48 protein-coding genes, 5 tRNA genes, 1 other RNA gene and 1 CRISPR repeat array (1 of these 55 only partly in view) are annotated in these 57,671 nt (G+C 47.0%); of the genes, 15 read left to right on the top strand and 39 right to left on the bottom strand.

Going from position 1 to position 57,671, the window contains the following annotated elements; all coding sequences use genetic code 11:
* The 6 genes from tig to MHM95_RS10980 all read right to left on the bottom strand — a co-directional run.
* Positions 1 to 438, bottom strand: partial view of a trigger factor gene (gene tig / locus MHM95_RS10955; protein ID WP_022944379.1) — the 5' end (the start) only. It extends 867 nt beyond the left edge of the window; only the first 438 of its 1,305 coding nucleotides appear in the window; the start codon lies at positions 436 to 438; its stop codon lies off the left edge, out of view.
* Between the two features lie 688 nt (positions 439 to 1,126).
* Positions 1,127 to 1,203 (bottom strand) — tRNA-Pro (locus MHM95_RS10960).
* A 28-nt stretch (positions 1,204 to 1,231) separates the two neighbouring features.
* Positions 1,232 to 1,308 (bottom strand) — tRNA-Pro (locus MHM95_RS10965).
* Positions 1,309 to 1,328: 20 nt separating this feature from the next.
* A tRNA-His gene (locus MHM95_RS10970) sits at positions 1,329 to 1,404 on the bottom strand.
* Positions 1,405 to 1,412: 8 nt separating this feature from the next.
* Positions 1,413 to 1,489: transfer RNA gene (locus MHM95_RS10975), tRNA-Arg, on the bottom strand.
* Between the two features lie 50 nt (positions 1,490 to 1,539).
* Positions 1,540 to 1,616, bottom strand: a tRNA-Pro gene (locus MHM95_RS10980).
* 357 nt (positions 1,617 to 1,973) lie between these two features.
* Between MHM95_RS10980 and folD the strand changes: the two genes are divergently transcribed.
* Positions 1,974 to 2,831: a bifunctional methylenetetrahydrofolate dehydrogenase/methenyltetrahydrofolate cyclohydrolase FolD gene (gene folD, locus MHM95_RS10985; protein ID WP_022945640.1), complete on the top strand. Its 858-nt coding sequence runs from the start codon at positions 1,974 to 1,976 to the stop codon at positions 2,829 to 2,831.
* Positions 2,832 to 2,883: 52 nt separating this feature from the next.
* On the opposite strand, the gene MHM95_RS10990 is transcribed toward folD, so the two are convergent.
* Positions 2,884 to 3,795: an EamA family transporter gene (locus MHM95_RS10990; protein WP_239385277.1), complete on the bottom strand. Its 912-nt coding sequence runs from the start codon at positions 3,793 to 3,795 to the stop codon at positions 2,884 to 2,886.
* Between the two features lie 195 nt (positions 3,796 to 3,990).
* Positions 3,991 to 5,370, bottom strand: a complete 1,380-nt coding sequence (gene cysS, locus MHM95_RS10995) for a cysteine--tRNA ligase (RefSeq protein ID WP_239385278.1) — start codon at positions 5,368 to 5,370, stop codon at positions 3,991 to 3,993.
* 185 nt (positions 5,371 to 5,555) lie between these two features.
* Here cysS and ppiB point away from each other — a divergent pair, with 185 nt between their 5' ends.
* The 3 genes from ppiB to MHM95_RS11010 all read left to right on the top strand — a co-directional run bounded on the left by ppiB (position 5,556) and on the right by MHM95_RS11010 (position 7,716).
* Positions 5,556 to 6,047 carry a peptidylprolyl isomerase B gene (ppiB, locus tag MHM95_RS11000; protein ID WP_045978120.1) on the top strand — a complete coding sequence of 164 codons (492 nt, stop codon included), beginning with the start codon at positions 5,556 to 5,558 and terminating at the stop codon, positions 6,045 to 6,047.
* A gap of 43 nt (positions 6,048 to 6,090) precedes the next feature.
* Entirely contained in the window at positions 6,091 to 6,843 is a 753-nt protein-coding gene (lpxH, locus tag MHM95_RS11005) for a UDP-2,3-diacylglucosamine diphosphatase (RefSeq protein WP_239385279.1), read from the top strand.
* 72 nt (positions 6,844 to 6,915) lie between these two features.
* Positions 6,916 to 7,716, top strand: a complete 801-nt coding sequence (locus tag MHM95_RS11010) for a transporter substrate-binding domain-containing protein (RefSeq protein WP_239385280.1) — start codon at positions 6,916 to 6,918, stop codon at positions 7,714 to 7,716.
* Here the strand turns inward: MHM95_RS11010 and MHM95_RS11015 are convergent.
* Positions 7,689 to 8,459, bottom strand: a complete 771-nt coding sequence (locus MHM95_RS11015; protein WP_239385281.1) for a tRNA isopentenyl-2-thiomethyl-A-37 hydroxylase MiaE — start codon at positions 8,457 to 8,459, stop codon at positions 7,689 to 7,691. The two genes, MHM95_RS11010 and MHM95_RS11015, sit on opposite strands and share 28 nt — an antisense overlap.
* A 155-nt stretch (positions 8,460 to 8,614) precedes the next feature.
* On the opposite strand from MHM95_RS11015, the gene MHM95_RS11020 reads away from it, so the two are divergent.
* Positions 8,615 to 9,214, top strand: a complete 600-nt coding sequence (locus tag MHM95_RS11020; RefSeq protein ID WP_022945647.1) for a Yip1 family protein — start codon at positions 8,615 to 8,617, stop codon at positions 9,212 to 9,214.
* Between the two features lie 60 nt (positions 9,215 to 9,274).
* On the opposite strand, the gene purF is transcribed toward MHM95_RS11020, so the two are convergent.
* The 10 genes from purF to fabB form a co-directional block, all read right to left on the bottom strand.
* Positions 9,275 to 10,804 carry an amidophosphoribosyltransferase gene (gene purF, locus MHM95_RS11025; protein WP_022945648.1) on the bottom strand — a complete coding sequence of 510 codons (1,530 nt, stop codon included), beginning with the start codon at positions 10,802 to 10,804 and terminating at the stop codon, positions 9,275 to 9,277.
* Positions 10,805 to 10,821: 17 nt separating this feature from the next.
* The gene (locus MHM95_RS11030) at positions 10,822 to 11,316 is read right to left on the bottom strand and encodes a CvpA family protein (RefSeq protein ID WP_022945649.1); all 495 of its coding nucleotides are present in this window, start codon (positions 11,314 to 11,316) and stop codon (positions 10,822 to 10,824) included.
* 60 nt (positions 11,317 to 11,376) lie between these two features.
* Complete coding sequence (locus MHM95_RS11035; RefSeq protein ID WP_239385282.1) at positions 11,377 to 12,000, bottom strand: SPOR domain-containing protein; 624 nt, start codon at positions 11,998 to 12,000, stop codon at positions 11,377 to 11,379.
* A 2-nt stretch (positions 12,001 to 12,002) separates the two neighbouring features.
* Positions 12,003 to 13,271, bottom strand: a complete 1,269-nt coding sequence (gene folC, locus MHM95_RS11040; protein WP_239385283.1) for a bifunctional tetrahydrofolate synthase/dihydrofolate synthase — start codon at positions 13,269 to 13,271, stop codon at positions 12,003 to 12,005.
* 30 nt (positions 13,272 to 13,301) lie between these two features.
* Positions 13,302 to 14,177: an acetyl-CoA carboxylase, carboxyltransferase subunit beta gene (gene accD, locus MHM95_RS11045; protein ID WP_022945652.1), complete on the bottom strand. Its 876-nt coding sequence runs from the start codon at positions 14,175 to 14,177 to the stop codon at positions 13,302 to 13,304.
* 152 nt (positions 14,178 to 14,329) lie between these two features.
* Positions 14,330 to 15,133 carry a tRNA pseudouridine(38-40) synthase TruA gene (truA, locus tag MHM95_RS11050; RefSeq protein ID WP_239385284.1) on the bottom strand — a complete coding sequence of 268 codons (804 nt, stop codon included), beginning with the start codon at positions 15,131 to 15,133 and terminating at the stop codon, positions 14,330 to 14,332.
* A gap of 178 nt (positions 15,134 to 15,311) precedes the next feature.
* Positions 15,312 to 19,556: a FimV/HubP family polar landmark protein gene (locus MHM95_RS11055; protein ID WP_239385285.1), complete on the bottom strand. Its 4,245-nt coding sequence runs from the start codon at positions 19,554 to 19,556 to the stop codon at positions 15,312 to 15,314.
* A 244-nt stretch (positions 19,557 to 19,800) separates the two neighbouring features.
* Positions 19,801 to 20,817, bottom strand: coding sequence for an aspartate-semialdehyde dehydrogenase (locus MHM95_RS11060; RefSeq protein ID WP_239385286.1), 1,017 nt, complete (start codon positions 20,815 to 20,817; stop codon positions 19,801 to 19,803).
* A gap of 16 nt (positions 20,818 to 20,833) precedes the next feature.
* Positions 20,834 to 21,949 (bottom strand): 4-phosphoerythronate dehydrogenase, encoded by a 1,116-nt coding sequence (locus tag MHM95_RS11065; RefSeq protein ID WP_239385287.1) that lies wholly within the window; start codon positions 21,947 to 21,949, stop codon positions 20,834 to 20,836.
* Positions 21,950 to 22,053: 104 nt separating this feature from the next.
* Positions 22,054 to 23,268 (bottom strand): beta-ketoacyl-ACP synthase I, encoded by a 1,215-nt coding sequence (gene fabB / locus MHM95_RS11070; RefSeq protein ID WP_022945657.1) that lies wholly within the window; start codon positions 23,266 to 23,268, stop codon positions 22,054 to 22,056.
* A 186-nt stretch (positions 23,269 to 23,454) separates the two neighbouring features.
* Between fabB and mnmC the strand changes: the two genes are divergently transcribed.
* Together mnmC and MHM95_RS11080 are read left to right on the top strand one after the other, a co-directional pair.
* Positions 23,455 to 25,431: a bifunctional tRNA (5-methylaminomethyl-2-thiouridine)(34)-methyltransferase MnmD/FAD-dependent 5-carboxymethylaminomethyl-2-thiouridine(34) oxidoreductase MnmC gene (gene mnmC / locus MHM95_RS11075; protein ID WP_239385288.1), complete on the top strand. Its 1,977-nt coding sequence runs from the start codon at positions 23,455 to 23,457 to the stop codon at positions 25,429 to 25,431.
* Between the two features lie 63 nt (positions 25,432 to 25,494).
* Positions 25,495 to 25,845 (top strand): hypothetical protein, encoded by a 351-nt coding sequence (locus MHM95_RS11080; RefSeq protein ID WP_138547863.1) that lies wholly within the window; start codon positions 25,495 to 25,497, stop codon positions 25,843 to 25,845.
* 16 nt (positions 25,846 to 25,861) lie between these two features.
* Here MHM95_RS11080 and MHM95_RS11085 read toward each other — a convergent pair whose 3' ends face one another.
* Positions 25,862 to 26,728: an OmpA family protein gene (locus MHM95_RS11085; protein ID WP_045978129.1), complete on the bottom strand. Its 867-nt coding sequence runs from the start codon at positions 26,726 to 26,728 to the stop codon at positions 25,862 to 25,864.
* Positions 26,729 to 26,908: 180 nt separating this feature from the next.
* Here MHM95_RS11085 and rnt point away from each other — a divergent pair, with 180 nt between their 5' ends.
* On the top strand, positions 26,909 to 27,589 hold the full coding sequence (gene rnt / locus MHM95_RS11090) for a ribonuclease T (protein ID WP_026111206.1): 681 nt from the start codon (positions 26,909 to 26,911) through the stop codon (positions 27,587 to 27,589).
* 13 nt (positions 27,590 to 27,602) lie between these two features.
* On the opposite strand, the gene MHM95_RS11095 is transcribed toward rnt, so the two are convergent.
* Positions 27,603 to 29,228 (bottom strand): FapA family protein, encoded by a 1,626-nt coding sequence (locus MHM95_RS11095; protein WP_239385289.1) that lies wholly within the window; start codon positions 29,226 to 29,228, stop codon positions 27,603 to 27,605.
* Positions 29,229 to 29,484: 256 nt separating this feature from the next.
* On the opposite strand from MHM95_RS11095, the gene ssrA reads away from it, so the two are divergent.
* Positions 29,485 to 29,842, top strand: a transfer-messenger RNA (tmRNA) gene (gene ssrA, locus MHM95_RS11100).
* A gap of 266 nt (positions 29,843 to 30,108) precedes the next feature.
* Positions 30,109 to 31,396: direct repeats of the CRISPR family, unit length 28 nt; unit sequence TTTCTAAGCTGCCTGTTCGGCAGTGAAG.
* 146 nt (positions 31,397 to 31,542) lie between these two features.
* Here the strand turns inward: ssrA and cas6f are convergent.
* The 8 genes from cas6f to MHM95_RS11140 form a co-directional block, all read right to left on the bottom strand.
* Positions 31,543 to 32,181 (bottom strand): type I-F CRISPR-associated endoribonuclease Cas6/Csy4, encoded by a 639-nt coding sequence (cas6f, locus tag MHM95_RS11105; RefSeq protein WP_239385290.1) that lies wholly within the window; start codon positions 32,179 to 32,181, stop codon positions 31,543 to 31,545.
* Between the two features lie 9 nt (positions 32,182 to 32,190).
* On the bottom strand, positions 32,191 to 33,174 hold the full coding sequence (gene csy3, locus MHM95_RS11110; RefSeq protein WP_239385291.1) for a type I-F CRISPR-associated protein Csy3: 984 nt from the start codon (positions 33,172 to 33,174) through the stop codon (positions 32,191 to 32,193).
* 18 nt (positions 33,175 to 33,192) lie between these two features.
* Positions 33,193 to 34,185 carry a type I-F CRISPR-associated protein Csy2 gene (csy2, locus tag MHM95_RS11115; protein ID WP_239385292.1) on the bottom strand — a complete coding sequence of 331 codons (993 nt, stop codon included), beginning with the start codon at positions 34,183 to 34,185 and terminating at the stop codon, positions 33,193 to 33,195.
* A gap of 1 nt (position 34,186) precedes the next feature.
* Complete coding sequence (csy1, locus tag MHM95_RS11120) at positions 34,187 to 35,545, bottom strand: type I-F CRISPR-associated protein Csy1 (protein WP_239385293.1); 1,359 nt, start codon at positions 35,543 to 35,545, stop codon at positions 34,187 to 34,189.
* Positions 35,530 to 38,919 carry a type I-F CRISPR-associated helicase Cas3f gene (cas3f, locus tag MHM95_RS11125; RefSeq protein ID WP_239385294.1) on the bottom strand — a complete coding sequence of 1,130 codons (3,390 nt, stop codon included), beginning with the start codon at positions 38,917 to 38,919 and terminating at the stop codon, positions 35,530 to 35,532. The genes csy1 and cas3f overlap by 16 nt, the downstream gene beginning before the upstream one ends.
* Positions 38,916 to 39,929 carry a type I-F CRISPR-associated endonuclease Cas1f gene (gene cas1f / locus MHM95_RS11130; RefSeq protein WP_239385295.1) on the bottom strand — a complete coding sequence of 338 codons (1,014 nt, stop codon included), beginning with the start codon at positions 39,927 to 39,929 and terminating at the stop codon, positions 38,916 to 38,918. Before cas1f ends, cas3f begins: the two co-directional genes overlap by 4 nt.
* A 327-nt stretch (positions 39,930 to 40,256) precedes the next feature.
* Positions 40,257 to 41,438: a response regulator gene (locus MHM95_RS11135; RefSeq protein WP_239385296.1), complete on the bottom strand. Its 1,182-nt coding sequence runs from the start codon at positions 41,436 to 41,438 to the stop codon at positions 40,257 to 40,259.
* A 56-nt stretch (positions 41,439 to 41,494) separates the two neighbouring features.
* Entirely contained in the window at positions 41,495 to 42,430 is a 936-nt protein-coding gene (locus MHM95_RS11140; RefSeq protein ID WP_045978141.1) for a general glycosylation pathway protein, read from the bottom strand.
* A gap of 249 nt (positions 42,431 to 42,679) precedes the next feature.
* Here MHM95_RS11140 and MHM95_RS11145 point away from each other — a divergent pair, with 249 nt between their 5' ends.
* The 4 genes from MHM95_RS11145 to MHM95_RS11160 all read left to right on the top strand — a co-directional run bounded on the left by MHM95_RS11145 (position 42,680) and on the right by MHM95_RS11160 (position 45,732).
* Entirely contained in the window at positions 42,680 to 43,105 is a 426-nt protein-coding gene (locus MHM95_RS11145) for a hypothetical protein (protein WP_022945666.1), read from the top strand.
* 160 nt (positions 43,106 to 43,265) lie between these two features.
* A complete protein-coding gene (locus MHM95_RS11150; protein WP_239385297.1) occupies positions 43,266 to 43,799 on the top strand; it encodes a porin family protein in 534 nt (177 codons plus the stop codon).
* Positions 43,800 to 43,943: 144 nt separating this feature from the next.
* A complete protein-coding gene (locus tag MHM95_RS11155) occupies positions 43,944 to 44,456 on the top strand; it encodes an outer membrane beta-barrel protein (protein WP_045978143.1) in 513 nt (170 codons plus the stop codon).
* Positions 44,457 to 44,466: 10 nt separating this feature from the next.
* Entirely contained in the window at positions 44,467 to 45,732 is a 1,266-nt protein-coding gene (locus tag MHM95_RS11160) for a hypothetical protein (RefSeq protein ID WP_138590857.1), read from the top strand.
* Positions 45,733 to 45,782: 50 nt separating this feature from the next.
* Here MHM95_RS11160 and MHM95_RS11165 read toward each other — a convergent pair whose 3' ends face one another.
* From MHM95_RS11165 to MHM95_RS11195, 7 genes are read right to left on the bottom strand one after another with little or no spacing between them, the layout of a single operon-like run.
* Positions 45,783 to 46,505 carry a Sir2 family NAD-dependent protein deacetylase gene (locus tag MHM95_RS11165; protein ID WP_239385298.1) on the bottom strand — a complete coding sequence of 241 codons (723 nt, stop codon included), beginning with the start codon at positions 46,503 to 46,505 and terminating at the stop codon, positions 45,783 to 45,785.
* Between the two features lie 42 nt (positions 46,506 to 46,547).
* Positions 46,548 to 47,861 carry an ATP-binding protein gene (locus tag MHM95_RS11170; RefSeq protein WP_239385299.1) on the bottom strand — a complete coding sequence of 438 codons (1,314 nt, stop codon included), beginning with the start codon at positions 47,859 to 47,861 and terminating at the stop codon, positions 46,548 to 46,550.
* A complete protein-coding gene (locus tag MHM95_RS11175; protein WP_026111208.1) occupies positions 47,861 to 49,186 on the bottom strand; it encodes a sigma-54 dependent transcriptional regulator in 1,326 nt (441 codons plus the stop codon). Before MHM95_RS11175 ends, MHM95_RS11170 begins: the two co-directional genes overlap by 1 nt.
* A 55-nt stretch (positions 49,187 to 49,241) precedes the next feature.
* Entirely contained in the window at positions 49,242 to 50,447 is a 1,206-nt protein-coding gene (locus tag MHM95_RS11180; RefSeq protein WP_239385300.1) for an FtsX-like permease family protein, read from the bottom strand.
* A gap of 10 nt (positions 50,448 to 50,457) precedes the next feature.
* Positions 50,458 to 51,771, bottom strand: a complete 1,314-nt coding sequence (locus tag MHM95_RS11185) for an ABC transporter permease (protein ID WP_239385451.1) — start codon at positions 51,769 to 51,771, stop codon at positions 50,458 to 50,460.
* A 2-nt stretch (positions 51,772 to 51,773) separates the two neighbouring features.
* The gene (locus tag MHM95_RS11190; RefSeq protein WP_239385301.1) at positions 51,774 to 52,508 is read right to left on the bottom strand and encodes an ABC transporter ATP-binding protein; all 735 of its coding nucleotides are present in this window, start codon (positions 52,506 to 52,508) and stop codon (positions 51,774 to 51,776) included.
* A 24-nt stretch (positions 52,509 to 52,532) separates the two neighbouring features.
* Positions 52,533 to 53,792, bottom strand: coding sequence for an HlyD family efflux transporter periplasmic adaptor subunit (locus MHM95_RS11195; protein ID WP_239385302.1), 1,260 nt, complete (start codon positions 53,790 to 53,792; stop codon positions 52,533 to 52,535).
* Positions 53,793 to 54,181: 389 nt separating this feature from the next.
* Here MHM95_RS11195 and MHM95_RS11200 point away from each other — a divergent pair, with 389 nt between their 5' ends.
* Complete coding sequence (locus MHM95_RS11200; RefSeq protein ID WP_022945679.1) at positions 54,182 to 55,372, top strand: porin; 1,191 nt, start codon at positions 54,182 to 54,184, stop codon at positions 55,370 to 55,372.
* Positions 55,373 to 55,382: 10 nt separating this feature from the next.
* A complete protein-coding gene (locus tag MHM95_RS11205; RefSeq protein ID WP_239385303.1) occupies positions 55,383 to 55,790 on the top strand; it encodes a substrate-binding domain-containing protein in 408 nt (135 codons plus the stop codon).
* Between the two features lie 175 nt (positions 55,791 to 55,965).
* Here MHM95_RS11205 and MHM95_RS11210 read toward each other — a convergent pair whose 3' ends face one another.
* The 3 genes from MHM95_RS11210 to MHM95_RS11220 all read right to left on the bottom strand — a co-directional run bounded on the left by MHM95_RS11210 (position 55,966) and on the right by MHM95_RS11220 (position 57,443).
* A complete protein-coding gene (locus MHM95_RS11210; protein ID WP_239385304.1) occupies positions 55,966 to 56,391 on the bottom strand; it encodes a hypothetical protein in 426 nt (141 codons plus the stop codon).
* Positions 56,392 to 56,524: 133 nt separating this feature from the next.
* Positions 56,525 to 56,890 (bottom strand): hypothetical protein, encoded by a 366-nt coding sequence (locus MHM95_RS11215; protein WP_138588707.1) that lies wholly within the window; start codon positions 56,888 to 56,890, stop codon positions 56,525 to 56,527.
* Positions 56,891 to 57,017: 127 nt separating this feature from the next.
* On the bottom strand, positions 57,018 to 57,443 hold the full coding sequence (locus tag MHM95_RS11220; RefSeq protein ID WP_239385305.1) for a DUF6680 family protein: 426 nt from the start codon (positions 57,441 to 57,443) through the stop codon (positions 57,018 to 57,020).
* Between the last annotated feature and the right edge of the window lie 228 nt (positions 57,444 to 57,671).

Here is a 57,671-nt window from a genome sequence, read left to right on the forward strand (position 1 = left end):
CTTACGAAGTGTCTCTAGCATGTTTTCTAGATCTTCGTCTTTTACTTCAACAGCTGGCTTTTCTACTGCGATTTTGTCTAAACCTTGAAGTTCAACTTCAGGGTAGACTTCGAAAGTCGCTTCGAATTCTAGGTCTTTACCTGTCTCAAGCGTTTTTGGTGCAAATGAAGGTGCACCCGCTGGGTTAATTTTCTCAGAAACGATCGCTTCAATGTAGTTACGCTGCATTAATTCGCCAGCAACTTCTTGAAGTACAGCAGTGCCGTAACGCTTTTTAATGATAGAAACTGGTACTTTGCCCGGACGGAAACCGTCGATACGTTGAGTTTTAGACAGTTGTTGTAGGCGTTTTTTTACTTCGGTCTCAACGTTCTCTGAAGGAACAGTGATAGTCAGACGGCGCTCAAGGCCTTGAGTCGTCTCAACAGAAACTTGCATGATTTACCTCAATCTTCAAATGTGGCGACTTTGCGCCTTCCTTACATACATGGCGATCAATTAGTTGCTACACCACATTAAGTGCACATTATGCACCTCGGCGATAGCCAGCGATCCCTATGCTTGCACTGCCCTATGGGCACTTACGTTAAACAATAGACGCGGCATTATAACCTAATATTTATAAGAGTCGAGAGCGAGCACCAATAAATTGGGCGTATGGCGCATTGCTGATTACTTTTACAGCAATAAATTGAGGGGATTTGCTAACAATGAATTCTAAGCAACAGCTACGTTGGACTCGCGTCAAAAAAATAATTACCGCTTGGCGTTAAAGTATCGCTAATGGAGCTGTGTTCAACATGCCACTCTATGAGTCTGTACAAAAAGCTGCCTTTAAAAATAAGGTCGGCTAAGAATCTTGGATTAGCTGATGTAGGCGAGTAAGTGCGCAGCGATAAACGCAGCAATGCTTTTCATATCTAGCGCAAAACGTTGATGACTGATAAGAGAAAGATGGTGAAGTGTATGTTAGAGAGTTTGAACCTGCGACTGCATGTGTTCATACCCAAACCAAGATGTGTATTTCTGAATTTATTTAGAAGTGCTCGGCGATGCAGGATTTGCACCTGCGACTGTATGCAGTTATACCCAAACTAAGGCGTGTATTTCTGAATTTATTTAGAAGTGGTCGGCGATGCAGGATTTGAACCTGCGACCCCTTGGACCCAAACCAAGTGCGCTACCAAACTGCGCTAATCGCCGATACTGATATGTGTTCTAAATATGAAAATGGTCGGCGATGCAGGATTTGAACCTGCGACCCCTTGGACCCAAACCAAGTGCGCTACCAAACTGCGCTAATCGCCGATAAACATATTGTAGAAAAATGGGGCGACTGATGGGACTTGAACCCACGACAACCGGAATCACAATCCAGGGCTCTACCAACTGAGCTACAGCCGCCACTATAATGGCGCACCCGGAAGGATTCGAACCTTCGACCGACGGCTTAGAAGGCCGTTGCTCTATCCGACTGAGCTACGGGCGCGGTGCAACGAATACTTCTTCGTGCGAACCAAGTGACACTTTCTAAGAAAGTGGTCGGCGATGCAGGATTTGAACCTGCGACCCCTTGGACCCAAACCAAGTGCGCTACCAAACTGCGCTAATCGCCGATACTTGATGCATCATTGAGGACTCTTTACTGACCCCTCGCTGACAACGGGGTGCATAATAGTGATTTGCCCTGACAAGGTCAAACATTTTTTTGCCTTGAACTGCGCGTTTGCTCATTTTTAGGACATAGTGCTGTTGTTTTAGCAATTTTGGTTGATTTTTTATCACCTTAGACCATAAAAGCATGCTAAGCATCCCCCTTTACCTTGGCGGCAAGACGCTTTTCTGCGAAAATATCCGCCTGTTGGTGACGGGAGACCCCAAAATGCCCTCACTGATAATAAAAGTATTTCGTTCACATGTGTTGCTCATGCATTAAAGCAAAAAGCACACTAACCCCAAGGTATAGGTTACCCATGACGGCAAACATCATTGATGGTAAAGCAATTGCGAAGCAAGTGCGTTCGCAAGTGGCTACACGTGTTGCTGCTAGGAAAGAGCAAGGTCTTCGTGCTCCTGGTTTAGCGGTGGTACTAGTTGGGCAAGACCCAGCTAGCCAAGTTTATGTAGGTTCTAAGCGCAAAGCATGCGACGAAGTCGGCTTTGTTTCCAAATCTTACGATCTCCCAGGTGATACCACCGAAGCGCAATTGTTGGCGCTGGTTGACGAGCTCAATGCCGACAAAGAAGTTGATGGTATTTTAGTACAACTTCCTCTACCTGAAGGCCTGAACGCAGAGAAAGTACTAGAGCGCATCACCCCTCATAAAGATGTCGATGGCTTTCACCCTTATAACATTGGCCGCTTAGCACAACGTATGCCGGCATTGCGCCCATGTACACCCAAGGGGATCATTACCTTATTAGATTCCACTGGGGTCCGTTATAAAGGCATGCATGCCGTGGTCGTTGGCGCGTCGAATATTGTTGGCCGCCCCATGTCATTGGAGCTGCTGCTCGCTGGCTGTACCACTACCGTTTGTCACAAGTTCACCCAGGACCTTGAGCAACACGTTCGTCGTGCCGATTTACTTGTTGTGGCAGTAGGCAAACCTGAGTTTATTCCTGGTGAATGGGTGAAAGACGGCGCTTTAGTGATTGATGTTGGCATCAACCGTCTTGATAATGGCTCTTTGGTTGGCGATATTGCCTATGAGGCTGCGAGTCAACGTGCCAGTTACATCACGCCCGTGCCCGGCGGTGTTGGCCCAATGACGGTGGCGAGCCTAATAGAAAATACCCTTGAGGCCTGTGAGAACTATCACAGCGACTGACAGCCAGTGTCAATATGAAAGAAAAGCCAGCTTAATGCTGGCTTTTTTGTGCTTATTTCCCTTGCCTTGGTTGGGCTGTCACCACCGGTCTGAGCCGCTGTTTTGCTAAGTTAACACCCTGTGGCAGTACCGAGAACATGATCATCAATGCCATCAGGGCATACTGCCAACCTTGGTAATGTTCAGCGAGCAAAATTACCGCTGTCACTATGCCTGCTATTGGATTGGCAATGGTGCCAAAGGTAAATTCCACCACCGTCATACGCCCTAAGAGCCAAACGTACAAGGTGTAAGCAAGTGCTGTATTAGGAACGATAAGCCAAAACAAAGCGATCCATTGCTTTGCCGTCATAGGCTCACTAAGCGGTATATACGCATCGGGTGTAAATATGCTGGCTTGCACTGCGGCGGCTATGAGCAGCGCAGTGCCGCCAATAATTAACTGCCAGGTGAGCACGGTCCACCAATGAATATGCATACTCACGGTTTGCACTAGCGAACTACCAATGACAATACACAACAACGCCCCAGCTAAAGCAGCAAGCCCTAGAAGGCTCAATTCGACATGCTGAGGGTCAAACAATAACCAAGCGATGGTAACAATGGCCACAGCACATAGCGATTGCACGGCACTTGGGCGCTGACCTTTAACAACCCAAGTATAAATCATCGCCACCACTGGCACCGAGACCATGCCTACACCGGCAATGGCTGCTGGCAAGTTCACCGCCATAACAAAAATAAAAGCAAAAAACAGAGCAATATTGACCAAAGCGAGCACTGTTAGCCCCCGCCATTGTCGACCTTTAGGGAGCGACGGCTTTATCAACCAAAGCAGCATCCCTGCAGGCAAGGCGCGTAAAGCACCGAGAAGAATTGGCGGCCAATCTGGGGTGGCGTACTTAGTGACCGCATAAGTGGTGCCCCATAAAAATGCGGGGATCATTGCCAGTAGAATATTCATCAACGCTCCATAGTTACATTCAGCGCGAACAGGGTAAAACCTCAACTAAGATTGAGGTCAATGGAAAAATCACCACTTAAAGGCAACGTTCAAAAAACAAAGAACTGAGTGTGCAGCCAACCATGGTGAGAGAAAAAGAGTGACGTAAAAACGAAAACGCCGCGCCTAAGCGCGGCGTTTAATTAACATAAACGCTTAGGCCTTACGCCATGTTGTTTTACCAGCGGAGTCCTCGAGTACCACTCCCATGGCCGTAAGCGCATCACGAGCGGCGTCTGCCTCAGCCCAATCTTTATCAGCACGAGCCTGATTACGTTTGGCGATCAACGCTTCAATTTTTTGCGTTTCATCATCGTCTTGCTCACCTTGTAAAAAGGCAGCAGGGTCTTGCTGGGCAATACCTAACACTTCAGCCAGCTTAATTAAGATATAGGCATGCTCACCTGCACCTTGCTCATCTTGCCCTTTTAGGCGATTTACTTCCTTCGCCAACTCGAACAGCACGGGCAAGGCTTCAGGGGTATTGAAGTCGTCATTCATGGCTTGCTCAAAACGCGCTACCAACGGATGACCGCCCAGTTCAACAGCTACAGGCTGAACATCACGTAGAGCGGTATATAAGCGCTCCAACGATGAGCGCGCCTGCTCGAGATTCTCTTGCGAGTAGTTCAACTGACTCCGGTAGTGGCCGTTTATAAGGAAATAGCGTACGGTTTCGCGGTCGTAGGCTTTGAGTACTTCGCGTACGGTAAAGAAGTTGCCTAATGACTTAGACATTTTTTCTTTGTTGACCTGAACCATGCCGGTATGGATCCAAGTTTTAACGTAGCGACCATTATTGGCGCAGCATGACTGAGCGATTTCATTCTCATGGTGTGGAAACTGCAAATCAGAGCCACCGCCGTGAATATCAAAATACTCACCTAGGTGTTTTGAGCTCATAGCTGAGCATTCAATATGCCACCCTGGACGCCCCTCACCCCAAGGGGAAGACCAACTAGGCTCACCCGCTTTAGCCTTTTTCCACAACACAAAATCTAACGGGTCGTCTTTACCTGCTGCGACATCAACGCGCGCGCCCGCTTGTAACATCTCTAAGTCTTGCTGCGACAGCTTGCCGTACTCTTTAAAGGTGGATACATCAAATAAGACATCGCCACTATCGGCAACATAGGCATGCTCTTTGTCGATAAGCCGCTCGATCATCGCAATGATGTCATCCATGTGCCCAGTAACGGTAGGCTCTATATCGGCATCAAGAATATTTAAGGCACGAAAGTCTTCGTGCATCGCGGCGGTCATACGCTCTGTTAAGGCGTTAATAGGCTCATTGTTGTCATTAGCACGGGTAATGATTTTATCATCAACATCGGTGATATTACGCACATAAGTGACATCGTAACCGAGATAGCGTAGGTAACGATTCATCACATCGAAGGAAACATAGGTGCGCGCATGACCAACATGGCAATAGTCATAGATAGTGATGCCACACACATACATGTCTACTTTATTCTCGTTAAGTGGAGTAAAGCGTTCTTTTTGACGTGAAAGTGTGTTGTATATCTGCAACATTGCAATATGATCCTATCGTTATATTAATGGCGCTATCTTACCACTGCCCCGACTATCTCGCCACACGCAAGACCTCTGAAAATAACAAAAATAAAGCCTTTAGGGCAGTGTCATTGCTTGGTGCATTGTCTGATCCGCTACCCTACTATAAAATAGGCCCCTAATTATTAAATCAGAGACTCATCATGGTTGTACTAGATACCAACTTTGGCACGATTAAAATCGCGCTGTTTGCTGACAAAGCTCCTGTAACGGTTGAAAACTTTTTGAACTACGCCAAATCCGGATTTTATGACGGCACTATTTTCCACCGTGTCATCGACGGTTTTATGGTTCAAGGCGGCGGTTTTGCTCCGGGCATGGAACAGAAAAAAGTGCAGTCACCGATCAAAAACGAAGCCAACAATGGCCTGAGCAACAAAAAAGGCACGCTGGCCATGGCTCGCACCCCAGATCCACACTCAGCGACGGCACAATTCTTCATTAATGTGAATGACAATGACTTCCTTAACTTCAGCAGTGAAACTCCACAAGGCTGGGGTTATTGCGTGTTTGCCGAAGTCGTTGAAGGCATGGATGTAGTGGAAAAAATTAAAGACGTTGCAACTGGCAGCGCTGGCTTCCACCAAGACGTCCCCCTAGAAGATGTAATCATCAACAAAGTCATTGTTGAATAACTTATAGGCGCGCCTTGCGCGCCACTTTACTATCTGGACGCCTATGTCACGCACCTTGTTTATTGCCGACCTCCACCTCAGTAGCAACCAACCAGAGATCACAGATGCTTTTTTCGACTTCCTTGATAAAGAAATAGATCAGCAAGTAGATGCCTTATACATATTAGGGGATTTCTTTGAGGTCTGGGTGGGCGACGATGCCAGTGACACATTCAGTGATGATATTGCCGCTCGGCTTAAACAACTCGCAGACCAAGGTATTGCCATTTACTTTACCCATGGCAATCGCGACTTTCTACTTGGTCAACGTTATGCGCAAAAAGCAGGCATGACACTGCTTGCAGAGCAAACGGTGATAGACCTTTACGGGACACAGGTGTTGCTATTGCATGGCGATGAAATGTGCACACAAGATCTTGAATATCAGCGTTTTCGGCGCAAAAGCCGAGGTTGGTGGTGGCCGCGATTGATGCTCGCGATGCCGCTTTGGTATCGCCGTCGTGTGGCGAAAAAGGCCCGTGCAAAAAGCAAACAAAGCCAACAGCACAAGGCCATCGAAATTCTTGATGTGGAGCGCTCAGCAGTACTTGATACCTTTTCGAAACATCAAGTAAGGATCATGATCCACGGCCACACTCACCGCCCTGCAGTTCATCAATATGATCAAGAGCAAACCCGTATCGTCCTCGGTGATTGGTACGAGCAAAGCTCTTTTCTAGTGGTTGATAAACAGCATATGCGGCTGCACTATGGCGACCATGCTGACACGCTTATACAGTGGCAACACGCTGACTAACTCGCGCTCGCTGAGTTTCAAACTATACTTGCTCTAATGAACGATTGCCCAATGTTGCGATAGGAGCAAAGTATGGTCTTGCGTGCACTTTTAAGCGCACTCGTGTTTATACTCAGTCAGCACACACATGCATTGGAGCGTTTAGAGCTCGCCACCGAACCTTTCCCACCTTATTTTTCCAACACTTTGTATCAACATGGCTGGATGGCCCATTTAGTCAGTGAAGCTTTCCGCAGCCAAAATATAGTTGTGCGTATTCATTTTACGCAGTGGTCTCGGGCTTTGCGAGGGACAAAGAAAGGGAAATATTCGGCCGTATTAGGCGCATATAAAACCACGGCGCGGCAGCAAGACTTTGTTTTTAGCGCCGCACTGGCAAAAGCCCATAGTGGATTTTTCCGCCATGCAAAGAGCAATAGTGATTTTACTGGCGACTTAGCGTTAGTCGCACAAGACCCGATTGCCGTTGGTCGCGACTATGGTGAAGAGCAATTGCTCATAAACTATGGAGGCATCGACTACGTTGAGTTGCCCAATCTGAGCAAAGCCTTGCAATTACTCGAACGCCGCCGAATTAGCTGGGTGCTCGGTCCGCAAGAAGTGGGTGAACATATTATTCGTGAATTAGCACTCTCTGAGCACTTGATGTTTGATTCACCGGCGTTGAGCGAAAACACCTTACATTTAGCCTTCGCCCGTCAGCATCCCCTTAGCCATTATCATCTAAAGGCGTTTCGCAGCGGCATGCAAAGTCTACTCAAACAAGGTCGGGTGGCGGATATATTAGCACAGCACCCCTTGCCGCCACCGCAGCAACAAGCAGTACTAAGTTTACTTAAACAGCACTATCTTGATACTGGCGCACCAGAGTGAAATTTAAAGTCTGGGTCTGGAGATGAAATAAGTTCCGCCTCTACTTCACCAAAAAAAGCGATGCGGGCACTGACATCTTCACCTGCTATTTGCTCGCCAAGGCTCAAGTAATCTTGATAATGGCGCGCTTCTGAGCGCAATAAGGAGATGTAGAATTCTCCCAGTTGCTTATCAACATGGGGGGCCAACATAGCAAAGCGTTCACATGAACGTGCTTCGATATAAGCGCCGCAAATCAATTTATCGATCAGCGCCTGCGGCTCGTAGGTGCGCACATGTCGCAACAGGCCCTTGGCGTAGCGGCTGGAGGTAATTTTATCGTATTCAATGCCACAAGCTTGCATAATCTCTAACACTTGATAAAAGTGGTGCAATTCTTCTTTGATGAGTAACACCATTTTATCGATCAGCTCTTGGCCATAAGGGGTGTCTGACTTGGGCATCATCGATTTGTTTAAGCGGTTATAGTCAGCTAGCTCTCGCCAATCCCCCACCTGGCGGTAGGTAAAATCTTCGTATGGTTTGAGCCAAGCCAACAGCGCTTCTGCACTTTGCTCATCCACCGCATAACGACGAATTAAGTACATGGCGCTTTGTGCCGCTTTCAACTCACAAATAAGGTGATCGGTCAAAATTACCGTTAAGTTCTCTGGCTTTTTTGCTTGCTGCAGCCATGCATCCGGTGTCTGACATTGTAAAAATGCGTTGATCGGTTCTAAGAGTTGTTGGTACTTCGCTAACATAGAATTGTAATACTAACCGCTAATGCCGACCATTTTACCATACTGATTTTACCATGGGGCTTTCTTGACAAATTCTTTGCTCTGAACGATACCTTAATTAAGGCTGGTGAAAAATAATACAGCCATAACAACCAGTTTATTTAAGGGGCACACCTATGATTTTGAACCATCTTTGGGGCTTATACGCCCACCCAGTGGAAGAGTGGCAAACGATTGATAATCGCCACGAAAGTTTACTTTACAGCTTATCGCATATTCTCCTCATCGCCTGTATTCCCAGTGCAATGGGCTACTACTCCGGCGTACACTTAGGCTGGCATGTCGGCACGGGCGATGCCGTATTTCTTACTCACAACAGCGCCATGCTGATAGCTGTGGCTATGTATGTTGCTCTGATTGTCGGGGTTTTTGCACTTGCATACCTGGCCCACTGGATGGCAAAAACCTTTGGCGCCGAGCCAACTTTTACGCAGACATTAGAGCTTGCGGCGTATACCTCTACTCCCGTGTTTATGGCCGCGTTTGCAGCCTTCTACCCTACTTTATGGTTTATCGTCTCTGTGGGCATTGTCGCGGTTGGCTACTCGGTGTATTTACTTTACACAGGTGTTCCTATCTTGATGCATATTCCCCATGAACGGGGCTTTATCTACGCCAGCTCTGTAGTGACATGTGGTCTGGTGTTACTCGTTATTATTCTTGCCGCTACCGCAATTTTGTGGACTAACGGGATTGTCTCGCCGGTCTTCAGTTAGCAGTGTGAGAGCAATAAAAAAGGAGCCTTTGGCTCCTTTTTTATTGCTCTTTAACCACAGTTAGTCATCTTGCGAATCGCTATCTTGGTTGTGTAATTCCAAGCTCGATGACATGGCTTGCTCTCGCACTGATTTGGCGGCATCGTTACGCAACTCATCAATACGATTTAGGTAGTCCTGATTGATGTCGCCCGTGACATAATTGCCATCAAAAACAGAGGTCTCAAAACGACTAATTTCTGGATTTTCCTGAGCCACTGCAGCCACCAAGTCGTCCAACGATTGATAAATCAGGCCATCTGCGCCGATGCTCGCATTGATATCTTCTACTTCACGTCCATGGGCAATTAGCTCTGCCGCTGAGGGCATATCGATACCATAGACGTTAGGGAAGCGCACCTCGGGTGCTGCTGAAGCAAAATAAACGTTCTTAGCGCCGGCTTCTCGGGCCATCTCTACAATTTGCGCTGAGGTGGTGCCACGGACAATAGAGTCATCAACCAGCAATACATTTTTACCTTTGAACTCACGATCTATCGCGTTAAGTTTGCGGCGCACTGACTTCTTACGCAGCTCTTGCCCAGGCATGATAAAGGTCCGGCCGATATAGCGGTTTTTAACAAAGCCTTGGCGATAAGGTAAATCCAATACCGAAGCAATTTCTAGGGCGATATCACAGGATGTTTCAGGGATGGGGATCACCACATCAATGTCTTTGTCAGCCCATTCACGGTTAATTTTTTCGCCTAGTTTGGTGCCCATATTAACGCGAGTAGCGTACACCGACATATTGTCGATGGTGGAATCCGGTCGCGCAAAATAAACGAACTCAAACAAACAAGGGTTTTGTACCGACTTATCTGCACACAGTTGCGAATACAGTTGTCCATCCTCGGTTACGTAAATGGCCTCACCTGGTGCCACATCACGAATCACCTCAAAGCCGTCAGTATCCAGTGCCACGCTCTCTGAAGAGAACATGTACTCGGTGCCTTTTTCGGTTTCACGTTTTCCGAAAATCAGCGGACGAATGCCATGGGGGTCACGAAAAGCAACGATGCCATGACCGATAATCATCGCCATGGTGGCATACCCACCCACTACTTTTGAGTTAACCTCAGAAACCGCAGCGAAGATATCTTCTGGTGCCAAGTGCAGCTTGTCAGATTTGCTGAATTCATGCGCAAGAATATTCAAGAGAATTTCTGAATCAGAGGTCGTGTTAACGTGACGTCGCGCTTCGGTAAATAGCTGTTCTTTTAGCTGCTCGGCATTAGTCAGGTTGCCGTTGTGCGCCATGGCGATGCCAAAAGGCGAGTTAACATAAAAGGGCTGTGCCTCTGCAGAGCTTGACGTACCTGCGGTAGGGTAACGTACATGGCCAATGCCAATATTTCCCTGCAGACGTTTCATGTGTCTAGTATGGAACACATCCTTAACTAGACCATTGGCTTTACGCAGACTAAAGGTATTATTGTCTATGGTAATAATACCGGCCGCGTCTTGGCCTCGGTGTTGCAAAACAGTCAAGCCGTCATACAGCGCCTGATTGACGGGCGATGTTCCGACTATACCAACGATACCACACATTAAAATTTCCTCGCCGATTAACGGTTAGCTGAATTTAAAAAGCTTGAATTGTGTTCGAGATAGTCAAAAAACCACTCAATCACAAAGCCAAATTCAGGGATTAGTCGAGATGCGCTCCACCAGTCGGTGTTTGGGGCTCCGGTAAAGGCATCCAGGAAGAAGAGTATGGCGCTCACGACTAACACGCCACGTAAAGCACCAAACACGATTCCAAATACGCGATCGGTGCCCGACAACCCAGTGCGCTGCACTAGTTCGCCTAAAATATAGTTTAGCAATCCGCCTAAAAGCAACGTAGAGAAAAATAATATGGCTATCGCTGCTGCATTTCTTAAAAGGGGTTCTGAAATGTTGGTAAGGTAGGAGGCTAAATAGGGGTAAAATAAACTGGAGACAAAAAACGCGGCGGCCCATACGGCTAACGACATTGACTCTTTAACAAAGCCACGCACTAAACCAATTATGGTGGACAGTGCAATAATGCCGGCAATGGCGTAATCAACCCAGATCATAATAACCACTAGTCGTTTATTTGGGGCGCATTCTAACGGAGCGAGGCACTAAATACCAGATCATTTTGTCACTTGGAATTGAGTGATACGCCCTTTTAAGTTAGTGAGCTTTTGCAACTGGGGGAGTTGCTTTTCCAAGGTTGCCTTATCCAATTCAGGCCCCACTAACACTTTCGTCAATTCGCCATTTGGGGTCTTCACCGGGCGGGTAAATACATTAAAACCGGCATCTTTAAGCTTTTTGCTCAAGGCATCCACGCTACCTTGGCGAGAGAAGGCCCCCAACTGCACCACATAGGCCATTTCTTTTAACGCACTCTGTTGTGGGCGGGTCAATGGCTCATCTTTGGCTAAGGTGTTAACCGTGACCGTATCATTGCGCTCGGTAACCTGCTGCGCACTTTGTTCATCAGCCCCGCTTTGAGTATCACCACGCTGTTGCAACTTATCGTCATCGGCTACCAGTTCTTCGCTTTTGGCATCATCAGGCAGTGGTGCGCTATCGGCTTTTTCCGATAACGCTTCTTGCAGATCAATAGACTTAAACTCAGGGCGCTCTGGGATGGCTTTAAACCCTTCTTTGTAGCGCACTTTATCGCCATCAAGGATATTGGGAATAAAAACGACCGCAGCGACGACGACAATAATGGTTCCCACTAAGCGGTTTATAAACCCTGAGTTCACTGTTACGCCCTCTCGTTATCAAAAAAGGTGATTGCTTGTGCTACAGTGTAAAACGATCCGAATATAATCAAAAGGCTTTGCGCACAAAGTTGTGGTAAAACAGCGCGCATTGCGTCACTGACCTGCTCATATGTTCCTTCAACCTTGACAGACTGTGTCACTATGGCTGTTAATTGTTGTGCACTCAACCCGCGCGGATTATCTAATCCAGCTACGTGCCAATGAGTAACCACCGGTGCCATCGCGGTAATCACGTCGGCATGCTCTTTATCACCCAGCATGCCGATAATGGCATGTATTGTCTTACCCTGCGCCTGAAGGCTCTGTAAACGCGTGGCTAAATAACGGGCAGATTCGCGGTTATGGGCTACATCAGTATAGACCAAGGGCTCCTTACTCAGTTGTTGAAAGCGCCCTTTTACCTGAAGTTGTTTCAAACAATCAGCTATGTCTGTTACCGCCGGTAATAAATCTAGTTTTGCTAACACACTCAAAGCGGTAGCGGCATTTTGCGCTGGAATAGCGGGTTTAGCAAAGGTCAGCGACAGCTTGCCCATCTGCCAATTGAAGGTTGCTTCATCTTCAGTAAAAATAAAGTCACGCTTAGACAGGCACAAATCGGCATTAATTTGCTCGCCATAATCCACCACGGTGTGGGGGATATCTAAGTCACCCACCACTGCGGGTACGTTGCTACGAAAAATCCCCGCCTTATCATAACCGACCAGTTCACGGGTATCACCGAGGTACTCTTTATGATCGAGATCGACGGTAGTGATCACGCTCGCGACTGGATTAACTATATTGGTGGCGTCGTAACGTCCCCCAAGCCCTACTTCCAAGAGCACATAATCCACCGCTTCGCGTTTAAAAATTGCCAGCGCTGCCAAGGTGCCATATTCAAAATAGGTAAGTGGCACATCGCCTCGTCCTTGCTCGAGACTGTTAAAGGCATCAACATGGTATTGATCGTCAAGCTCGGCACCATTGATGCGGACCCGCTCGTTATAGCGAATAAGATGAGGAGAGGCATAAGTGCCCACGGAATACCCTTGGCTCAGTAATAGCTTTTCCAAGCATTGTGCGGTGGTGCCTTTACCATTGGTGCCGGCAATTAAAATTACTTTGCTGGGGGTTTGAATAAGGCCCATCTTATCGGCAACGTTCTGCACGCGCTCAAGGCCCATTTCGATGTTAGCAGGATGGATTTGCTCTAAATAATAAAGCCAATCATCAAGGCTTGACGATTGGCTCGGTATGGAATCTGACATAGGTTGTAAGTTTCTAGGTTACCGAGAAATTTACGCTACTCTATGCTCTTGTTCGGTAGAAGGCAAGTTCATTAGCTTAGCCAATAAACGCGCCACAGTGTCGCGCATTTCGCGGCGATCAACGATCATGTCGATAGCACCATGCTCCAGTAAGAACTCACTGCGCTGGAAGCCCTCTGGGAGAGTTTCACGTACTGTTTGTTCAATAACTCGTGGGCCGGCAAATCCAATCAGTGCTTTGGGCTCAGCAATATTCACATCACCTAGCATAGCTAAAGACGCCGATACACCACCCATTGTTGGGTCAGTCAGTACAGAAATAAAAGGCAGCCCTTTTTCACTCATTTTTGCTAATGCAGCACTGGTTTTAGCCATTTGCATCAACGACATCAATGCTTCTTGCATGCGTGCACCGCCTGATGCAGAAAAGCACACCAACGGCATATTATGCTCTAAGCACACATTGACAGCTTCAACGAAGCGGGCGCCAACAACAGAGCCCATTGAGCCACCCATGTAGGCAAACTCAAACGATACTGCCGCAACAGGAATGCCTTTAAGCTGCCCTTTCATAGCGACTAAGGCGTCTTTCTCGCCACTGCTTTTGTTCGCGGCGCTGATGCGGTCTGAATATTTTTTTGAGTCTTTAAACTTCAGTACATCTTTTGGCTCATGCTGCTCACCGAGTTCGGCGCGCCCAGCGTCATCGAGAAATAGCTCTAAACGTTTACGGGCACTGATACGCATGTGGTGATCACATTTCGGGCATACGTTCATGGCTTTTTCTAATTCTGCTTTGTACAGAATCGAATCGCACGACGTACACTTAGCCCACACCCCTTCTGGAATTTCTTTCTTGCCAGAAGATTTTGTAGTTTTTGGTAAGATTTTTTCTAACCAGCTCATTGGCAACTCTCTTAATGCTTGTCAGGACCGGGGCGGATTGAGCACCCCAAAATTAGCCGATAAATTAGCACAATTAAAACATGAAATTAGTTGCTTAGATATAAAAAACTGGTCGGCGTAGTCCATTTACACCTACCATTCACCTCTTTTTATTAGCTCTTTGGTGGCTCGTTATCGGGTAAAAAAAGCGGTCCCAGTGGCGTGCTGGGAATTTGCCACTGCTCGGGATAGTCTACGTCCACCAAATATAAACCATTAGGCTTAGCGGTTGCGCTGGCCTGGGTGCGGTCTTTAATAGCCAATAAATGCTGCATCCATTGCGGCTCTTGCTCACCAACACCAATGTCTATCAAGCATCCGGTAATATTACGCACCATATGGTGCAAAAAGGCATTGGCCTTAATATCAACAACAATATAATCGCCGACGCGCTCAACAAATAAATGGTGGATATTACGAAACGGCGTGTTGGACTGGCAATGCACCGCCCGAAACGAGGTAAAGTCTTGCTCGCCGAGCATGTACGCACAGGCCGCTTGCATGCGTGTTTCATCCAGCGGGTGATGATAATGAGTCACCCCAGAGCGCAAAATCCCTGGCCGATAGGGGTGATTATAAATGACATAACGATAACGTCGCGCGGTGGCACTAAAACGGGCATGAAAATCATCAGCGGTTGGCATTGCATAGCGCACGGCGATGTCATCAGGCAACTGCGAGTTCATACCTAAGGTAAAAGCGCCCATATCACGCTCAGCATGGGTATCAAAGTGCACAACTTGGCCGGTGGCATGAACGCCGGCGTCGGTACGCCCTGCACAAGTAATATCCACAGGGTGATTACAAATACGGGACAACGCAGTTTCAATTTCCGCTTGGATACTGCTGACATGAGATTGACGCTGCCAGCCACTGTAGCGGGCACCATTGTATTCGATTCCTAAAGCGACGCGCATTGATACTCTTAGCTCAATAAAATTTTCGGCATTTTAAACGCTCTGCGGGCAAATAGCTAATGCTGAGGGCAATGAGGCACCCGAAGGGAGTAAGCTTGCCCATAGACAAGCAGTTAATACAAAAAATGCGCAGACACTTTGCCTGCGCATTTATCATCTCGCGGCTGAGCTTAGCACGCTAGCGTTTCAGACGTTCCTGCAAGGCTTGCGCCTCTTTATGGAGCGACTGCGGGCCATTATCAAGCACGTCTTGTAGCGCCTCGAGGGCTGAATCAACATCATCAATTTCGATATAAGCCCTCGCTAAATCCAATTTAGCGCTGAAACCGCCGTCTTCACTATCAACATCGGTCTTTTGCGAGTCGTCGAGCATGTCATCAAACTCACCCAAGCCCACATCCATATTGACTTCATCATAGGGTTCGTTATCAGGCTCTGAGTCATCACTCTGCTCGAGCAGGTCATCAATATCAAGATAGTCCGGCTCTGCTGCGCCACTGTCGTCTTCGTTCGCGTCTGCACCCGCGTCTGCGACCGCGTCATCATCCGCGTCAAAGTCACTATCGGCGAGCAAACTCTGCAGATCAAGGTCGTTATCTTGCGGTTCACCGATCACATCTTCATCTGGCTCAGCAAGTTCGTTGAGCAGAGCATCAAAATCGGTCTGTGTTAAGTCAGCAAGGAAATCCTCATCGAGCTGACTGTCGTCGAGTTGTTCGTCACCATCGATATCGTCATCTAGAGAGTCACCCATCAGTGCGCTTAACTCATCGTCAAGGTCACCATCCAAATCACTGGAGAGATCGAGCTCTTCATCTCCCTCTTGAGCCATCGCTTCGCTGAGTTGCTGCTCAGCTTCGCTACTAAATGGCTCATCGAGTTCAAGATCGGGATAGTCATCTAGCTGCTGGCTAGGATGTTCAACATCCCCCATTTGGGGCTCTTGAGAGCTAACAGGCTCAACGTCCGATGCATCTTCGTCTTCAAGCAGCGGATCGTCGCCTAAGTCAAGTTCAAGGTCAGGCTCATCAAAATCAGCAAAGTCTGCTTCAAGTAGCTCTTGGTCGGCACTTTCGTCAATCGCACCTTCATCACTCGCATCCGGTTGCGCTTGCTCTTCTATTTCAAGCTCTGGTGCATCAGCAAGTAAGTCATCACCATCGAGGTCATCATCCTCTTCTAATACGAGTTCTGGCTCCGGTTCAACGTCACCCTCTTCATCAGGAGTCTGCTCATCGCCAGGGACATCTTCAGGAAGGTCATCGCCGTCTAAGTCATCATTTTCTTCCAGCGCAAGCTCTGGCTCCGGCTCAACGTCATCCTCTTCATCAAGACTCTGCTCATCGCGAGGGGCGTCATCAAGGAGATCGTCACCATCTAAGTCGTCATCTTCTTCCAGTGCGAGTTCTGGCTCCGGCTCAGCGTCACCTTCGTCATCTGCCGCTTGCTCGTCGCCAGGAGCATCATCAAGGAGATCGTCGCCGTCTAAGTCGTCATCTTCTTGCAGCGCGAGTTCTGGCTCCGGCTCAACGTCATCCTCTTCATCAAGAGTCTGCTCATCGCCAAGAGCATCATCAAGGAGATCGTCGCCGTCTAAGTCGTCATCTTCTTCCTGCGCAAGCTCTGGCTCCGGTTCAACGTCATGCTCTTCATCTGCCGCTTGCTCATCGCTAGGGGCGTCACCAAGAAGGTCGTCGCCGTCTAAGTCGTCATCCTCTTCCAGCGCAAGTTCAGGTTCCGGTTCAACATCATGCTCCTCATCTGCCGCTTGCTCGTCGCTAGGGGCATCTTCAAGGAGATCGTCGCCGTCTAAGTCGTCATCCTCTTCCAGCGCAAGTTCTGGCTCCGGCTCAACGTCATGCTCTTCATCTGCCGCTTGCTCATCGCCAGGATTATCATCAAGGAGATCGTCACCATCTAGTTCGTCATCTTCTTCCAATGCGAGTTCTGGCTCCGGTTCAACGTCACCCTCTTCATCAGCCGCTTGCTCATCGCCAGGAGCATCTTCAAGAAGATCGTCGCCGTCTAATTCGTCATCTTCTTCCAGCGCGAGTTCTGGCTCCGGCTCGACGTCGCCATCGAGATCATCTTCTACAGCGTCTTGCTCGTCCGCAGCGTTTTCATCAATCAGCTCATCGGCATCTGCTGCTGGCGCTTCTGCCGCTTCATCGAGCAGGCTATCAACATCAAGGTCATCTTCTTCAGCGGTTTGCTCATCTGCGGCGTTTTCATCCATCAGCTCATCGATATCAACGTCGCTCTCATCGGCATCGGCCGCTGACTCTTCTGCCGCTTCATCAAGCAGACTATCAACATCAAGATCGTCTTCCTCAGCGTCTTGCTCGTCTGCGGCGTTTTCATCCATCAGCTCATCGATATCAACGTCGCTTTCATCGGCATCTGCTGCTGGCGCTTCTGCCGCTTCATCGAGCAGGCTATCAACATCAAGCTCATCTTCTTCAGCGCTTTGCTCGTCTGCGGCGTTTTCATCCATCAGCTCATCGATATCAACGTCGCTCTCATCGGCATCGGCCGCTGACTCTTCTGCCGCTTCATCAAGCAGACTATCAACATCAAGATCGTCTTCCTCAGCGCCTTGCTCGTCTGCGGCGTTTTCATCCATCAGCTCATCGATATCAACGTCGCTTTCATCGGCATCTGCTGCTGGCGCTTCTGCCGCTTCATCGAGTAGGCTATCAACATCAAGGTCATCTTCTTCAGCGCTTTGCTCGTCTGCGGCGTTTTCATCAATTAGCTCGTCAATATCAACATCATCAACATCGCTTTCATCAGCATCTGCTGCTGGCGCTTCTGCCGCTTCATCAAGCAGACTATCAACATCAAGGTCATCTTCATCAGCGCCTTGCTCGTCTGCGGCGTTTTCCTCTAGTAAATCATCAACATCAAAATCGTCATCCGCCGGCTCGGACTGCGTCTCATCAACAAGCTCATCAATATCGAAGGTGTCATCCCCTGACTCGGCATCTGTCTGCTCGAGCTGTTCGTCAGCCAACTCTTCAGACAATGCGGCCATCGCCTCATCGCTATCATCGCTCGCTTCTTCACCGGTAGCGTTTGCCTGTGACTCGTCTTCGCTATCATCGGTGGCAAATAAGTCGTCAATATCTTCGTCACTAAGAATATCGCTATCTGGTTCATTTTCTTCTGGCACATCAACACTAATGTCATCACCAGGGGCATCAAAATTTTGCTGTAATACCGCTTCTTCTTGGCTCACTTCAGTATCAGACTCATCGTCAAATACCACGTCATCATCAAGTAAGCCGTCTAACTCGTCTTGGTCTAACAGTGAGTCGATATCGTCAGCCCCATCACCGCCTTCATCTAAAATATCGTCGCTTTGATCAAGGAAGTCGTCATCGTCTAACTGAATGCCCGGCTCATCTAACGCATCATCGGGATCATCGAGCGGTAAATCATCAAGGCTGTCGTCTAAGCTGTCGTCATCCGCACCTAAATCTAGGTCATCGATACCGGCCTCAGGTTGAGTTTGCATTTGCGGCGTCGGTGTTTGTGGTAGGAATTCATCGTCGTCGCTTGGCTCAGGCTCTTTTGCTGACTGGCGTTTCTTTAAAATGAAAATAATTAACCCGAGCACAGCTAATGCTGGAATAGTCATCATCAAAACTAATTTCAGCCACGTTGGGATGCCTTCGAGCGCACTTTGTTCTTGCTGCGCTTGCTGTAACTTCTGCTGCGCCATGGCCTCACGTTCAGCCAGTATCTGTTGCAGCTGGCGCTGCAACTCTGCGTCCTTTTCGTCAAGCTGATCTTTGACTGTCGCAAGCTGTTCGCTGATCTTCTCCAGTTGCGATTTCAGCTGGCGATTCTCAGTCAATATCGCCTCTACATCGGTCACAGACGACTTGAACTGCTCTTGTAGCTCCACCAAACGCTCGCCTTGTAAACGCTTAAGCTGCTCTAATTCGCTTTTCAGTTCCGTTTTGGCTTTTTCGACATCCTCTTGACGCGCCGACGTGGTTTTTTTCGCGACCAGATCGATTTCATTACTATTAAGCGTGCCGTTTTTAATTTTCTCCCACAAACGGTCATCTTGCTCAGACTTTTGTCGTGCCTGAGCTGGGTCAATAGTACGAATTTCATTTAACGAGGGAATACGCAAATATGCGCCATCACGCATGTGGTTAAGGTTTTTGTCTAAAAATGAGTCGGGGTTTTTCTCGTAAAGGGCAACCATTACTTGATACATGGTCACTGAGTTGTCGGGACGCACCTTGGCAGCGATTCGCCACAAGGTGTCAGTTGGCTTAATGGGTCCGATAGAGCGGCCTTGAGCACCATAGTCGACCCCTTTAGGACCACGAATTTCAGTGCTTTGCGCACTCGTGCCAGCCGCTACTAGGGTCGCGACAACAAAAACCAGTGTAACTAAACCGCGCATGCTTTTCCTTTACTCATTTTTTTGTGCTTTATGGAAGGTTATCGGCCGCAAAAGCCATCTCCCGAGTCATTGTTTTTCTTGTGTTTATCAGCAAGCTTTATTCCACTTTCAAACTATAAACCAGATATAGGGGAATATCCACGCCGGAAAGGGAATTTCACTTTACTCCGAAACAATTGATAACTAAGAAAAAAGCGGCAATTTGCCGCTTTTTTACTGTACTTACTCGCCGTTGGCCTTCATTTTACAAATATTCGGCAATGAGCGCCTCAGCAATCTGTACGCTATTGGTCGCCGCACCTTTGCGGGTGTTATCGCTGACGATCCACAGGTTTAAGCCGTGTGGATGAGAAATATCTTGCCGCACGCGGCCAACATAGACGCTGTCATTGCCGCTTGCATCAGTCACCGGCGTCGGAAAATCATGGTCATCATTGATAAGCTCAACGCCAGGGGCTTGATCGAGCAGCTGTTTAACGTGCTCAACATCCACCGGCATACGTGTTTCTAGGTGTACCGCTTCAGCATGACCGTAAAATACCGGCACGCGCACCGCTGTTGGGTTCACTAATACGCTGTCATCACCAAGAATTTTTTGCGTCTCCCACACCATTTTCATTTCTTCGCGGGTGTAGCCATTGTCTTCAAACTTATCAATTTGCGGAATGACGTTAAAAGCCATTTGCTTGCTAAAAACTTCATTTTCCATGGGCCGGCCATTCATTAAGTGCGCCGTTTGCTTAGCCAGCTCTTCCACCGCCTCTTTACCTGCCCCCGACACCGCTTGGTAGGTTGAGACGTTAATACGATCAATGCCATAGGCGTCATAGATAGGCTTCAGTGCCACCATCATCTGAATAGTGGAGCAGTTCGGATTGGCAATGATATTACGATTTCGAAAATCTGCTAGCGCTACGCCATTCACCTCAGGCACAACCAGTGGCACATCAAACTCATAGCGAAACTCTGAGGTATTATCGATGACGATACAACCAGCTTCGGCGGCAATGGGAGCATATTTTTGTGACACGCTGCCACCAGCCGAGAACAGACCAATATGGGCATCAGCGAAGTCGAATTGCTCGACATCCAACACCTCAATGCTCTGGCCATTAAACTCAATTTCCTCACCGGCAGAGCGACTGCTAGCCAATGGATAAAGGTTATCAACCGGAAAGTTACGCTCCGCGAGCGTTTCGATAATTTGGCGACCTACGAGCCCTGTGGCTCCTAATACCGCGACGTTAAACTTTTGCGACATGCTATTTCCTCAGGCATTAAATACTGAACCCCAGTGCAGCCAGCGCACTGAGGTGAGGGTTATCACCGCGCAGCCGCAAGGTGCTGAGCTCACGGCGAACCGGATAATTCTTTCTTAGGCTATCAAAGCCCTCTGTCGCGAGTGCTTGACGCATAATGGCATCATCGCGACGAACGTCATAAATAAGGTGCACAAGCGAGCCAAGCTCCTGCAATGTCCAACTAGGACTTAATGTGAGTTCATTTAAACTCGGCGTCGGCAGCAGCTCACTGAGGGTGGCTTCAGCGCGAATCCCCAAGTGCTGACATAACGCTTGATACAACATAAAGGTGCCTCGGCCTTTGCCTTCGAGAGTATGACCGCCAATATGCACCGTAGCTAAATCCACATAATTCATCAGCTCAGTAAGAATATGCGGCTCATTTTCCCACACATCTAGTACCAGATGCAGGTCATTGTCACTTTGCTGACGCGCAAGCAATGCGACGTTATCAATCACATCACCGCGACTGGCATTAATGATCACTTTGTTGCTGGCTAAAGCCGCAATGCGCTCGGCATTGAGTAAGTGCCGCGTTTGATGACTGCCTTCTTTTACCAAGGGCACATGGAAGCTAATGATGTCTGCTTGCGCTAACGCTTGCTCTAGTTCGTACCATTGGCCGCTATCACCTCGCGCGGCACGCGGCGGGTCAACAAGCATAGTTTGCACACCGATGGCGGCGAGCTTATCGGCTAAGCATTGGCCAATATTGCCGACACCGACAATAGCTACCTTCTTGGTGAATAGCGAAAACTGTTGTTGCTGCGCTAACACCAGCATGGCACTTAGCACGTATTCTGCCACCGCAATGGCATTGCAACCTGGGGCATTGGTAAAAGGAATACTACGGCTTTGCAAATACCCTTGGTCGATATGATCGATACCAATGGTCGCCGTGCCAACGAAAGAGAGTTGCGTGTTGCTATCTAGCAGCTGCTCGTTCACCTGGGTCACCGAGCGCGTTAGCAGTACATCGGCATGCTGCGCTTGTGCCGCTGTGAGTGTGCGCCCATCGAAGCGCTCGACATCGCCCAGCGGTGAAAACAATGCATCCACCAAAGGCATATTTTGATCAGCTAATATCTTCATGGCAGTTATCCCAGCCCAGTTTGGAGCGCCATTCTAATCGCCCTTGGCACACAAAGCAAAAAGCCACGCATCAGCGTGGCTTTATGATTAACAAAGCAGCAAAATTAGCCTTTGTATTTACTCATCACCAATGTGGCGTTGGTACCGCCAAAGCCGAAGCTATTCGACATCACGGTATTAAGCTCCACATCGCGGCGCTCAGTGGCTATATCCAAACCTTTTGCTTGCTCGTCCAGCTCATCAATGTTGATAGATGGCGCTACAAAGTTATTCTCTAGCATAAGCAAAGAGTAAATCGCTTCATGGACACCGGCTGCGCCGAGCGCATGACCCGTCATTGCTTTAGTGGCGCTAATAGCCGGTGACTGCTCACCAAATAGCTCTTGAATTGCACCGAGCTCTTTGACGTCGCCCACTGGCGTTGAGGTGCCGTGGGTATTGAGATAGTCAACAGGACCCTGCAAGTTTTGCATCGCTTGTTTCATACAGCGAACGGCGCCCTCGCCCGATGGTGCCACCATATCGAAGCCATCAGAAGTTGCACCGTAACCGGTAATTTCGGCGTAGATATGCGCGCCACGGGCCAATGCATGCTCTAGCTCTTCAACCACGACGATACCGCCGCCACCAGAGATGACAAAGCCATCTCGGTTAGCATCATAAGTACGAGACGCCTTTTCTGGCGCATCGTTATACTTGGTCGACAAGGCGCCCATAGCATCAAATTCCATCGCAAGGGTCCAGTGCAGCTCTTCACCGCCACCGGCGAAAATAACATCTTGCTTGCCTAGTTGAATTTGCTCTACCGCATGGCCAATACAATGCGCCGAGGTGGCACAGGCCGAACTGATAGAGTAATTCACACCTTTAATTTTAAACGGCGTGGCTAAACACGCCGAGGTGGTGCTAGCCATGGTGCGCGGGACCATGTATGGGCCTACCCGCTTAACTCCTTTCTCGCGAAGAATATCGGCGGCTTCCACCTGATACTTCGATGAGCCACCACCAGAGCCAACAACCAATCCGGTGCGCTCATTAGACACTTGCTCGTCGGTGAGTTTAGCGTCAGCAATGGCCTGAGCCATTGAGATATAAGAATAGGCCGCTGCATCACCCATAAAGCGGTGGGCTTTGCGGTCAACGTGATCTTTAACATTAATATCAATGTGGCCAGAGACCTGGCTACGCAAATTGTATTCTGCAAATTCAGGGTTAAAGGCAATACCACTTTTACCCGTTTTTAGAGATTCCAGTACTTCTTCTTTATTATTACCGATGCTAGAGACAACACCGATACCCGTAATGACGGCTCTTCTCATGAGAATTTACCTTAGCTTAGATCTAAATTGCGTATAGTTTACGCGGAAACTGATTCCGAAGTGGTCATTCCAGCGTACATATGTACACTGAAATTTTCAAGCGCCCGAGATGATCTTTTAGTGACAATATACGCACCGCTGTAAAGTCGCTAAAATAGTGGGCAAAGACTTACTCAAAGAGCCAAAATGATTACCCACGCTAAAATCCATTTTAATGACTGTGGCACCCCCGTCGCCGATGATTTTGACGATGTTTACTTCTCTAATGAAGACGGCCTGGCAGAATCTGATTATGTATTTTATCAGCATAACCACATCAGTGAGCGACTACGCAGTCATCCGCGCGAGCAATTTGTCATTGCCGAAACAGGATTTGGTACGGGTTTAAACTTTTTGAACGCATGGCAACGCTTTGCCACCCAAACAGAGAAAAAAGCCACCCGGCTGCATTTTATTTCCTTTGAAAAATTCCCTATCCAGCGTCAGGATTTAGCCCGAGCTCTAGCAGCCTGGCCGCAACTGAGCCATTACAGTGAGCAACTGGTGGCACAGTACCCTGAGGCCTTGCCTGGTTGCCATCGCCTGCACTTTGGCGAAGTTACCTTGGATTTATGGATCGGCGATGTGCTTGATAGCATTGAGCAGATGAACTTCAATCAGCATGGTCTCGTCGATGCGTGGTTTTTAGATGGCTTCGCCCCGAGTAAAAACCCTGATATGTGGCAGCAGTCTTTGTTCGATGCCATGGCACATCTTGGTCGCGAAGCCGCCACCTTTACCACCTTCACCGCTGCAGGCTTTGTACGCCGAGGGCTTCAGCAAGCCGGGTTCAAGGTGAATAAAGTGAAAGGCTATGGCCGCAAGCGCGAGATGATAGTGGGTAAGCTTGAACGTACCACCACGACCACCAATGTTCCGGCGCCATTTGTTCACCATACCCGCCCCTTAGATAAGGTTGCTATTGTTGGTGGTGGCATTGCTGCGGCGACATTGGCTCACCGGTTAACGGCACGCAATATTCCTTGCACCCTCTTTTGCGCTGACGACGAACTGGCTCAAGGTGCGTCACACAACAAACAAGGCGCAGTGTATCCGCACTTGCAAGCAGATGTATCGCCCTCCAGTGAGCTCTTCGCGCACAGCTTTTTATATGCCAAGCGCTTGTACGAGCAACTGGCAAACGATGTTGATTTTGCCCACCAATGGTGTGGCGTGCTGCTACAAGGCGTTAAAGAGGAAGGACAAAAACGCCATGCCAACTTGCTCAGTAAGAACAATTGGCCGCAGTGGTTGATACAGGGTGTAGATGCGAAGCAAGCCAGCGATATTGCCGGCATTGATACTCCCTATGGTGGTTTATTCATCCCTGATGCGGGCTGGGTTAGCCCCGTGGAACTGGTGCAGGCATTGGTCACTCAAGCCAAGCGGCAGGCGCAGCTCGACATCCATTTTGCCACTCAGGTTACGGCTGTTAATCGCGTGGGTGAGCGGTGGCAGTTGCTATGCAAAAACCAGGGCTATGACGGTTTTAGCGATGTATTTATTTGTATGGGGGAGCACTCCACTGAGCTGTTGCCAGAGAACGAGTTGGCGCTACAAAGTGTGCGCGGTCAAGTGTCACACCTGAGCGCCAGCGATAACTCGCGCAAGCTCAACACTGTGCTTTGCCACAAAGGGTATTTTACACCGGCTCACGATGGCAGCCATTGTATGGGCGCAACCTTTGAAAAAGACACCCAAGCGCGAGATATTCGCGATGCTGATGATCGTACTAATTGGCAACAATTTGCCGGGTTTTATGGTGATTGCGAGTGGACTCAAGAGTTGGAGAATATCAACGGTGCCAAAGCCGCTATTCGCGCAACCCTCGCCGATCATTTGCCTATTATTGGGCAATATGCGCAACAAGACGATTATATGGCGGCCTTCCCATTGCTACCTAAAGGACAGTGGCAAGGCCAGCAACCACTGCGTCATCAAAACCCTGGTTTACACTTGTTTACTGGCTTAGGGGCACGAGGCTTATGCACGGCTCCCCTGTGCGCTGAGGCACTAGTGGCCAGCCTATGTGATGAGCCATTGCCGATTTCAAATCGTGTCGATCAGGCCCTGCACCCTGCCCGTTTTATTATTCGCGACCTAAAGCGCGGACAAATAAAGTGATTTTTGGTTAAATATAGGTTAAATTTTATAATATAAAGATGTGTTTATAATCGGAGTGAAACCATGAATAACGCTTTTCGCCGACTTGCTACCACCCTTGCAGGAAGTGTTTTGGTAGCGGCGAGCAACCTAGCCTATGCGGACTTGTCTTTGCTACCTTTGCCAGAAGATTTTACCACCCGCATGACCGTGGAAAAGAAATACCCCATGGTGCTTGATGGTTTCACTCGACTTACTGACAACGAAGTCACTGATTTTTATCAGAGTAAGCTGGGTGAGCCGTTGAATATTACCAGTGATATTGGCCGCTTTACCTTGTTTTATGATGTAAACGGCCATCCGGTACGCATTAGTGTGTATCAACGTGATGAGTGGACAGAAATCAGTGCCATGGTCAGCGCCGCTAACGAATAAGCTACGCTGATGAGCCTTATGGCTTAGCTATTTGAATCACTACGCGACGGTTTTTGCCGCGACCAATCACCGTCTCGTTTGGAGCGACATGGCGCTTCTCGCCAAACCCCGTAGTCACCAACTTACCTTCATCTACACCTAACTCTTTAATATACTCGGCAATCGCCGCCGCACGGCGTTTAGAAAGTTCGAGGTTATTCCAACGTCCACCATAGCTATCGGTATAGGCCGAGATCATCACCGACTCTATTTCTTTGTCATGCTTGAGGTACTCACCTATCTGTGCGAGGCGCTTTTTCGATGACTTGGTCAACTCGCTGGAGTTTTTCTTGTAATTCATCACCGTAAACGCGATATCTTCAAAACTAAAAGGCAATAATCCGTCACGACATTGTAAAAACGCCCAATACGCTTGCTTAAAATTAACCGACGATAAGCCTACCGAAACCTGATCACGGGCGTTACGCCAATCTTGGTAGTAAAAAGTGGGGTGATTGCCCTTCTCTAGCTCTGAGAGCATCTCCCAGGCCGTGCTGTCACCGAGCTCGCCATCGAATTGCCGCAGTAGCTCCATTGACGCTAACGCTTTCGCATGGGTGCCTGGGCGCCAGCTTGGCGGCACTGCTTCCAATGCAGCTAAGTCATAATTATTGGGGCGAACAACCATGTCCAAATTAAAGTTTAAGGCTTTATTTTTGCTGGCATGAGCGCGGAATATGGCTTCGCCATAATAGGGAACTTCATGATTAAGTTGGCACTGTAAACGCGAGTTTTCTACCAAGGTCCAATGCGAGGACTGTGCTGAAGCCTCGTAGCTGCGCATCGCCGCCTGCGCCTGAGCACTTAACAACACACTCAATGCAATTAATGAAAACCTAATCATGATGTGAACATACCTCGTCGAACCATTGACGCTTTTACCGTGTACGAAACGCAATGCAATACTTGTACCACAGAAAACGAACTTGATGGCACTATGGCGTGATTAATTTTACCTTAGCCCCTGTTGGCATGGCGCAGTTTTTGCCATAATAGCCGGCCTTTATTGGCTTTGGGCAGTATTATGGCAGACACAGAACCAACACGCTTTGCACAGCGCTTTCGTGGCTTCTTTCCTGTAGTTATCGACGTGGAAACCGCTGGCTTTAATAAAAATACCGACGCATTGCTTGAAATTGCTGTCACCACATTAAAAATGGATGAGCAAGGCTACTTGCACCTAGACCAAACGCAACACTTTCATGTTGACCCTTTTGAAGGGGCAAACATCGAGCAATCGGCCATTGAGTTTAATGGTATCGACCCTTTCTCGCCATTGCGTGGCGCGGTGGATGAAAGCGAAGCAATGAAAAGTATCTGTAAATTTGTACGCAAAGCGCAAAAAGACGCTGGTTGCCAACGCTCCGTGGTGGTTGCTCATAATGCCGCCTTTGACCATGGCTTTTTAAATGCCGCCATTGAGCGCTGTAAAATTAAACGCACGCCATTTCACCCCTTTGTAAGCTTTGACACCACGTCGCTGGCCGGATTAGCGTTAGGACAAACGGTACTGGCGAAAGCGTGTCGCACTGCGGGAATCGAGTTTGATAATGCCCAAGCGCACAGCGCCTTGTATGATACAGAGCGTACCGCTGAGCTGTTCTGCTTTATCGTTAACAAATGGCAAAGCTTGGGAGGCTGGCCGCTCGCTAGTACCGAGACTAGCGAAGAGCCTACACCGCCGGCAAATACCGAAGGCGTCTAAGGCCGCAAGTGCCTTAAAGTGGAAATTGTTGAGTGATTTTGCCTTCACTCAACAGCGCTGAATGCGGCGGATAGATACGCGATATCTGCGTGATATCATGGGCAATTTTCAGCTCCACTCCAGGGTGCATTAAGTCATTTACCCGCACACGGCTCGTGCCCAACAACATATTAATACGCTGTTGCACGAGTCGTTTTTTCTTCTCTACCCCTTGCTTGATGGCCACCCACTGAGCTTCATGCTTATCCAAATGTGCGCACTGACGTTTGCGTTTGTCATTATCCGCCTCTTTTAAGGCCTTTTTACGAAGCACCTGTAAGGCAGCAAACTTCTCGTTAATGCGTTTTTGCTGTTCAGCTAAGGTTTTACGCTTTTGTTTTAGTTCATAGTAATACTGACCCAGATACACTTTAGTGCGTGTACCCGATGGCGCACCTAACTCGCCAGTCTCTATGCGCAAAGCATTGCTGACAAAGCCACCAATCAACTTGCCTCGGGGGTTTTTGCCCCGACCAACACGAATTAAGCGCCGAGCGCTTAGCTCACAGTGCAGTGCTTGGCGGTCGATAAAGATATCTTGCTGCGATTGGATATCACTGTATTGAGCATAGCCAATAGAGACACTGCGTTTAGCTTGAATACGGCAACTACAGGGTTCAGACTCGTCTCGTTTGCGTCCGATCACGCCCTTAACGACGGTGATCTCATTGTCGCTTTGTAGCGTTGCCGATTCGACAAAGCCCAAGACGGTGATATCACCAGTGGCGACAATTTGCATCGCATCTTTTACATCACCGCTGACAATCACACTGCCCTCGAAGCGAATATGCCCCGTTGTTGCATCAACGAAGTCATAGCACAGCACGTCGTCCACTCGCACACCCCGAGCAAGTGCAACCGGCACCCCGACAGCGTCGGCCACCAAGAGGTTCTCATTGTCACTATCTAGACGCGTGCCTTCCATGACCTCAAGCGGGAACTGACGACCGGGTTTAGGCGCAAGTTGCTCACCAAATAAATTGTACCCAGGTTCCCCTGCCGTTGCTGGCACTCTTTGCATTAACGGGCTACCCGGCTTCACAGTAATAATATCGCCAAGGTCGCGCATGTCCACCTTGCCATTCTCAGCTTCTTTCGGACATAAAACGCGGTCTTGAGCGGTGGCGCATAGACGAATAAAACGTGCATCTTCACCACTTTTGGCTTTACGCCCAACAGCAACAATTGCCGTGGCACGCCCCCCTGGTGGCAGCTCAAACTGCTTCGCTAGCAATAACTCAAGCGCTTTACGACTAATACCTTTTTTGATTCCAGCTTCACGAAGTTGACGCACAGCGTTGTCTAAATCTAAAATTTCACCACCACGAGCGCAGGTGAGCTCGCCCTCTGCCATCATCAGTGGTTCATCGATATTAACATTCAGACGAGCATTGACTACCCGCGCTACAACACGTGACTGGTTAGACTTAGACGGATTAAATAATGCCGCGATATTGGCATCAAGGATTTCGCAGTCGGCGTAAGGCGATTGCGCCAGTAATTCCATAAGCTGGGTAGCGCTGGCAGGTACTGAGCCATTCATGGGATGATCAATTAAGCTCACCTCGCCACTGAGCTTATCAAAGGCAAATAGGGACACGTTATTTTACTTCCAAGAAGCGCCCAGCAAGTGAGCACGATTTTATTATTAGTGTTTTTGCATCGAGCGCTATTTGACCATACTCATACTTAATTGTTAAGTAATTGTTCATACTCTTTTCGCAGTTGTTATAGCAAATGTGTTGTTTTTGCACAGGGAATAGGCAAACACGCCTGATTTATAAGAAATTCAGTTGCTTTCGCTTGTAGTAGGGTCATGCTCTCAGTTATACTTGTGGATACTGAAACGTATTTCAGGGGCTGATTAGGATTCGACGGGATTCAAGACGCCTGAGGTGCATGTCGAGGTGCGGTTGGCCTCGTAAAAAAGCCGCATTTTAAAGTAATCGCAAACGACGATAACTACGCTCTAGCGGCATAATAGCCCGCTAGCACTTCTCCGGTGTATGTCTGTGGACCCGGTTCTGAAGTGTCACCCTACACAGACTCGCTACGGAAACCCTGGCCGGGGTTGAAGGGTTAAAACTAAGCGGCCTCGCCTTTGTTTATCGTGTGCGTCCGAGACTCAAAGGTTAACCAAAAGACGACACTAAACATGTAGGACCGATGGTCGAGGTTTTCCGGACGGGGGTTCAAATCCCCCCAGCTCCACCACTTCACAGTTCGATTAAGTTCGAAAACGTTAAAAACCCGTTGAGTTTCAAAGCTTAGCGGGTTTTTTAATGCCTGTAATGTACGCCCACGTTTTTTGAAATTCAGTTGTTTATGTACTATTTCATGTACTAAGTTAGTACATCGCACTCCAACTCGTAGTATATGGGTGCGTCAAAGCCCCATATATCAGAGCCTTCAGGGAATAGTACATATGGCAAAAACAGTTAATCCACTCAACGACACGCAACTCAAAAACATCAAGCCCACTGATAAGGAGCCTATTCAGCAGTAAAGATTAGAGACAATCACGGCTCACAAATTATAAATTTCTAAGCTGCCTGTTCGGCAGTGAAGTTACTTAGCCTGCTTTTCATCTGCAAAGCTGTTTTCTAAGCTGCCTGTTCGGCAGTGAAGAACACCTATCCACCGTCAAAGACAGTGCTAGCTTTCTAAGCTGCCTGTTCGGCAGTGAAGATCGATGCGTTTTACGAGGACGGTTTCCTTATTTTCTAAGCTGCCTGTTCGGCAGTGAAGTTACTTAGCCTGCTTTTCATCTGCAAAGCTGTTTTCTAAGCTGCCTGTTCGGCAGTGAAGAACACCTATCCACCGTCAAAGACAGTGCTAGCTTTCTAAGCTGCCTGTTCGGCAGTGAAGATCGATGCGTTTTACGAGGACGGTTTCCTTATTTTCTAAGCTGCCTGTTCGGCAGTGAAGTTTGGAGGGTCATTGTCATGATGCCATCCGGCTTTCTAAGCTGCCTGTTCGGCAGTGAAGCATGACCAAACAGGATTTTAAAGCGTTACTATTTTCTAAGCTGCCTGTTCGGCAGTGAAGTAAATAAATCTAGCAATATGATCTTCTTGGTCTTTCTAAGCTGCCTGTTCGGCAGTGAAGGCCTGGCACTTTGGGGGGGTCCCCTTTGGGGGTTTCTAAGCTGCCTGTTCGGCAGTGAAGAATATGACCTGGGCTAACCGGTTTGCATGGTCTTTCTAAGCTGCCTGTTCGGCAGTGAAGGGTCATCAACTTTATGCGATAGTGGCGCTACTTTTCTAAGCTGCCTGTTCGGCAGTGAAGAATACATCACCATAACGCCACCCAGTTCCGGTTTTCTAAGCTGCCTGTTCGGCAGTGAAGTGGTGATTTTAACGGCCATTTTGTTTGTTTGTTTTCTAAGCTGCCTGTTCGGCAGTGAAGGTGACGCTGTCCTTTCTTGTGAGCCAGGTTGTTTTCTAAGCTGCCTGTTCGGCAGTGAAGTGACAGACCAAGAGGGTTTTGTCGGCGTCCAGTTTCTAAGCTGCCTGTTCGGCAGTGAAGGCAACTTGGCCATTTCTTCCTGCCACTTTGCATTTCTAAGCTGCCTGTTCGGCAGTGAAGTGTGAATCTTTAGTGATTCGGTCATCCATATTTTTCTAAGCTGCCTGTTCGGCAGTGAAGCATCACAGATGATCACCCAGATTCGCTCTATCTTTCTAAGCTGCCTGTTCGGCAGTGAAGGGGGTTTTTCATCTGGTGATGGTGTTTGATATTTTCTAAGCTGCCTGTTCGGCAGTGAAGTATAGAGTAAATGAAAAAAAGTAAGTTGCAACAAGCTATTAAGATAAAAACCCAGTTTTACCTTAATTTCACAGGATGTTGCAACATGCTGTATTTTAAGCAAATTTTTAAAGAACAAAAATAAAGGGGAAAAAATCCTTTATTTGTTAGAACTGTGGCACACAGCCCAACTCTCTATCTCCATTTGATTTTGCGCTAAGACCATAACAATCGAAAACTCCTTGTTGGTCAATTTCAACTTTTGCTAACGCAATAAACAGAGGGTATTTACTATTGGTGTCTGGTGAACGTTGCTTTGTTTGTTGACTATGTAAATAAACAAAAGGTAAGTCACATTTTGAAGAAGGTTTGGTGCTTTCTAGCTCTGCTAAGCATTCAACTAAAGGCTTACCACTTTTAGCCGACCACCGTTCAGCCTTTCCTTGCATCTCACGATCAATACGCCCAGGTGATTTAACATGCTGACGAGTAAAACTCACCCATGTTACGTCTTCTGGTACTGGTTTTATGGCTTTTATATGACAATAGTCTTCAAGACGAGTTAACCATTTATTAATGGATAACTTTTCTAAGTGTGTCTGCTCTTTTGCAAACAATCGCAGCTTATTGCCGAGCGGAAAGCCTTTTTGACCATAATTAGGAAAGCCAACAGCGACCCCAGATTGGTTAGGTGCGACCTTGTTTTCTACAAGTGCAATATGCACTTGCTGAAACACATTTTGCCATATAAATCCGAGCGGTATTTCAGCCTCTGGCAGCAAGGTGATTTCTTGGTAGTAGTTCATCGCGACTCCTTATTCCCCAAACACACCACCACGGATCAGCATGGCCATTACATAGTGTTGTTGTTCCATTGAGGGCGCTTTGCCTTTCAGTAACCAAGCATCTAATAAGTTGTAAAAGTCGGTTTTTTCTTTTGGCTGGCGATATGCCGCACCACGGTTGGTTACCGAACCATAAGGTTCAACCGCAATCGCACCTATTTCATCGGCTTGTGGGTGCCAAGTATCAATGGTACGTAGGGCATTACCAATTTTTTGTGAGTGCATCGCTGCTTGCCCATCAAGTTGATACAAAAACTTACTCTTATCCCCTTTGCCACCACCCATGACTAACTCTTGTGATGGGAACACCGCTTGACCTTGGCCTAATTGGCTGTAAGCCTCAACTTTGATAAACGCATGTTGCTCAATCAAGCCTTGTTGAATCATTTGTGTCAACTCATTGAGCTGCTCGTTGTCATCAAATGCTTTTAAGCTGAACTCATAGCTATCGAAACTAAATTGTTTTTCGCCAACGCTAACAACCACTTTAACTTGCTCTGCACCAACACGATTGCGCCATAAAAAGCGCCCATTTGCGATGTTATGAGCATAACGCTTGGCTAGCTCTTTGAACTCAGTCTCTATTTGATACTGCTTCACAATCTCGCCCAGCGCAGCTTGATAAGTAGGGTCATTACAAGTTGAGGGTACATGCAAGTCGCTCAATATTCTTAATGTAAATACGAGTTTTAGTGTGTCGCAATCATGGGGTAACGCGGCTACATCTACAGTTTGCAAGTTCGCCTTCGAAACTTCAGCGTCTAGTTTCGCTGGGTCATTCGCCGTTGCAGCTTTTAATCTGTTTGAAATAGTGCCTCTAACCGCCTTTTCACCAACTAAGATCGGTTGCCAGGTATCCGCGCCCAAATTACCTGCAAACATGAGTGCGTCAGATGGAATAAGCTTTGCTTCAAAAGCCAATACTGAAGGGGTTTTTAGTTTTACGTCTGCCATGGTTAAATCTCCATATTCTTAAAAATTATCTGGGTTAAATGCCGCTTCGCTGTCGATGAAGTCAGGTTCAATAATAGGTTGGTTAAATTCGTGTGTGGTCGCGATGTACCACGGATGATTATCGGTATAACGCCAAAGGGCTGTTTCAATGTGATGAAGGCGATGCACACTTTGCCACTCACCCACACTGTATGCGGTTTCAGCAAAGGTCACAGGCACTGTATTGTCTCGTACATTGGCGACCTCACCAGCGTCATATAAAGGTGAAATTGCGCAAAAGCCTGTGGCAATCGGTACTAAATAGCCTGCATTAGGCTTGGGTACGTACTCCCAATTGGCTTTGACTATTGCCTGCTCTGCCTCAACAGTATCTTCTGTTTGTTGATGTTCACTTGGGTTTGCACGATAAGTTAATGTTGCAAAATCACACCAAGCATCAAATAAGCACACATCGTCTTGTTCAGTTTTTCGCTGTTCAAAGTGCGCTGCAAGGTATTCGTGACGATCCATAAGTACAAAGCCCGGCATTAAACGGCGCAATGCATAAGCTTGTTGCTCTTCTGTATTTAACAGTTCACACGCTTCAAACCCGAGTATTTGACCACCAGCCAGTCTTAACGTTGGGATCAACCGCTTTAAATGCGCTTTAAGATCTGTTTCTGTCAGGGTGTCACCTGCTACCAACCCTTTTACTTCAACTAATAAAGAAATTTGCATATTCATGCGGCCTTCTTCATTAATTGGCGCTGTTTTACCTTGATATGTAAGTGGGTTACGGGTTAATGCAAACACATAATCGCCCCACCCTTTAGGCTGGCGAGCATGCACCTGATTTTTGTGGCTGATAACCACCACACCACCTAAATTAACGTTTAAACTTGAAGGTAATTTTCTTGAAAGCGCATGAGCAAAGCCTAAAAAGTTGGTAATTGCAGGAAACCCATAAGTGAGCCCTGCAATAGTATTGGCGTTTTGTACATTAAGCTTTTTGATTAATATATATTGGCTCATATTACAGATCTCCTAATTTTGGCGTATGCCGCTCAAACGCTTTGAGCTGCTGCAAACACAGCTTTTTAAAATAGCTGTGCTCGTTATCACCTAAAAGGTAAGCGTCTTTATTTTCTAGTTTCCTTAGTAGCCAAGTAGCAAAATCGTGAGCGACTTCATCTTGCCATTCGCGTTTGTCACGTTCGGCTTGAAACGAGGCATTATCATTAAAAACATCAAGCCATAGGCAATGTGCTTTTTTCATTTTGATGTCTGCCGATGTTGCCCAGCCAGTTAATTCAGTTTGGTTTTGTAATATCGCGGCACGCTCAAATAAAGCATCTAAAATGGGTTGTGTGTACCAAAAGTCGCGTTTGTAACGGGTTTTGAAATTACGATCACTGTCTTTTAAGTTTGCTAAAAACGCTTTAAATTCTTTGACATTTTGTGCTGTTAAATAACTAAATTCACGATTAAAAAAGCTCGTTTGCTTTGAAGGTGCTTTAACTTGCCCTTGATAGCTTGGCGGAGCACAACTGAGCAAAAAGCACTTACTCCCACGCTCACTTTTACTGTTTAAAAGTGAAATATTTTGTGGTTGTGAACCACCAAAGTTTTGTATCGCCGTTTCAACAAAACTTACTGATTCATACGGGTGATAATGCCCTTTTTTACGCGCCTCTTTTATCGCTTTTGCTTCTTCACCAAAACGCGTTTGAGTTACTGCGTTATGAAGCTTTTGGGACACCGCTGATGATGTGAGCGGAATCAATAGATGATAGGCTTGATCTTTACTGTTACTTTGCGATACAGGGTAATAAAGTTGCTTACTTAAGGTATGCCCAGCCAACTTTGCGTCGCCCAATGCTTCTTTAAAGCCTGCTTGCCACTCATTTAACACCTGCTCATCATCTGTGAAGGCATTAAGTGCCTTTAAGTGGCCTGCCTGCAATTGAGTTATCAAGCTTTCACCTGCAACTTCAATTTTTAGCAATTTAGCCACATCATGCACTGCTGCATTACCAACGGCATCAATAGCCTTTTCTTTTAAACTAGCTGTTGTCACATAGCTGCTGTTTATTTCATGCTGAGTAACTAGCATGCTACTAGCTTTAGCATCACTATGAGTATATTTAGGCGCATGGGTTGCCAAGCTAATTTGCTTGGCGCGTTTTGTTGCATCGGTTAACCAAACATCCGGTTTAAACGCAGCTTCTATTGGTGCAGCTTGTTCTGCATAATCGGCTTTGGCCTGTGCTATGACAACAGGATCGTCGCTTTTTTCGAGCACTTTATTTAAGGCTTTTAAAAGTGGCTCGAGCTTAGTTTGCTTGCGCTGCTCGATATAATCGGCAATGGCATCGCTCAAAGTGCTGTCCATTCGTCTTCCTTCGTTGTTATATTTTCATAAATTCCCAATTGGGGGTGCCAACTCCAAGTAATGGATTGTTCATTCTGCTCGGCACGTAAACTGACTGCGCCTAATTGTTCACTGGCTTTTTGTAAGGATAAATTAAGTGCGTCGGCGTAATGTTGATAAACACCAATAACACTGTGTGCAAACCACCAATGGCAACCATCTGCCAAAGCTGTATCATCTTGCAAAAACCGTGATTGCTTGCTGACGTAACAATAAGGTTTTCTACTGGTATCGAGTTGGCTCCAGCAAAGTGTTTCGTCTTCAACATGTAAAATAAATGCTTCTTGTGGTTGCGACTGTCTAAACTCGGTTTGGCGAATAAATTCGGCGTTCCAATTCGCATCATACGATTTGCTTGAGCGCCACCATAAATTGGCTTCTTTGTAGTTACGGTATAGTGGCAACTTGTACTTTTCACCCATTGTTTTTTCTAATGCAAAGCGCAGGGCACGATGCTCTTGTACTAAAAAACTTGTTGTTTTATTCGCTTGTGATTCGTTACTTTGAGGGTCGAACATAAAGTCGCTCCCCTTAAATTCGGGCTCGACTATTCGCGATATCGCAGAAATATTGTCAAGTTCAGTGCTGAGCAAGTTTTTAAGATTATGATCGCCAAGTGGTAATGCTTTGCTTTCAAAACCGGGTTTACAATACGCCGAATTTTCCCCCTTAAGAGCTCGAATATTCTGCTCTAACACATACAAATTACTGTCGCTTGGTGTTTGCTGGCGATGGCGCTGAATACGACCAGCTAGTTGAATTAATGAGCGCATTGAACTTGGTTCGGCAATCGCCCAGTCGTAATCATGATCACGACCTACTTCGACAACCGAAGTGCCTAAAACCACAAATATCAAGTTATTTGCCTTACTGGTTTTTAACGCTTGTTTAATTTCTGGCTGTTGCCAAAGGGCGTTTTCATCATGCCTTGATAATATATTGTCGAGGCGAGTTTCTTTATAAGAGCGCAGCGCCAACGGGTATTGTGAGTGATATACACAGTAAAACACTTCATGGTCTGGCATAGCGGTTATGGCAAATAGTGCCTTTGCTGTAGCAACAATAGGGTTAATATTCGCCATTCGCACTACACCAAGCGACACTTTTTTACCGCAAGGGCTTTGACTGTGATGCTTGGCATGAAGCTTAAAAACATTCGTGTAAATTGTGTTAGCAACTTGCTGATAAACGGTATCGCTTTGTTCAAACTCGATTGGCGCAATTTGGCCTTTTCTCAATACTTGCTGTTGTTTTTGTAATTTTGTAATTCGCTTTTTAACATAGGCGTTGTGTTGTTCTAGGTAATGCTCTTTATTACTAATTTCTTTAGTAACACTCGAAAACTCGTCGACCCACGCACACACCACTGAGCATTTTTGATGATCACCAAACTGCGCTTGATTAAAGTGTTCTCTGCCACTTTGATAAGCGTCAAATAGCGTTTTAATCAGCGCAGGTGGCAAAGTGGCCGAAGACAACAAAACGCGAGAGCCCAACATACCTGCCCAGTTCACCAATCGACACAATGCGGGTAAATCCTCTAAACCAAAGTCATCTGGCTCGTCGAGTACCAAATCAGAGGTAAGTAAACGCAACATAGGTGCTATTTGCTTACCTCCGCGCTTACTTTCGGTGGCTGGCATTAAATGGTCGATGGTACTGACAACCACGGGCGCACTGACTAACTGTTCTAACTTAGGGCTGCTACTTAACCAATGTTTTAACCGCCCGTCGTAAATTTGGCCTTGGTAACTGACGCATAAATCAGCTAATAAATCTTCAGCAGATTCACTGCCAGAACCCATAACTTCCTGTTCTTTGCTTAACTGGTATAGTGTTTTCACTGCTTGAGAACCAACCAGTACACCTAATTCATCGTCACCTAACTTTAACAGCGACTTGTATGCATCACCTGTTTGTAGCGTAAGCGTTCTTAACCCAAGTGCGACTGAAAATCGGCAGCCTTCTCTTTCATCTGCAAGTGCGTACATAATACGGGCGTTTGCAATGGTTTTACCGCAGCCTGTTGATGCCATGTTCACTCCAAAAAAACCTTGTTTCTCGGTTGTTTTGGCAATTGTTTTAATTTCGCTAAACGCTTTGTCTTGCCAGCGGTACTTGGCCTGTGCAGCACTTTTCGTAAACAGCCTATGTTGCGTAATCGCAGGCAAGGTAAATTTAAGCGCAGGTAGGTTTTGAATAAAACGCTGGGCATTTGCAGCAACACCAATGTTGTGTTCATCAAGGTGCTGTTTGGCTTGTGCTTTATTTAAATTTGCAGTTTTATCTGTATTGGCAATAGGTTGATAATTTGGGTCGCGCCAAGCTGATTTGCACTTTTCAAAGGGCAATGATGAATAATAGTGATCGGCCAACATAAGGCTCATTCGCGCAATATGCGCAACGAAAGTTTGCCCAAGCCAATCCATATTCATTGCACTGATAGCAGGGTTCTTTAAGGCTCTTGTTGCAAGCTTTTTCGCTTTGATTTGCCAAGTTTGACTTACTAAAGGTGTACCAAATTCAAACTGCCAGTTTTGGGTAATAGCATCTTCACCATAGGCGCTTAGATCTAACGCATTGGCAGAGTTCCAATGACTTGCACCACAAGTATTTAACCATTGTTCCATTTGATCAATTTTTGCCACTTTGGTGTGATCTAATGGCAGCCTGTGATGCGATACCACTAACCAAGCGACGAGCTTTGCAAGTGGCGATAAATGCTCAAACACGCGCTGTTGTTTTTCATTATCTTTGCACATATTAGTGAGCATGAATTGCTCTAATTCACTCGCTTTACTAGGAGTGAGCATTGCAAGCTCAGTTAGCCAAACTTCATCCGCTTTATGTTTTACTAGTGCTTCAAATAACCTTAGCGATACCCATTCGTGACGATAAGGCTCACCTTTTTGCTTGGTTTTGCCCGCCAGTTTGGCCTGAAATAAGGTATTAGCTTTGCCAAAATCGTGGAATAACCCAGCAAGACTTGTTGCTAGTAAAATGATTTCATTCAACTGCCAACCTTGTTCCCATTCTTTGTGTTCAAGATTGAGCAAAGTTCTGTTAACCGGCACTACACCTTCCAAATTAAACTTATTCTTATTGCCAATCACCCATAAAAATTGGCTGCGGGCGCGGCTTCTAATCCAATGGCAGCTCACAGCGGTACTGCGGCTGGCGGTTTTGCGCAGCATCTTTTTAACGGTATCGAGTCCGTCTTGGGTGATCACGGTTTGCCATGTATTGTCGCCAATTCGATTGGCAAAGGCGTCGAGTACTCGTCGTGTTTTTTTGAGGGCGTTTTTTTCGCATTGAGAGACAAAGGTAACCATCATAATTGGTCACCCGCTGGGTTGTTTCCTATCGCATCAATTTGCTCTTCTGTTAAGTTTTGCAGTGCCACTTTCTTAACTTGCTCAAACATATAATCAAGCGCTTTGTGATAGGTAAAAGCTTGCAAAATTTGCTGGCGAAATTCTTGCTCCGTGGCATTTTCTTTGGCGCAGATAAATGCCCAAGGCAGCACCAGTGCATCTTTAATCAAATCGGCTATATCAAACACCAATGCACCGCGCCTAGTTTTGCCGTGCATGACGGCAAATCCATGAGGAATACCAAGCACCCAAAGTGTGCAAGCGGCCAACCCATAAGCTAAGTAATTTCCGTGGTTTAAAAAGTCGTTGGCTTTGCCTATATCGAGTGTGCGGCTTGATTGGTGTTGACGTTTGAACCCTTCGTTTTGCGTTGCATCAGCGGCATATTTGTAAAGCACCTTGGTGAGCTGAGCTTCCGTTAACAACAGTTCCTGCGAATTGATGGCTTTTTCAGTTCGGGTAAAAAAAGAGTTGAGCGCGTTTTGAATGGTGTTATCGTCAAAGTCAAAGCCCTCTGTTTTTAAGTCTCGGTTTTTTTGCCAAACGTGTTTTAGAAAGTCGATACGTGCATGCTGAAATGTTTTTGCCGCTGCCAAACGTTTGTCGTCATCAAACCAAAAGCCCATCCAGCCTTGTAAGTATTCTGTAGGTCGGTATTCGTTTTGTGGAGTAAACCATTCAATTTCATTGCCCATGTAAAGCGGCGTGCCCCCACCTCCACAAAAGCCGACCAGCACGCCAGCTTGTGCCAGCATACGCATTGCGGCTTGGGTGATAGATGTGCCATTGCCTAACAACAACACGGTTGTATTGGCTATGGGAATGTTGAAGTAAAGGTTTTCTTTGGTGGCTTCAGTTAAATACAGCACACGACCATCTTTTTGCATTACTCGACAATATTCGAGGTAATACAAGTTGGCACGTTTTGAGTGTAAGATTGCTTTTAAATCTAAGGGGGCTAAGTCATCCATGAAAGGCCTTTTTAAAAGGGTTTAGTAGAAAATATTAATGCATTGCACTAAGTTAGGGTACTAGCCATCATTCGTCAAAATGTGGTTGAGGATGTTTGACTAGATTCTGTGAAAGTTTTTTAGAAATTTATTTTTCTTAGATTTTTATCATACTAGGTAACTAATATTAATAGAAAAATCTAATAGTCTTGTATGAAAAGTTGCTTTTAGTAGAAGTAGGGTTACTTCAAGCACACTATCGTGGATATGTTTTAACATTTTTGCGATCCACCGCTAAAACATCGACATTCATGGGAATAACAGGCTGTGTGTTTATTAGAAAAGCGCTCATTCTTTTAGCGATAGACGGCGCTGCAGCTGAGTAAGCGCTGAATCTAAGCTTTTCATGGTCAGAGGTTTTTCCAGTAACACCTCAAAGCCCGCGTCTTTTGCGCGCTGCTTGGTTACACTGCACAGTTGCTTGACCATTAATATCAAGGGCGTTTGCTGATTAGTGCCTTGGTTATGCTGAATTTGATATGCGATGTTTATACCATCGGAGTCATCAAGGTTAATGTCCAGCACGATTAAATCAAATGCGTGTTGTTGTAATAGTTTCAGTGCCTCGCGGCCATTAAGTACTTCAACCACCTGACACTGATAATGCGCTAAGCAGCGGGCGCTTAATTGCAACGACACCTCATCGTGATCCACCAGTAAAACATTATTAACTTGCGCATCTTTGACACAGGGCTGCACCCGCTCGATTGTGGCTTTCGACGTATCAACAGTGTCACCGCTTTGCTGACTGCGGCTAAGCAAGCACTGCTCCAGAAGATCTAAAGCTTGCTGCTGTAAATGTAGCAGCATAGGTCGTAACTCATCGGAGCATAGCCGCGAAAGCAACGCCTTTACCTCTTTAACATCAACCTGTTCACCGTCATCACCCAAGTGCTGGGACTGATCCGCAATGTGCGCTTGTAATTCATTTATAGAGTGAGTAAATGCCTCTTTCAGCGCTTTTTTATGTCGCAGCCCTTCAAGCATTTGCTGCTCTACTTTAGCGCTCAGGTGAAGCTGCTGAAAATGGGCCTTTTTAGCTTGCTTCGACGCTGCCACCACACCCAATTGGCGCATTAAGGTGGTTGCAACTAATATCGGCCGATGTACCTCGTAGAGCGGGCGCACCACCACGTAGTCATCAATAGCGTCGATGGCAAACGCGTGATAGGCGTCCGCTTCGTCTTTACGAGCAATAAGGTAGGCAACCTTAAAGGTGGGCGGCGTGCGCTGCATTGGCTCTAAATGGGTGTAATAAAATTGCAGCGCGTCGGCAAAATGCTCAAAAGACATAAACACAACTACAGCGGGAGATAGGCTCACAGCAGTCAGTAGTTGCTGCTTATCACTGGTAACCAAAATATGGTCAAAGTGTCTGCTAAGCACATCAATCGCATGCTGATCGATGTCTTTATCTGGGGTGTAAAGAGTCACCGTGTAGTGCTGATGGTTCTTTAAGTTGTCATACATAGCTCACCACTCCCAAGGCCCGCACAAACGTTGCCACAAGTATAGTAGAGACGCCCTCAACTGCCTTTTTTAGCTCGCTGAGCTTGTATTAACAGCAGCTCTGCCTTAGCACCTAGATAAACATACACGCCTAGCCCTATCAGCAACCCCATCACACTCAACATCATCAGCAGCGCGGCGGTGGTGTACTCTGTCTGCCCCAAAGAAGCCTTGAACATGGTCAATAACGCTTCAATGGAGATGGCAATAAGGATAGTGGAAATAAATCGCGTAATTGTTCGTCGCGTAGAACTGTGACGGAAGATATCTTTGTGCATTAAAATTTCTTCCTCGAGGATGGTTTTACCTAAGTCAAATACGGATAACGCTAAGGTAATAAAGATAATAATGCCAAAAGGCTGCAGCGGGTCGCTATCACCATTTAGACTCAGCAATAAGTGCCAAATTTCCATGCTAACGGTGTACATAAGCACTAATACCAGTGTAAATAAGCTCATAACAATGACACTGTAGCCGGCTTTAAATACGCCACTAAAACGGCTTCGAGAACGGTCCCCCATCACATACTCCACCAGCTGAGCGAGGTGAATATCAACCACTACATAGCCTTGGTTGTCGCTACCTTGGTGGCAAGGGGCCATCACCGACACACATAGGTTGCCGGTGGCTAAAGAGATGTAAGGTTCGCTGAGTGTAAATTGGCCCTGCTGCTGCGCCGTGAAGTAAGGCCGAGAGGCTCGACTACACCCCTGCCCGTGCAGGGTATTCCCTTTGTTATCGATATTGGCACTCAGTTGCACCGCGTTGCTATCAAGTAAATAACACAGCTCAGCAAAATGGTAATGTTGGCATAGCTTTGCAAAAGCAAGGTGTGGCTGGTTTTGCCACTGCGGGTGGGCTTGCAAAGACTGAATAAGTGCATCGAGTAAGGGGGTGATGACGCTATGATGCTCTTGGTAGCGTTCAATCACGCTCAGGTAACTAATACCCATGTCGGTGCTCCTTAACCCCTTGCTTGGCAAAGACCGCCGCAGAATTAGTGCCAACTCTATTTTTCTTTTCGTGTTCAGTACCTTAAATTTTTATTCGCATAATCTGGTGCAGTCATTGCGCCATCAGTGCACAGCGCTGCTTCGAAATGGTGCACCGTCACAACTGCTCAGATAAAAGTAGCAAATTCATGCTCTATTTATATTTTTACCGCTATACTGAGCCCAGGTTTTGTCAAAGAGGAAGACACAATGAAGCAATTATTAGCTGTTATTACCGTTCTAGCCAGTGCCTTGGTACTGAGTGCTTGTGAAGATGCTAATGAAGCAAAAGAGCAAGCGAAAGACAGTGCGGTCGAAGCAAAAGAAGAGATCAGCCAAGCATGGGACTCTGCTGTTGCAGATGCTAAAGATCTTAGCGCGCAATTGCACGATGAGTCTTTCGGTGAGCAACTTGATGAGCTTGTTAACGAAACACAAGCACTTGTTGCCGTAGCTAGTGAAGAAGGTAAAACACATTTAGATAATTTAGTTGCCGATTCTAAAGATCTAGCCCAGCAAGCTTGGGAAGAGTCAAAAGAAGGTGCCGGTGAATTATCAGAAGAAACAAAAGAAAAGATTGAAGAGCTGAAAGAAAAAATTCGCGCTAAACGCGAAGAGTTAGAAGCGAATCAATAACAACCACAGTTCAACATTGTGATGCACCAAAACCCAGCCTAGCGCTGGGTTTTTTATTGTTTGCTGTGTTAGCACCATAGAGTACATCCATTTACTTCGCTAAATCATTAAGTTAGGATTTTGCATACAATTTTTTGCTCACTACAACAGGGATAATGTTATGAATAAGCTCCTGTGTGCCTTGCTTGCCGCTACCTGCCTGAATGCCCATGCCGACAATCGTCCTTTTGAACACCCAATGGACTTTTATCTTGGTAGCGATTATCAATTAATGGATTTAAAGACTGTCGGCACGCCCGGACAAGCAGATTTTAGCCACGTTAATTTACGCGGTGGTGTATTTATCTTTGAACAAATTGCTTTGGAGGCACAGCTGGGTGTCTACGACAATGATGACATGGTTGAGGGTACCACTTATGAGTTAAGCGCTAACCGCGCATTGTTTGTGCGTTTACTCACCCCTCGCCATCGTGGTTTTGCCTTTGATTTAGGATTAGGCTATGCCCACACCGAAGTAGATTTAACTAATCAAGCACTTAACCAAAGTATCTCTGACGATGGCTTTGCCTATTCTGCACGCATTGACTACGCCGTGAGCCCTAACTGGCATGTTGCGCTTGATTACACATCACGTGATTTGGGTAACGAAGTTGAGCTCGACAGCTACGGTTTAGGCGTGAGTTATCATTTTTAACCCCTTGTATAAAGGGCGCACTATCTTGCCTCGGGCGCTGCGTTCCTAGCATAGCCTGTTGGCGAAATTTAGGTTACATCTTGTTACCCACTTTAGATACAATTTTGATACACTGCTGTGGATCATCTCGAGAAGGAAGACACAATGAAAAAGCAACTGCTGTGCTTAGGCTTGGCGCTCGCGTGCAATTACGCTCACGCCAATGAATATTATATCGGTGCAGATTACCTGCAACTAAGCACCGATTTTGATGGCAATAGCGCCTCCCCCACAGTGAACAATATTAAGCTAGGTGCTGAACTTTACAATGGTATTTTCCTTGAGCTTCAAGGCGGAGTAAGTAGCAGCGACGACGATCTTCTAGGTGTCACCACGGACATCGACCAAAATTACAGCGCATTTTTTCGCTTTCGCTCACCGAATTACGATGGTTTTAGCGTCGATTTAGCCTTAGGTTATGCGCGTACCGAAGTGCTCTTCAGTGGCAAGCCCAGTGTCTATGATGGCTTAGAAGAATTCTCAGGCTTTGCTTGGGGAGGCAGAGTAAATTATGACCTTCCCTATAATTTTCGTATTAATGCCGATTATCAACAGCGTTATAACAAAGACGATATCCTCATTGACGCGTGGGGCGTTGGTCTGAGTTATGTTTTTTAAGGATAAAGCAATGAATAAAACTCTATTGGCAAGCAGCCTGCTTTTAAGTTTAGGCATGCTCAGTGGCTGCAGTGACAATGACAATGCCAACAGCATTAACACCGCATTCGAGAAAGAGCGCCAAAGACAATCTGGTGAACTTATTGAAAGCATTTCCATTACTGGCGGTGGCATTCGTATTGAACCTGGTGATGAGCTGCAACTCAAGGCCACGGGGGTGGACTCAAAAGGCGACTCTCGCGACATAACCAAAGAGGTGACATGGCAATCCTCACATCCTGATTTTGCGAGCATTAATGACGAGGGTAAAATCACCGCTAAAGCTCAAAGCGACACTGAACAAGGCCTAGTCACCTTCACTGCGACAACCATCAATGACGTTAGTGAAAGCATCGAAGTATCTATTAAAGACATTCAAGTAGCGAGCCTGACCTTGAGCGCAAACAGTGCCCGTGCTTATGCCTGTCAACCAAACACAATTACCACCGCCGTCACCTATGATGATGGGTATCAAGGCACCGTGGATAACAACAAGCTGACCTGGGAAGTGGCAGGCAGTGCCACGGCTTACATCAATGATTTTGGTGTTTTATATACCTCTGATAGCAGTGGTGATGATCTCCAAGTGCGCGCCTCCTACGCACAAGCAAACAGTAACCAGCTCAGTTTCACAACCGCGCCAACACAAATCACCAGCATTCGTTTTGTCGATAGCGACGAGCAGAGCTATGAGTCTTTAGACCTTGATTTAGGTGAGCGCGAAACCTTGCAAGTGCGTGGCACGCTTAACGAGCAAAGTGTTGATGTTACGCCGGGTGTGAATTGGGCTGAAAATAACAATGCTATCGCCTATATCGAAACAAACCCAAGATTCAGTGGCGCTGTATTGGCAACAGAAAAAGGGGATGGGTTGGTGTATGCGAGCTGCTCAGACTCTGTACAAGACTCCATCAGCCTGTCAGTCACTTCTGCGCAAGAAGGTGAGTTATCTGCTATTTTTATAAACGACAATAGCGAAACTATCAGCTTAAATGCAGGTGAAAGCACCGAAATACGTGTGTATGCGGATTACACTGGTTTTAGCGACAACATTAACGTCACCGATGCCAGTACGTGGATTATCAATAACAACTTGGTCACCGCTACCTTAAATAAGCGCGCAAGTGACGAAGTGTATTTGAATGTCACTGCAAAGCCGGATGTCAGCGGTGATGCGCTCATGACATTCGGGTTTCTCGAACAAGAACAAAGCGTTATTTTTGAAATTAGCAACTAACTCCTAGTCGTTAACTAAAGGCGCCCAGTTGGGCGCTTTTTTATTACCTGCTAACCCATACGTTGCACATATTCCAACGCCGTCATGCGGTGATAAGTCACCTCTGCATGTGCTACTTGCACCGGTTCAGGGTCAACAACCTCAACATCAATGCCTCTGCTTCGGGCAATCTCCAAAGCCATTTGCGTAATATTGACGCTGAACGAGGTACCAATAAACACGATTTTATCCGCTGATAGCATGCGTTGCTGAGCCTCGGTAATACCATATAGGTCGGTGTAATACTCATCAAAGAGCAGGACCAAAGGTTTGTAAGAGTGGTATAGCTGGGGCTTTTCACCGTAAATGGCAAAGGCCGCCAGCAACGAAGCATGGAGGTTCCCCTCATCAATGCTCTCCCAAGGCGCTGGGTGTGTCGTCACCGCCTCTCCTTGGTTATGAAATTCGGTCATTAAATCTAAGCGCCCGTGAATAGCGATATAATTGTTGTTCCCCGCCTTGGCATCTAAGCCATCAATATTTTGGGTGATCAGATTTTTATCGCTGAGCCAGTGATGCACATCATTCGGGCCATGATGGCGGTACGTAGCAAAACGATGATAATACCAGGCTAAAAACTCCTTGGGATTATGTTGGTACATGGCCCGAGTTGCCATTTCCATAGGCGTGTAGTGTGCGCTGCCGATGCGCCAGAACCCATCCTCACCACGAAAGGTGGGAATACCGCTGGCGGCGCTAACCCCAGCGCCGGTGATGTATAAAGTGTTACTCATGCTGATTTTACATTCGCTTTTGTTTTTGCCTGGCACAACCGACTAAGCAAGGGGCAGGTGCACACGAACTACTAAGCCACCGTGGTGGCGATTGTGTAAACTGATGTCACCATGATGCGCCTCGCAAATTTCACGACACAGCGCTAAGCCTAGCCCTGACCCCGAACTTTTAGTGGAGTAAAAGGGCACCAACGCACTGGCCATCACGGCTTCTGACATGCCTTTACCGCGATCGCGAACCAGTATTTCCTGCTGCGCCTCGCTACAATTCACCTCAACACTGATATCTGCCTCTGGAGAGCCTGATTCATGGGCATTTTTGAGCAGGTTAATAAGCAATTGCTCAAGCTGAGTATCATCGCCATAGCCCTGCTCTGGCAATTCCCCAAGCAGTGTAAAAGCCCATTGCTGCGTAAGCCCTTGCATCATATTGTGCCAGCTGAAATGTTTCATTTGCGGTTGTGGTAATTTAGCGAACCGCCCATACCCTTGAACAAACTCACCGAGTTTACCGATTCGCTCGTCAATCGTTGTAAATACCCGCGCTAAACGGGTGTCTTCAATGCCTTGTGCCAACAACTGCCCAGAGTGCAACATGGATGATACCGGCGCGAGGGAGTTATTGAGTTCGTGGCTAATTACTCGGATCACCTTTTTCCACACTTGCACTTCTTGGCGTGAGATCTCCCGTGTCATGGGCTTAAGTATATACAAGGTATGAGCTTGATTGTTGAGCAAGAAGTGCCCGGTGGCTAAGTGCCATGTTTGCCGCTGCTCATGTTGCTGCTCAACACTAAATAAGCCCTCTTTCCCTGCCTGCAAAGCTTGCGCTAACCCGTTTGGCATGCGCGCAAACAATACCGATAATTGCTCACCCTCAACGCGTAAATCGGCAAACAACAAGCTCCTAGCGCTGTGGTTACTGTACACCACTTGCTGTTTGTCATTCACTAACAACAGCGCTTGCGGCGAGCTATGCAGAACCTTATCGAGCATCAATTCTCTTTGGTATATCCATTGCCGCTCCTGATGTAATTTGCTCGCGGTTTCATTGTAAAGCCGACACAAATCGCCCAGCTCATCATTTTTGTTATAAGCCAAAGAGGTGGAAAAATCCCCATCCTTAAAGTTCAACAACCCCGACTCTATAGCCTGGAGCCCTTTCACTCTGGGTGTGACCACATAATGTATAAACATGGCTTGCAGCGCGCCAAGCACGACGGCTAAGAGCAACGCCTGCAACACCGATAACAACCCTAGTAATACCCCAGCTACAACCGGCGCACAAACAAACAAGCTCAGCCATGAGCTCAGCTGCCAGGTAAGGCGACTGGTGGGTGAAGTTAACAGGGCCATTAGTATTCAATACCAAATTTCTGCATACGCCGATACAACGCTTGTCGCGATAAACCAAAATCCCGTGCCACTTTGGCCACCACGCCTTGATGAAGACGCATAGAGTGTTCAATGTCCTGCTTCGAGGGCTCATGTTTTTGCACCTGTGCTTGTTCAGCACTTTGCAAAGCAAAATCATCTGCCTGTAATTCACCTTGCGGCTTAAGCACCGCTATACGCTTACAGGCGTTTTCCAACTCGCGTACGTTTCCCGGCCAACTATGATGACGCAGCGCCTGCTCGGCATGAGGACTCAGCTCTCGTCCTGGCAAAAAGTGCGCAATTAGAGCTGGGATATCATCTTGGCGTTGGCACAAAGGTGGCACCGCTAATTCAATGACATTGAGGCGATAATATAAGTCTTCGCGAAAACGCCCTTGTTGAATATCACTGCGCAGGTCTGCATTGGTCGCAGAGATCACCCGCACCGAGACCTTACGGGTTTGCGTGGAGCCAACGCGTTCAAATTCACCACTTTGCAGCACACGCAACAATTTCATTTGCCCATCGAGTGATAGGTTACCTATTTCATCAAGGAACAAGGTGCCCCCATCAGCGGCTTCAAAGCGTCCTATGCGTGTGGTTTTGGCTCCGGTAAATGCGCCGGCTTCAGCGCCAAATAATTCCGCTTCAATTAAGTCGCTAGGCAGTGCTCCTGCATTCACTTTAATAAAGGGCTGTGCTTTGAGTACAGAGTTACGGTGCACAATCTCAGCGATGCCTTCTTTACCACTGCCATTCGCTCCCGTGATAAGCACAGGCACATCAGCATGGGCCACCTGCAACGCCATATCCACAACCCGCTGCATTGCAGCACTGGCAAATACCAACCCGGCTAAATCAGCGCCAGCATGAGCTTGGCTGCGCTCTTGGGCTTGGCGTTTAAAGGTTGCATTCTCACTGGCGGCTTCGCCCAGCGCGACAAGGTTTTCGATGGTCGTTAACAGCTTTTGGTCATCCCAAGGCTTACCAATGTAGTCGGCTGCGCCGGCTTTGACTAATTCCACTGCGGTACTGAGCTCGGTCCAAGCGGTGATCAAGACCACTGGAAGGTGTGGGTTGATTTCTCGTAACTGATAAAACAGCGCTCTGCCCTCCTCACCTGAGGTGGTATCAGCACTGAAGTTCATATCCTGTAAAACTAAAGCAATGCGTTGATAGCGAACGATATGCAGCGCCTCGGTGGGCGTTTCACAGACCACGGGATGATAACCATGAATCTCCAGTAGCAGCGACAATGCTTCCAACACTGCGGTGTTATCGTCAACGATGAGTATCTTTTTCATATTATCCATAATGTGGCGGCGCACCTATCGGCGCCGCTTGTTATTGTTATTGTAATTATATAGACCGCGTAGCGATGCTGGGTTCGATATTGGCGGCTCGCTGAGCCGGCGCCCAAGCGGCAATCAAACTCATTATGAGCATAAAAGTGGCACTCGCCAAGACAAAAGTCCACGATAGACTGGGCAGAGAAAAGACAGTCATAAGCTGCTGCCCTAATAACATGGCCAGACCCGCTCCAAGAACAATACCGACACTGGCAACCAATGCATTCTCGACCAAGAAGTAACGAACAATGGCCGAGCGTCTTGCACCTAAGGCGCGACGCGTACCGATTTGTTTAGTGCGTTTGGAGATATTAAACAGCGTTAAGCCAAAAATACCTAGCGCAGTAACCAGTACTAGGACCACAATTAACACGATCAGCATACGCATGACCAGCCTATCACGCGCCATATAAGCGGCTTTGCTTTCATCTAATCCCTCAATACGATAGATCACGCGCTGAGATTCGTTGTTAAGTAACAGCTCTTCGATTTGTGCCATTACCTGTGCACGCTTATGGGGCTCGGTGCGGACTATGAACTCGGCTCGCGAGTCGGCGTAATTAAACGGGAAGAAGATCACATTGGCCGGGCGACTATCATCAAGCCACGGGCCTTTAATGGTATCGATAACCCCGATTATTTTCAGTGCGCCTTGCCCTTGATAAACGGTTTTCCCAAGCGCAGGCTCATCGGGAAACATCTCCTCGGCCAAATCTTTGGTGACAATGGCTGTGGTTGGCAAATTGTCGCGATTATCACTGTGCACGACTTCATCAGCACGGAAGTTACGCCCAGCAATTAATGTGGCACCTAGGGTATTGAGGGCGCTGTCGCTGGTAAGCTGATACGCTGCACGCACACCACGGCCCATCTCTGGCGGTGGCGAAGTGTGCATACTGCTCGAGTCACCACTGCCGGACAGTGGCACCCAGTTAGTCATCGCCACATCAACCACACCATCGAGAGAGCGGATCGCCTGTTCATCCAAAGCGTATTGCTGAACCAGGTTGATATCAGGGTCAAAGTTATTCACTCGAAAACTAAAAATAGCCGACTCGTCATAGCCAGTAGGTTGATTCAAATAGGCGAGACGGTCGCTTATCATAAACGCCGCGTTACTGACGATAGCCAAGGTGATGGCTACCTGTACCAGTAGTAACACAGCACCAATTTTTGAGCGCAGTAATGCGTTTATCATGGGTTTTAATTCTGACATGCTCTAGCTCCTACTGCGTTTTCAGATAATAAGCGGGGTTGGTTCGACACACCTGCCAAGCCGGTAACAAGCCAGCGACGACACACGCGATAATGGCAATGACTGGCCCACTGATAAGCATGAACGCGTCCATGGTAGCCAAGTCACTGTAGGCGCTGTAACTTTCTCGCACGCCCCAGAGGCTCAACTGTGCCAGAAAAATACCGAGCACACCGCCTAAGCTGCCAAGCAAGGCAACCTCGACCAAATGCTGCATAAATACTTGTGTTTTGCTCGCCCCCAAGGCTCGGCGCACACCCACTTCCGGTGCCCTACGCATAAACTTAGCGAGCAGTAGACCGAGGATATTCGCCAAGCAAACAGCCAAGAACATAAAGCTTAATAACACTAAAATTTTATTGTCTTCGCTGACGACCTTGTTGTACGTCATCCACTGATTAACATCGCGCAAGGAAAACTTCGGATGCTCTCGCGTGAACCGCCCCAGTTGCTTTTGCTGGTCGATATAATTGCGCAAATAGTCGCTGTATTGCTGCTTTTGCTCATCATTATCGAGCTCGACCCAATATTGCAGCCAATAAATCTCCGAATTCAATTTATCTTGATAGCTTTTGATCTCTTCGCGTTTCCAACCGTTGGAGTTCCCCCATGAGGGCAATTCCAGCTCACGAATTAAAGAGAACGGCACAAAAATGCGTTCTGGCTTGCGAAACGCGCCATTATTCAAATCGTAAAATTTGATATGACGCGTGATTGGCGCAACGACCCCCACCACTTCAAACACATGATTGTCGAGGTATAAGGTTTTTCCCACTGGACTTTGCTGGCCGTAAAGTTCTTCGCTCAAGCTACGCTCAATGACCACCTGTTTCATTGCGTCTTTGTCCGCCTGCTCGCGCCATGCTCCACCATGCACAAACTGGGCGTTAAACATGCTGAAAAAGTCGCGACTCGTCGCTCTTGCCCCCATCAGTTGTGGCTTGGTACGCGCATCTCCAAGGTGTACGGCAAAACCTGTGCGCAACATTGGCGCTTGCGCTTTCGCTGCACGGTCTTGGTATAGATTTTCTGCATCTGGGAAAGACAGTTGATAAGGCAAATCATCGCTGGTCCACCAGCCGTCGCCATCGTCCATAGACTGCAATTGCACGGCAAACAGTTGTTTACTTTTTGCCGGAATAGGGTCGGCGCTCATCATGTGATACACCGATAAAGTCGTCATCGTTACACCGATGCCAATGGCGATAGCCAACACCATCAAGGTGCTCACCATGGGGGTACGCTTGAGCGAACGCCAACTTAAATCAATATAGTGCCAAAACATCATTAGCCCCCTACAGCCTGTTGAGCAATATCGCCGGCACTGCTTGCGCTATTAGGTCGGCCTTGATACAGACTAAAATCAGCAAGTTGGCCATCGACGACCTGAATATTACGCGGCGCTCGGCGTGCCAACTCCGGATCATGAGTAACCATAACAATGGTCGCCCCTTCACGGTTAATATCTTCAAGAATTTCCATGACCTGACGCGCCATTAAACTATCGAGGTTTCCGGTTGGTTCATCGGCAAGTAGAAAGCGCGGTTCGCCGGCCAACGCCCGAGCGATCGCGACACGCTGTTGTTGTCCCCCAGAGAGCTGTTGTGGCAGGTGTTTGGCGCGAGCACCGAGGCCTACCAGCTCAAGACATCGCTCAATGCGCTTTTTACGCTCTGCGGCTTTGATACCGCGATATCGCAATGGCACTTCCACATTTTCATACAAGTTCAAATCTGGGATAAGGTTAAATCCTTGGAAAATAAAGCCAATTTTTTGGTTTCGCAAATCAGCTCGTTGATTGTCGTTCAAACCACCCACATCCACACCGTCGAGCTGATACTGACCGCTAGAGAATGGCTCTAACATCCCGGCAATGTTTAAAAACGTGGTTTTACCGCTGCCGCTCGGCCCAGTGACAGCTATAAATTCACCCTGCTCAACCTTAAGGTTGAAATCCCGTAGGGCGTGGGTTTGCACCATATCCGTTTGGTATACCTTGTTAATATTATTCATTTTAATCATTTTTATATCCTTTTTTATAAATGCTTAACGTAGCAATACTCGTTGCGCTTGGTTAAATACATCGTAACTGGACACCACGAGTTCATCGCCTTGCTGTGCCCCTGCGGTGAGCTCGACCGCCGCCATACTGCTCGCCCCTGTTTGAATTTGAATTCGTTCAGCCACGTCGCCATTGACGCGATAGGCCACAAAGCCGCCTTGATTCATAAATGCCCCACGGCGCACCATCAATACATCTTCACGGTTTTCTAGGAGAATGCGTGCCGATATCCGTTGGTTTTGACGAATACGCAAACCCTCACGCTGGGTAAAACGCACTCGGGCGCTCACTTGGCGATCTTTCACTTCAGGAGAGATAGACACCAGCTCACCCACCAGCTGCTCAGAGCCAATACTGAGTTCGACCTCAAGGCCTAAGCCAAGCTCATTGGCGTAGCTTTCAGGTACCTGTAATTCGGCCTCAAAAGCGCTTAAATCAACCAACGTCATCAGAGCCTGGCTCGGAGCCACAGCTGCTTGCTGTTGGACAAAGTGGTTACCCACCACCCCGCTGACCGGCGCAACAATCGCTAACTCGCGCACTTTGCGACTGATGTCATCAACAACAAGCTGCTGCCTGGTGACATCGCTGTGTGCTGACTTTAATTCGAATGCTAAGGTGTCTTCGCCAATTTGAACTTCTTGCTGAGCATGTTTATAGGCCAATTTGGCACGCGCTAATTCATCTTGTGCCTGTTCCATATCAATTTGGCTGATAAGATTGTCTTTAATAGAGATAAGCGCTCGACGATGCTCACGTTTAGCCGCATCTAAAGTCACTTTGGCCATATCCAGCGTGCGCATAAGTGCGAGTTTATCGCGGCGCACCTGTAATTCTTTGCGCGAAAGCTCATCTTCTAAACGCTGAAGCTCAGACTGCTGTTGTTTTAAGTTGTTGGCCAGCTCGGGGCTTTTAACTCGCGCCACGACCTGCCCCACGGCAATGGTATCGCCGGGGTTGACTAGCAGTTCCACATAGCCCTGTGTTGGGCTATATACTTGCGGAGCATTGGCCGCGACGATAAACCCTGTGGTAGCGATATCGCGAACCAAGTTACCCCGCTCGACGGTGGCAATTTTGATACTCTCACGGGCAATGGAATGGCTGGTATTAGACTGGGGACTAGCAAAGGTATAGAGCGCTGCAGCGATGACTAATATGCTGATAAGACCAATCAATAAGGGTTTGTATGAGCGCTGGCGCTCTTTCACAACAGTGTCCTGTGCTTGGGTATCACGGATCATGACTGCGCCTCCCCGACCAACAGGCAGTTACTGTGTAACCAGGTGCTGATAAGTGCCGCCGCAAGCACCAATAATGGAGAGGTAAAAAAAACAAATAAAGTTAATAGCATAACAACTTCCCTTAGTACGTATGAGTACAGGGTTACGAAAACCATGCCAACTTAGAAAGAAAGCTTAACTAATTGTTTTGTATATACTTTTAATATAATTCTTGAGAGTCTAAGGTGTCCGCGGACAATGAAAGTGTCCGCTGCGGACACTTTCTTAACTTCATTAGCAATATGCTTGCCTTGAACTACTGCTTAAGTATCAGTCACCTACCTTGTTAACTAGGTATTTTATTCTATGCTCAAAAGGCACCCTTAATCGGTAACAGTAAGGAAATCAACATGAAGAAAACGTTATTAGGGCTGTCTATTGCAGCCGCACTGGTTAGCTTGCCCAGCTTTGCTGAGGTAAGAATAAATGGTTTCGCCTCTATTGTCGGTGGTCAAACTCTGGATGATGACGATACGCTCTATGGATATGATAACGACTTTAATATGGAGCAAGAGAGCAAGTTCGCCTTGCAGGTGTCAGCCGATTTGCAAGAGCGCCTAAGCGCCACCGCACAGGTTATTGCGCGTGGAGAGAACGACTTTGATGCTGAGTTTGAATGGGCCTACCTCACTTACGAAATATCTGACAATTCACAGCTCAGCGCCGGGAAAATGCGCATTCCTTTTTATCGCTATTCAGACTTTTTAGATGTGGGTTACGCCTATCGTTGGGTGCGCCCGCCACAGTCTGTTTATAACCTCAGTTTCACCACCTACGAAGGGTTAAGTTACCTCCATAACAGCACGCTAGGTGACTGGGATAGTGCGTTGCAGTTGATGTACGGTGCCGTAAATGACGATATTGTCGCCGTTACCAATAACGATGCAGCTGAACTTAACGATACTTTGGGCGTAAACTGGACACTATCGAGAGATTGGTTCACCGCGCGGGTTGCGTACTTTATGAGTGAAGCCAGCATTGATGTAAGCAACAGTGCACAATTAACTTCGCTACTAAATGGCTTAGATGGTTATGGACTGAGTGAGCAACGCCAAGACCTAGAAATTGAAGAGGATGATGCCTACTTCGCAGCCATTGGCTTTGGTGTTGATTACAATAACTTCTTATTTGATGCTGAGTATACCCAGTTTGAGGTAGAAGACAGCATATTGGCAAAACAGCGCCAGTACTATGCCTCGGTGGGTTATCGTATCGATGACTGGACAGTGCATTTTACCTATGAAAACAACGACGACGAAAATGACAGTTCCGAGTTGAACACGATACCCGCACAGATTCAAACACCTAACGGCCCTATCAATGTGTCGACTAACCCGAGTGACCCAAATGCGCCGTTGCTGCGAGATGTAACTAACTTTGCCTTACTCTCTCAGCGGGCAGAATCCAATACCTACACTATAGGCGCACGCTATAATTTCCATCCATCGGCGGCATTTAAAATTGATGTGAGTCGATTCGAAGACGATATTACCAATACCGAAGTAGATCTTGTATCTATGGGTGTAGACTTAGTGTTCTAAGGGGAAAAACATGTTAAAAAAAGTAGCAGCAGTTTCGCTTTTAGTATTCACGCAAGGGGTGTGGGCTGATATTGCCGTAGTTGTTCACCCTAGTAATGGTGCAAGTCTAGATCAAAATGCGATCAAGAAGCTTTATCTCGGTAAATCTAAGTCTTTCCCTGATGGCAATAGCGCCACAGCGGTGAATCAAGATGGCACACCCGCCTTTGATGAGTTTAACGATAAGGTGGTAGGCAAATCGAGTTCACAACTTAACGCCTACTGGTCTAAACTAGTGTTCACAGGTAAAGGAACGCCACCGGACAAGTTAGCGAACGATCAAGCGGTGATTGATTTTGTGGCAGCCAACCCAGGGGCAATAGGGTACGTTAGTGCCGCAAGTGCCAGCGACAAGGTGAAAGTGGTCGCCACCTTCTAAATCAAATAAACCTGAACCGAGCCTGCCAGATTGGATAAGTGGAACCTAGTCCAATCTGGCAGTGTTTTAAGTGTCTATGGCGAGTGCTAAGGCCTAAGTAACAGAATAAAACTATGTAGGGTGAGCTCATCCCACTACTTTTTATTTCCGGTGAATTGCTTGCCACGTGCAAGCACTAATAATGCCTGCAATGTGATTTTGGCAAATTTTGAACAGTATCAATAGAGTAAACAAACTTTAATAAATAAGCTTCATCATCTTGTAAAGGCGAATAACAAGTCGTTTTAATTTCCCCCGTGCTGTCACCATATATAACTTCGTATGGATAACTGCTAACACATACACTTTCTAGTTCACCCAAACCTGCATTGCCCTCAAAAATATCCTGTTGAGCTAAACGAAAAAGTTGCAATTTTTCACTTGTAGTAAGCGATAAAACAACTTCTATACTGTCTTGGCCTTCCAAACACAATAAACGTTTAAAGACTCCACTACGAGTATCGTAAGAGTCTGTTCCTATTCTAAACGATGAAAACTCGGCATCATTGGCTAGAGAAGCAAAACTCAATAAAGAAGTTATCAAAATTAGGAATATTCTCACGGCCACCCTGCTCCTAAATCACAAAGCTAGCGGATATTGAACTAGTGGCATCATCGCGAAGCACGGTTGCATTACTGCACCTGCGACCGAAGTGAGTGAGGTAAACTCTTTATTATTTGAACTTGCCGCAACATCAATCTTTGTCATGCCCCAAATCCATATAAGCAATTAGGTAACCGTATTGTTTATCGGTGAGCTGCCCTTTTTTGTACATTGACTTCGCTAGGTCAAAACTCCAGTTTTGACCTGTCGGTGGTGCGGGAATAGATAGGTTTAGATTTAGCAGATTCGTATTGACGACTGTATTTCCAAGTTGAGCAGCCTGTTTGGCACAGTAACTTAGAATGTACTCTACTGCGTATTTATCTACACTGGGTTGCCACGTGTATTCAGTTTCGCACCCGTACTTCGTTTCGCCTTCCGGGGTGACATATTCCAACCTGCCTGTCGTGCAGCCAATGAGCAAAAAAATAGCAAGTGCAGAAATTAAAAACTTCATTTTAATTCAAATATCCCTGTTAAAGTAACATCCAAATAAAAGGCACAAACATGGCGGCTATAATCGAAACGAAGTGACACTGCCGCCATGTTGTTCCCAGCGAGCCCGCGAGCGACTTAATTTTTTGTTATACGCCTTGCTTGGCAGATACAGGATTGCCGTTACCGTTAAAAGTTCTTAAGAAGAAGTCATCATTGATATCTTTCGAATGAGTAATGCCAGAACTTTTGCATACCGTTTTCAAAAGAGTAAGTAGCTTATCATCAACAACTTTATCAGAGCGTTGGCCACGTGGAACTTGGAGAATTTCCCAAAAGTTCGTCATTGCTGTCATCACCTCAGGGCAATCAGCATAGACAACAAATATTTCATTCATAGCAATGTTGAACTCATTAGAGGCAAGATTAAACCTTCCTCCAATTAGCTTCTTTGCAGTCTCAATTCGAAGTTTTCTTTTCTCAAGACGCTCATAGAACTTAAAAGAAATAAGTACGCCGAATAAGCCTGAAAGAAGTGATGCAAAGATTGTTACAAAAATAGCTTCCGATGTCATAGATTTTCCTTTGGTGTATAACAACTTATTAGCGAGACCTTGCAAGGTAAAAGACCAAGCGCCTTTAGACACGCGAGTATTACTGAAAAAATTATCGTAAATCACACAGTAAAGTAAATAGTGTCGCAGAGCAAAAGGAATGCAATGCGTTATTGACTGCGACACAGTAGGAGTCGATAACAAGTTTTGGGAGGGTTCTTTTGACTGAGGAAATGCCCTTACCAGCAT

Source organism: Pseudoalteromonas sp. CnMc7-15 (assembly GCF_022347925.1).
Lineage (GTDB): Bacteria > Pseudomonadota > Gammaproteobacteria > Enterobacterales > Alteromonadaceae > Pseudoalteromonas > Pseudoalteromonas ruthenica.

What these genes read in the sequence shown, in the direction of transcription:
- cas1f (WP_239385295.1), bottom strand. Translation starts at nt 39,929, where the DNA reads ATGGATGACTTAGCCCCCTTAGATTTAAAAGCAATCTTACACTCAAAA.
- MHM95_RS11010 (WP_239385280.1), top strand. Translation starts at nt 6,916, where the DNA reads ATGGTCTTGCGTGCACTTTTAAGCGCACTCGTGTTTATACTCAGTCAG.
- purF (WP_022945648.1), bottom strand. Translation starts at nt 10,804, where the DNA reads ATGTGTGGTATCGTTGGTATAGTCGGAACATCGCCCGTCAATCAGGCG.
- truA (WP_239385284.1), bottom strand. Translation starts at nt 15,133, where the DNA reads ATGCGCGTCGCTTTAGGAATCGAATACAATGGTGCCCGCTACAGTGGC.
- MHM95_RS11190 (WP_239385301.1), bottom strand. Translation starts at nt 52,508, where the DNA reads ATGATTAAAATGAATAATATTAACAAGGTATACCAAACGGATATGGTG.
- MHM95_RS11085 (WP_045978129.1), bottom strand. Translation starts at nt 26,728, where the DNA reads ATGATTAGGTTTTCATTAATTGCATTGAGTGTGTTGTTAAGTGCTCAG.
- csy1 (WP_239385293.1), bottom strand. Translation starts at nt 35,545, where the DNA reads ATGGACAGCACTTTGAGCGATGCCATTGCCGATTATATCGAGCAGCGC.
- folC (WP_239385283.1), bottom strand. Translation starts at nt 13,271, where the DNA reads ATGTCAGATTCCATACCGAGCCAATCGTCAAGCCTTGATGATTGGCTT.
- MHM95_RS11150 (WP_239385297.1), top strand. Translation starts at nt 43,266, where the DNA reads ATGAATAAGCTCCTGTGTGCCTTGCTTGCCGCTACCTGCCTGAATGCC.
- MHM95_RS11165 (WP_239385298.1), bottom strand. Translation starts at nt 46,505, where the DNA reads ATGAGTAACACTTTATACATCACCGGCGCTGGGGTTAGCGCCGCCAGC.
- csy2 (WP_239385292.1), bottom strand. Translation starts at nt 34,185, where the DNA reads ATGAGCCAATATATATTAATCAAAAAGCTTAATGTACAAAACGCCAAT.
- MHM95_RS10990 (WP_239385277.1), bottom strand. Translation starts at nt 3,795, where the DNA reads ATGAATATTCTACTGGCAATGATCCCCGCATTTTTATGGGGCACCACT.
- MHM95_RS11030 (WP_022945649.1), bottom strand. Translation starts at nt 11,316, where the DNA reads ATGATCTGGGTTGATTACGCCATTGCCGGCATTATTGCACTGTCCACC.
- MHM95_RS11215 (WP_138588707.1), bottom strand. Translation starts at nt 56,890, where the DNA reads ATGAAGTTTTTAATTTCTGCACTTGCTATTTTTTTGCTCATTGGCTGC.
- MHM95_RS11135 (WP_239385296.1), bottom strand. Translation starts at nt 41,438, where the DNA reads ATGTATGACAACTTAAAGAACCATCAGCACTACACGGTGACTCTTTAC.
- MHM95_RS11020 (WP_022945647.1), top strand. Translation starts at nt 8,615, where the DNA reads ATGATTTTGAACCATCTTTGGGGCTTATACGCCCACCCAGTGGAAGAG.
- accD (WP_022945652.1), bottom strand. Translation starts at nt 14,177, where the DNA reads ATGAGCTGGTTAGAAAAAATCTTACCAAAAACTACAAAATCTTCTGGC.
- MHM95_RS11015 (WP_239385281.1), bottom strand. Translation starts at nt 8,459, where the DNA reads ATGTTAGCGAAGTACCAACAACTCTTAGAACCGATCAACGCATTTTTA.
- ppiB (WP_045978120.1), top strand. Translation starts at nt 5,556, where the DNA reads ATGGTTGTACTAGATACCAACTTTGGCACGATTAAAATCGCGCTGTTT.
- MHM95_RS11205 (WP_239385303.1), top strand. Translation starts at nt 55,383, where the DNA reads ATGTTAAAAAAAGTAGCAGCAGTTTCGCTTTTAGTATTCACGCAAGGG.
- MHM95_RS11140 (WP_045978141.1), bottom strand. Translation starts at nt 42,430, where the DNA reads ATGGGTATTAGTTACCTGAGCGTGATTGAACGCTACCAAGAGCATCAT.
- MHM95_RS11195 (WP_239385302.1), bottom strand. Translation starts at nt 53,792, where the DNA reads ATGATCCGTGATACCCAAGCACAGGACACTGTTGTGAAAGAGCGCCAG.
- lpxH (WP_239385279.1), top strand. Translation starts at nt 6,091, where the DNA reads ATGTCACGCACCTTGTTTATTGCCGACCTCCACCTCAGTAGCAACCAA.
- fabB (WP_022945657.1), bottom strand. Translation starts at nt 23,268, where the DNA reads ATGAGAAGAGCCGTCATTACGGGTATCGGTGTTGTCTCTAGCATCGGT.
- cas6f (WP_239385290.1), bottom strand. Translation starts at nt 32,181, where the DNA reads ATGAACTACTACCAAGAAATCACCTTGCTGCCAGAGGCTGAAATACCG.
- MHM95_RS11160 (WP_138590857.1), top strand. Translation starts at nt 44,467, where the DNA reads ATGAATAAAACTCTATTGGCAAGCAGCCTGCTTTTAAGTTTAGGCATG.
- cas3f (WP_239385294.1), bottom strand. Translation starts at nt 38,919, where the DNA reads ATGATGGTTACCTTTGTCTCTCAATGCGAAAAAAACGCCCTCAAAAAA.
- MHM95_RS11185 (WP_239385451.1), bottom strand. Translation starts at nt 51,771, where the DNA reads ATGTTTTGGCACTATATTGATTTAAGTTGGCGTTCGCTCAAGCGTACC.
- MHM95_RS11200 (WP_022945679.1), top strand. Translation starts at nt 54,182, where the DNA reads ATGAAGAAAACGTTATTAGGGCTGTCTATTGCAGCCGCACTGGTTAGC.
- MHM95_RS11220 (WP_239385305.1), bottom strand. Translation starts at nt 57,443, where the DNA reads ATGACATCGGAAGCTATTTTTGTAACAATCTTTGCATCACTTCTTTCA.
- csy3 (WP_239385291.1), bottom strand. Translation starts at nt 33,174, where the DNA reads ATGGCAGACGTAAAACTAAAAACCCCTTCAGTATTGGCTTTTGAAGCA.
- MHM95_RS11055 (WP_239385285.1), bottom strand. Translation starts at nt 19,556, where the DNA reads ATGCGCGGTTTAGTTACACTGGTTTTTGTTGTCGCGACCCTAGTAGCG.
- MHM95_RS11065 (WP_239385287.1), bottom strand. Translation starts at nt 21,949, where the DNA reads ATGAAGATATTAGCTGATCAAAATATGCCTTTGGTGGATGCATTGTTT.
- MHM95_RS11175 (WP_026111208.1), bottom strand. Translation starts at nt 49,186, where the DNA reads ATGAAAAAGATACTCATCGTTGACGATAACACCGCAGTGTTGGAAGCA.
- MHM95_RS11080 (WP_138547863.1), top strand. Translation starts at nt 25,495, where the DNA reads ATGAATAACGCTTTTCGCCGACTTGCTACCACCCTTGCAGGAAGTGTT.
- MHM95_RS11180 (WP_239385300.1), bottom strand. Translation starts at nt 50,447, where the DNA reads ATGTCAGAATTAAAACCCATGATAAACGCATTACTGCGCTCAAAAATT.
- rnt (WP_026111206.1), top strand. Translation starts at nt 26,909, where the DNA reads ATGGCAGACACAGAACCAACACGCTTTGCACAGCGCTTTCGTGGCTTC.
- mnmC (WP_239385288.1), top strand. Translation starts at nt 23,455, where the DNA reads ATGATTACCCACGCTAAAATCCATTTTAATGACTGTGGCACCCCCGTC.
- MHM95_RS11145 (WP_022945666.1), top strand. Translation starts at nt 42,680, where the DNA reads ATGAAGCAATTATTAGCTGTTATTACCGTTCTAGCCAGTGCCTTGGTA.
- folD (WP_022945640.1), top strand. Translation starts at nt 1,974, where the DNA reads ATGACGGCAAACATCATTGATGGTAAAGCAATTGCGAAGCAAGTGCGT.
- MHM95_RS11060 (WP_239385286.1), bottom strand. Translation starts at nt 20,817, where the DNA reads ATGTCGCAAAAGTTTAACGTCGCGGTATTAGGAGCCACAGGGCTCGTA.
- MHM95_RS11170 (WP_239385299.1), bottom strand. Translation starts at nt 47,861, where the DNA reads ATGGCCCTGTTAACTTCACCCACCAGTCGCCTTACCTGGCAGCTGAGC.
- MHM95_RS11155 (WP_045978143.1), top strand. Translation starts at nt 43,944, where the DNA reads ATGAAAAAGCAACTGCTGTGCTTAGGCTTGGCGCTCGCGTGCAATTAC.
- cysS (WP_239385278.1), bottom strand. Translation starts at nt 5,370, where the DNA reads ATGTTGCAGATATACAACACACTTTCACGTCAAAAAGAACGCTTTACT.